Source organism: Halomonas sp. H10-59 (assembly GCF_040070555.1).
Taxonomy (GTDB): Bacteria; Pseudomonadota; Gammaproteobacteria; order Pseudomonadales; family Halomonadaceae; genus Halomonas; species Halomonas litopenaei.
Map to the genome: position 1 here is coordinate 677,165 of NZ_CP098828.1, position 56,696 is coordinate 733,860.

The following is a 56,696-nucleotide window of genomic DNA, read 5'->3' on the forward strand; positions in this document are numbered from 1 at the left end:
GGTCGGGGGCCACCCGTGACATGTCCTGGTCGAGTGCCTGGATCATGGCCTGCATCAGACCGTTGAGGGTCTGCGCTGGTCTCATCACCGCCAGATTGCTGTCCGGCGTGAGGTCGAACAGCGACAGGGCCTGGAACAGCATCTCGTCGTGCTGGCCGCTGGCACACAGATGCAGTGACAGTGCCGGGAATGCCTGTATGGCCTGGGCGACCGGGGCCATCTTGATCGCCTCGGGACGGGTTCCAACAACGAGCATGACGACAGGCATGAGACGTCCCATGGGAGCGGAGTAAAGTATTCTTTGATTATCTCAGCATACTTCGGTGCGAACTGGGCGCCATCGCAGTGATCTAGGTCAACAAAAGGATATTTTTTGCCGAAAGCGGCGAGAGGGCGACACCTCGTAAGGGAGAGGGGGAGCGACTCTTGGGAGAGAGGGTGGCGGCGAGCGTGGAGAGAGGGTGGCGGCGAGCGTGGAGAGAGGGTGGCGGCGAGCGTGGAGAGAGAGCAGCGGCGGGAATCGAATCCCGGGACGACCCAGCCAGCCAGTCAGCCGGTTTTGCAATGGACAAGGAAGTCGAGCACCTTGTGCTCGCTCATCTCGCAAGGCTTCAGCTGCCACCCACGAGCGGTCAGGTAGCCATTGAGACTGACCATATCGTTGCCGCCCAACTCCCGCGCGAACACCTTGAGCGAGCGCCCTCGGTTGAAGGTGCGTCGGGTCATGGCGTAGCGGCGTCCCCGGTAGTGCACCTCGCTGTACCCCTCGGGCACACCTTCGAGTAAGAGCGCCAGGTCGTCGGGCGTCAGCTTGTCGGCTGTCAGATCGTCAGCGGCGGGATCTGAAGCCGGCTGCGGCCTGGCATCGGGCAAGTCTGGATGGGCCTTTGATGCTGCCGGCTTTCCAGTGGATGCTTGCGACATGGCATAGACCTCCAGGGCAATTGCTGCGGCGGCGAAGGGGCCGAGCGGTTATGCTGAGTCTACCCAAGTTTTCCCAGGCCAAGGAGGGATGCCCTGTGGCTGGAAGTAGTCTGTTAACCCTGATCGACGACATCGCCACCCTGCTCGATGATGTCTCGGTGATGACCAAGGTGGCGGCCAAGAAGACCGCCGGTGTTCTCGGCGACGATCTGGCGCTCAACGCCCAGCAGGTCACCGGCGTGGCGGCGGATCGCGAGCTGCCGGTGGTGTGGGCGGTGGCCAAGGGGGCGCTGTTCAACAAGTGTTTCCTGATTCCCGGCGCGCTGTTGATCAGCGCCTTTGTGCCCTGGCTGGTGACGGTACTGCTGATGCTTGGCGGGGCCTTTCTGTGCTTCGAGGGCGCCGAAAAGCTGGCCCACAAGTTCCTGCACAAGGAAGACGCCGAGCAGGAGCGCCAGGCGCGACTGGCGGCGCTGGCCGACGGCGAAACCGACATGAAGGCCTTTGAACGCGACAAGATCAAGGGCGCCATCCGCACCGACTTCATTCTCTCGGCGGAGATCATCGTCATCGCGCTGGGCACCGTCAGCGCCGCCCCCCTGAGCCAGCAGATCGCGGTGCTGGTGGCCATCGGCCTGCTGATCACCGTGGGCGTCTACGGCCTGGTGGCGGGGCTGGTCAAGCTCGACGACCTCGGACTCTACCTGACTCAGAAGGACGGCGGCCTAGCGCAGGCGCTGGGACGGGGGCTGCTCAAGGGCGCACCGCTATTGATGAAGGGGTTGTCGATCTTTGGCACCCTGGCGATGTTCCTGGTCGGCGGCGGCATTCTTGCCCACGGCATCCCGGTGGTCGGGCACTGGATCGAGGGGCTGGCCGAGACCGAGGTAGCCCTTCCCGGCCTCGACGCCATCATGCACGGGCTGGTGCCAATGTTGGGGAACGGCCTGTTCGGCCTGGCCGTGGGTGCTGCCCTGGTGGCCGTCTGGACCGGCGTCCAGCGGCTTCGGGGCAAGGGCCACTGAATGCCAATGCTGGTCGATCATGCTTCGTTCGTCCTGGCCGTGGGTGCGGCTCTGGTCGCTGTGTGGACCGGCGTCCAGCGGCTTCGGGGCAAGGGCCACTGATCGCGGATAGGTAGACAGGGGCGGAGCGTGCTCCTGGCATCAAGCAAGAAGGGCGACCCGAGGGTCGCCCTTCTTGCTTGATAGCCGATGGCCCTTTCCTGTCTTTACTGATGTGGGGCCTAGCCGGTAGCGCGTCGGCGTGCCGCGACCAGGGTACGCAGGGCGTCCACCGTCAGGAATATCACCAGGCTTACCCCCATTACCGGCATCGCCAGTCCCAGCAGCAGCGCCACCAGCGAAATGAGCGCCAGCACCGACAGCGGCAATTCCAGCAGGGCCTGCCACAGCGTCTGGCTGTCGCGGGTCAGGGCACGGCGGCGCCACCACATGGCGTAGCCCCAGCCGACCATGGTCATGATGCCGATGCCGAGGGAAGCCAGCAGCAGTTGGTTGGGCAGGCCGAAGAGGATACCCATATGGCCGTCGATGCCCCAGCGGGTGAGCTTGGCCGCAGGCGGGTAGTCGTTGAAGCTCACCTGATCCAGCACCTGGAAGCTTTGCGGATGGATCGCCACCTCGTCCACCTGGGACGGCCAGCTACGGTCGATCTCGCGCACCTTCCAGGCCTGATTGTCGCCGGGCACCAGCAGCTCGATCTTGCCGGCGTCGAGGCCTGCCTCACGGGCCTGGCGTTCGACCGCGTCGAAGGCCTCAAGCGACCCCGATACGGTCGGGTGAGCGCCGGGCATGGCGTGGTCGGCGTGTGCGTCGTAGGCGACGTTGTGGGCCTGAAGCGACTGGGACACCCGAGGCGTCCCCCAGCCCGCGGCCTTGAGCATGGTGAAGAAGTTGTCGCCGGCGTACTTCGACCAGGTCATGCCGGTGGCCGACAGGGCCAGCAGGCCGACCAGCAGGAACAGCCCCAGCAGACTGTGGCGTCGGCGGGTGCGCAAGCGACGGGCGGTGCGGGTCTGCTTGCCGGGCTGCACTCGGGGCGAGGGGGTGACCGCCCAGATGGCCAGTCCGCCGAGGGCGGCGAGCCACATCCAGGAAGCGGCCAACTCGCTGTAGAGGCGGCCGGGATCGCTCTGCATCAGGCTGCGGTGGATCTGGTCGATGATCCGGCGTAGCGGCAGTACCCCACTGGTACCGTAGACAGTCATGTCGCCACGGATTTCGAGGCTTTGCGGGTCGACAAAGATGGCCCGGTGTTCGCCGGCATCAAGGCTTGGGTCTGCGAACATCACCCGGGTGGTGGCGCCGGGTTCGGGGGCCGGGCGCACGGCGCTGGGCAGGGCGGAATCATCGAGATAGTCCTGGGCCGCTGCAATCTGGCGTGACAATGGCCGGGCCAAGGTCGCGGAAGCGCTGTCCGAGCCGGTGGTCAGCGCGTCCCGGTACAGTGCCTGCTCCAGTGCCGGGGTCAGCGCATAGAGCGTGCCGGTGAGGGCGGCGAAGAAGATGAAGGGGCCGACCAGCAGGCCGATATAGAAGTGCAGTCGTATCACCAGCGTCTTCAGCGCCGGCGCAACGGGTTTCGCGTGCGTCGTCATGGTCATTCTCTTGAAGGCGGAGTTGCCGACGGCGATGCCGTTCGGTGGCTCTGGAGGCGGTGGCCTCGATGGATCACGACAATGACGCGGGAGGGGCGCGGGGAGTCGGACGCTGGAAGCGCCCGCTGACAACGGGGGGAATGCCTGCAGCACAACGTGCCGGCGGGGCCCGCGGCGCCAGGCTAACCAATACCAGCAACAGCAGGGCCAGCCACGGCACCTGGGCAAACAGTACGCAGTAGCCACAGGCGGCCAGGTGATGATGCCCGGCGTCACCGACCGCCCCCTCGGCGGCAGGCTCGGACGTGCCGTGCCCCTCGACCTTGCCGACCGCCCCCTCGGCGGCAGGCTCAAACGTGCCGTGCCCCTCGACCTTGCCGACCGCCCCCTCGGCGGCAGGCTCAAACGTGCCGTGCCCCTCGACCTTGCCGACCGCCCCCTCGGCGGAAGGCTCAAACGTGCCGTGCCCCTCTACTTCCGCGGCGCTCGGCGTGGGATCATGCTGGGCATGGCCTTGTCCGGTGCCTTGAGCCAGGCCTTGGTGGTGACCATGTCCATGGTGGTGTTGTCGACCGGCCTCGTCCTCCATCGCCAGGCGCTGGACCTGGCTGATCAGTGGGCCCACGAAGAGCATCAGCATGGCCAGCACCGCCAGCAGGCAGACCCGGCGCTGACGGCGGGGTCGGGAGCTCAAGAGACGAGCGGCTGAGGGCATGAAAGAGGCAACCTTGGCGATCGGGAATATGCAGACGGGCCACTATAGTGCAGCGCCTGGCGTTTGCCCACGGTGGAGGCATGCTCTTCCGAGGGACCTGTGCCGGCGGCAATGGGGGCACACGGGTCGATACCACCAGCCAGGGATCTATCGATGAGTGACGGCTACAAAGAGGGCGAAGGGACCGGTGACAGGATCGGCGGCGGGATCGATGAAGCAAGCGGTGAAGGCCTGCAACCGCATCCTGGGCCGGACCGAGAGGCGCCATCGCTTGGCAGCCAACGGCTGGATCGGCCGCTCCATGGGCCGTTGAACCAGTCTCGATGTCAGCCGTTGTCGCTGGGCTATCAGGCGCTGCTGGAGGAGGGACATCTGGTTGCCGATGCCGCCCAGGCTCGGGCGGTCGAGGCGCTGGACGCCTTGCAGCAGGAGCTCGCTGGCGGCGTGACGAGCCGGGGCCTGTACCTCTGGGGGCCGGTGGGTCGTGGCAAGACCTGGCTGATGGATCTGTTCGTCGATTGCAGTCCGGTGACGGTGCGTCGTTGGCACTTTCATCACTTCATGCGCTGGGTGCACCAGCGTCAGTTTTACTGGCGGGGACAGCCCGACCCGCTGGCAAGGCTCGCCGAGGAGCTTTCCGCCGAGGTCGGGGTGCTGTGTCTGGATGAAGTCTTCGTCGAGGACATCGCCGACGCCATGCTGCTGGGCGGGCTGATGCAGCAGCTGTTCGCCAGACGCCTGACGCTGGTGGCCACCTCGAACCAGCCGCCGGCCGAGCTCTATCGCGATGGCTTCAATCGCGAGCGTTTCCTGCCGGCCATCGCCGCGATGCAGGCCCATCTTCAGGTGCTCGAACTGGATGGCGGTCAGGATCATCGCCGCCATCCCGGCGACGTTCACCAGCGCTATTTTGTGCGTAGGGCCGGCGACCCCGGCATCCTGTCCGAGCAGTTTGTTCGGCTGAGCGGCAGGGCGGCGACGCCCCGAACATTGGCGCTTGGCGGCCGCAAGCTGGAGGCCAGAGGCCTCGAAGGCCAGGTACTGTGGTGCGACTTCGCTGCCCTTTGCGAGGCGCCGCTGGCGGCGCTCGACTTTATCGCGCTATGTGATCGCTTCGATACGCTGTTGCTGGGGGAGGTGCCGTGCCTGGCTTCCAGGCCTGATGAGGATGACAGCGACGGCAGAGCCGCGCCGGATCGGCAACCGGGCGCCCCGCGTCCCATCGCTCGTGGCACAGAAGACGCCAGTGAGCGGGTGGCCGCCGGTGATCGCGTACTGCCGCCGCTGGGGGCCAGGGACGACAGCGTGCGTCGCTTTATTGCCCTGGTCGACGAATGCTACGACCGTCGGGTACCGCTGGTGATCGAGGCGTCGGTGGCGATGGAGGAGCTTTATCCCGATGGCTATCTGGCGTTTGCCTTCCGGCGCACCCTGAGCCGGCTTGGCGAAATGCAGCTGGCGCGCTTCGGGCAGCGCCGGTTGCCTTGATCCTTGCGGCGTCAGCCTGGGCGAGGCCGCGATCGGCAGGCGCCGTCGAAAAGTGTCGGCAGGGACAATAACGCTCACAAGTGAACGGCAATAGACGGAAGTGGACAGCAATGGACGAAAATCGACAGATGAACGGGATCACCATCGAGCGCTTGAGCGCCGCTTCGCAACAGCTTGACCAGGTCGCCGACTGGACCTTTGGCGCCTGGGGGCACCTGCATCCGGAGGCCGACATCGCCGGCTGGCGCCAGGCGGTGGCTCAGATGTGCGGTCCGGCCGGGGTGCCCTCGGTGTTCGTGGCGATGAAGGAGGGGCAGGCCCTGGGCACGGCGAGCCTGTCGCCGGATGACATGAGTATTCGCCGGGAACTGTCACCGTGGCTCGCCTCGGTCTACGTGCCACCCGAACAACGCGGTCAGGGACTCGCCTCCGCGCTGGTAAGGCGGGTAGAGCAGGAGGCTCGCGACCACGGCATCGAATGGCTTCACCTCTACACGCCGGATCAGCAGTCACTGTATCGCCGGCTGGGGTGGGAGGAGCTCGAAGAGCTCGACTATCTGGGTGAGCGGGTCACCATCATGCGGCGGCTGATTGATGGGTGAAGTGAAAAGGTTGGTCGGAGGATGGACTGTGCTCAAACAGTCTTTTGCGGAAGTTATCTGATTGAATTTTTTATAAAAAACGAAGGTGTGTGGTGGGGTGGGCTAGCCGCTGGGTTTGCCGCAGGCTAGCCTTCGTCAGGAGTATGCCATCTACCTTTATGAGATCGACTGACCCGGAGATCATGCCATGGACAAGCACACCATCGAAGGCAAGTGGAAGGAACTGAGCGGTGCCGCCAAGGAAAAGTGGGGAGAACTCACCGACGACGAGATTCAGCAGGCCGAAGGCAACAAGGAAAAGCTGATCGGCATCATCCAGCAGAAGTTTGGCCTGGCCAGAGAAGAAGTGGAGAAGGAGTTCGACAAGCTCAAGGGTCGGCTCGATCAGTAGCGGCGAGTGCCGCGGGCTCTGTCGCCCGTGCGGGCAGGCAGCGTCTTGTACCAGCGGGGAGTCATCGTGACTCCCCGTTGTTCGTTGTGGGTCAGGTCTGGTGTCCTCAGGTGCTCTCACCTTCCAGCAGGGCGAAGCCGACGTCGATCTGGCGTTCGGGGTCACGGCCCTCCAGACGGTCGATGATCTGCGAGGCGGCGAGCCGGCCGATGGCCTCGCGGGGGGAGGAGATGGTGGTCAGACGCGGCATCAGCGAGCGGCCGAAGGGCAGCCCGGTAAACCCGGCGATGGCGATGTCGTCGGGCACTCGCAGGCCCTGGCGCTGTGCGCCCAGCAGGGCGCCGCTGGCCATCACATCGTCGACGAAGTGGATCGCCTCGACGCCCGGGTGGTGGCGACGGACCTCGTCCAGCGCCGTGGCGCCGAGGTCGAAGTGGCTGTCCTGGTGCCACTCCATCAGCGGGGCCGCAAGTCCGGCCTTCTCGAGCCTGGTGCGGTGGCCGGCGTAGCGCTGGGCGGCGCGATAGTTGGACTCGAGCCGGGTGCCGGCGAAGACGATATGACGGTAGCCCCGAGCGATCAGATGATCGGCCATGGCGGCGCCTGCCTTTTCGTGGTCCATGCCGACGTTCATGTCCAGCGCCGGGCCCAGTTCCATGATTTCCACCAGCGGTCGAGGAAAACGTTCCAGCAGCGCGCTTAGCCCCGGCTGGTGGCGCAGGCCGGTGGTCACCAGGGCGGTGGGGGACCAGCCGAGAAAGGTGCGGATCAGCTCTTCTTCGCGCTGCATGCTGTAGTCGGTGTTGCCCAGCAGCATCTGGTAGCCGTGCTGGTCGAACTGTGCCTGCAGCCCCTGGATGACCTCGACGAACACCACATTGGACAGCGACGGCACGATCACCGGGATGAAGCGCGAGCTGGCCGAGGCCAGGCTACCGGCCACCATATTGGGCACATAGCCAACCTTGGCGATCGCCGCTTCCACCTTGTTGCGGGTGGTCTCGCGTACGCTGTCCGGGCGGTGAATCGCCCGAGACACGGTGATCGAGGAAACTCCAGCCTCACGGGCGACGTCGTCAAGCGTCGGGTTGTCCAGGCCCTTGCGGCGGCGGCGATCACCGCCCTGGGTCTCGTTCATCGGACTCTCCTTGATCGATGGCATCAGAGGGACGCCTGCCTTCCATGGTATGCCGAATGGGGCGCGCTGGCTCGCTCGTTCCCAGGCTGTCCCTGCGTCGCAGGTCAGTGGGGACATGGCCCAGCGCCTCGGCCTCGAGCGGCTGATGCCGAGCGCTTCATGCAGGGCAGCTTGGATCAAGCGCTGCACGCCTCGGGGCACCCATGGTCCCGACACCGGGATCACGGCGGTAGTTAGACATTGGTCGATGCCTATCGCTTTCGTGCTTGTGCAACAAGGGACTCTGGACTAAAAATGTTAGCGCTAACATTTTACAGGGCAGCAGCGGTGATCTTCACCCATCATCGCCGACCGGATTCCCTATCGTCCTGTTATCGGTATTGGTCGCTGGCCTTCGGTGTGCCGGGGACAGATACCGCCTCCCTGCTCCTTCCGCAGATGAAGTCGAAGCAGGCCATACTCTTGTTTGTCGGCCCTGACGGCCTCGTTACCGGAGAGCAGCATGAGCGAATCATCCACGACATCCGCCGGATCCCCTGTCTGTGGCGTGGTGGGACTTGGCGCCATGGGCATGGGTATCGCCCGAAGCCTTCTGCGTGGCGGCCTTGAGGTGATCGGTTGCGACGTTTCCAGCGCCTCCCGTCAGGCCTTCGAGGAAGCCGGTGGCGAGGCGGTGGCGTCGGCCCGTGAGCTGGCGCCGCGCTGTGACGTGGTGCTGCTGGTGGTCGTCAACGCCGATCAGGTCGAGGCGGTGCTGTTTGGAGAAGATGGCCTGGCAGCGACGCTTGCGTCGGGCAGCCTGGTGATCCAGTGCGCCACCGTGGCGCCGAGTTTCGCCGAATCCCTGGGACGCCGACTGGCAGAGGCTGGGCTGATGATGCTCGATGCCCCGATCAGCGGCGGGGCGGCCAAGGCGGCCAGCGGAGAGCTGTCGGTGATGGCCTCCGGGAGTGCCGAGGCCTTCGCCCTGGCCGAGGCACCGCTTGGTGCCATGGCGGCCACGGTCCACCGGCTGGGCGACGCGCCGGGGCCTGGCTCCAGCGTCAAGCTGGTCAATCAGCACCTGGCCGGGGTGCATATCGCCGCCGCCGCCGAGGCCATGGCGCTGGGACTGAAGATGGGCATCGACGGTCGCGCGCTGTACCGGGTGATTACCCAGTCGGCGGGCAATTCGTGGATGTTCGAGAACCGGGTGCCGCACATTCTGGACGGCGACTATCATCCGCTGTCGGCCGTGGACATCTTCGTCAAGGACCTCAACATCGTCCACGACACCGGCCGCGAACTGCGCCTGTCGATGCCAGTGGCGGCCAGCGCCCTGCAGCAGTTTACCGCCGCCAGCGGCATGGGGCTGGGACGCGAGGACGACGCCGCGGTGGTCAAGGTCTACGCCGCCACCGCAGGGATCGCACTGCCCGCGGCCAATGACGACGACGCCGGATAAGGCCGCGTCGCGGCTGTGTTCCTCCCCTTTATTCACCGTATTTGACGAGGACTGAACATGACTCTGGTACTCGGCGCCATCGCCGATGATTTCACCGGCGCCACCGACCTGGCCAACAATCTGGTGCGCTCCGGCATGCGCACCGTGCAGATGCTCGGTGTGCCCACCGGCAAGCCGCTTCCGGAAGGTGTCGACGCCGTGGTCGTCGCGCTCAAGTCGCGTACCTGCCCGGTGGAGGAGGCGCTGGCCGACAGCCTGGCGGCGCTGGACTGGCTGACCGAACAGGGCGCACGCCAGGTCTTCTTCAAGTACTGCTCGACGTTTGATTCCACCGCAGACGGCAATATCGGGCCAGTAGCCGATGCTCTGCTCGAGCGCCTTGGCGGCGATCAGACGGTGATGGTGCCGGCCTTTCCGACCACCGGACGCACGGTCTATCAGGGTCACCTGTTCGTCGGCGATCGTCTGCTCAACGACAGCGGCATGCAGGATCACCCGCTCAATCCGATGACCGACGCCGATCTGGTGCGGGTGCTGGGCGCGCAGACCTCGCATGCGGTGGGGCTTCTGTCTCACTCGGTGATCCGCCAGGGCGCAGAGGCCTGTGCCAGCCACCTCGAACGCCTGGGAGGTGACAAGGTCCGCCACGTCATCTGTGACACCCTGGATGACGCCGACCTTGAGGTGCTGGCTGCGGCCTGCGTCGAGCTACCCCTGGTCACCGGCGGCTCGGGCCTTGGCCAGGCGCTGCCCGCCGAGTATCGGCGCAAGGGCTGGCTTGAGGCGGTCGACGACGCGGCTCGGCTGGCCTCGGTCCAGGGGCAGGCCCTGGTGCTTTCCGGTAGCTGCTCGCGGGCTACCCTGGCCCAGGTCGAGCACTTCCTCGAGCGCCATCCGGGGATCGCCCTGGACCCGCTGGCGCTGGCCGAGGGTGACGCGCCCATCGCTGAAGCGCTGGACTTCGTGCGTCGCCACTATCAGGACTCGCCAGACGAGCCGGTGCTGGTCTACGCCTCGGCTGCACCCGAGCGGGTCAAGGCCGCCCAGCAGCGCCTGGGCGTGGCCAAGGCGGGCGAGCTGGTCGAGCGGGCCCTGGCGACCCTGGCCGCCACTCTGGTGGACGAAGGTGTCGGCAGGTTGCTGGTGGCCGGCGGCGAGACCTCCGGTGCGGTGGTCTCGGCGCTGTCGCTGGACCAGTTGCATATCGGCGGGCAGATCGATGCCGGGGTGCCCTGGACCCAGGCCCGCGTCGGCGGGTCGACCCTGTCGCTGGCGCTCAAGTCCGGCAACTTCGGCGGCGTCGATATCTTCAGCCGCGGCTTTCAGGTGCTCAAGGAGATGAGCCAATGAGTGCACGTGACGTCAATCGTCTGCGCGAGCAGATCGCGACCTACGGCAAGTCATTGTTCGACCGCGGCCTGACCATGGGCTCCAGCGGTAATATCAGTGTGCGTCTGGACGACGGCGGCTGGTTGATGACCCCGACCAACGCCTGCCTGGGACGACTCGATCCGGCCAGCATCTCGACGTTGTCGGCGACTGGGGAATGGCTCGATGGCGACAAGCCGACCAAGGAAAGTTTCCTGCATATGGCGATGTACGCCGAGCGGCCCCAGTCCGAGGCCATCGTCCATCTGCACTCGACCCACTCGGTGGCGGTATCCTGCCTGCCGGATGTGGACCACCACGACTGCATTCCGCCGCTGACCGCCTACTACGTGATGCGCGTCGGCCGCCTGCCGCTGGTGCCCTACCACGTGCCGGGGGACCCCAGCCTCGGCGACGCGGTACGTGGGCTCGCCGGCAAGCACAGCGCGGTGCTGCTGGCCAACCACGGCCCGGTGGTGGCGGGCAAGTCGCTGGAGGCAGCGGTCTACGCCACCGAAGAGCTCGAGGAGACCGCCAAGCTGTTCCTGCTGCTGCGCGGCCAGAATCCTCGAGGGTTGACGCCAGAACAGGTAGAGGAACTCGAAGCACGCTTCCCCCGCGACTGACCCGGGGCTATTGGCGTCGGCAATGCCTCGATACTGGGCCCCCGACGCGAGGCCCGCACGACAATGACAATCAGGAGAGCGAGATGCCCCGCCTGGCCGCCAACCTCAGCATGATGTTCACCGAGCACGACTTTCTCGACCGCTTTGGCGCCGCCGCCAAGGCGGGCTTTACCGGCGTCGAGTACCTCTTCCCCTACGACTTCGAGGCGCACGAACTGCGTGAGCGGCTCGACCAACATGGGCTGACGCAGGTGCTGTTCAACCTGCCCCCCGGCGACTGGGAGGCCGGCGAGCGAGGCCTTGCCAGCCTGCCGGGGCGCGAGGGGGAGTTCCGCGAGGGGCTCGAGCGTGCGCTCGACTACGCCGCGGCGCTCGACTGTCCGCGCCTGCATGCCATGGCGGGGCTGCTGCCGCAAGGCGCCAGCGAGGCCACCCGAGAGGCCCATCTGGCCACTTACGTCGACAACCTTTCCCATGCCGCCGAGGCCTGTGGCCGGGCCGGGCGTACCCTGTTGATCGAGCCGATCAACGGCCGCGACATGCCGGACTTCCTGTTGCAGCGCCAGGAGCTTGCCAGGGAGGTGATCCAGCGCGTCGGCTCGCCCCACCTCAGGCTGCAGTTCGACCTGTACCACTGCCAGATCGTCCAGGGCGACCTGATCCGTACCCTGGAAGCCCAGTTCGACGTGGTGGGACACGTGCAGCTCGCCGGGGTCCCGGAGCGCCATGAACCGGACCAGGGGGAAGTGAACTTTGGCCCGGTGCTCGAGCGTCTCGACGCCCTTGGCTATGACGGCTGGGTCGGCTGTGAATACCGCCCCGCAGGTGACACCGTCGATGGCCTGGGCTGGGCGCGCGCCCATGGCGTTGTTGCCAGCTAACTCGTCACTGGATAAAGCGGGCCACCGTCACAAAATAAGGAGAGCTTCCATGCATATCTTGATGACTGGTGCCTCTGGTGTATCGCTGGGGCAGCGCCCGGCGTGGGCCATCGTCCCTAAAGGAGGAGAACACCCATGCATATCTTGATTACTGGTGCAGCCGGCTTCCTTGGCAAGCGTCTGGTTCAGGCGCTGCTGGCCAAGGGCGAGGTCAACGGCCAGCCGCTTTCGCGCCTGACCCTGGTCGACCAGAGCACGCCGCCTCACCCACAGGATGCGGGCCAGGTGGCGGTGACGTCCACCGCTCGGGATCTTACCGAAGAGGGAGCCTGGGACGCCCTGCTGGATGGCGCCCCGGACGTGATCTACCACCTGGCGGCGGTGGTCAGCTCCGCCGCCGAGGCCGATCTGGAGCTTGGGCTAGCGGTCAACTTCGACGCCACCCGGGCGCTGCTCGACGGCTGTCGCCAGCGCGGCCTGGCCGCGACCCGGGTGATCATGGCCAGCTCGGTGGCGGTGTACGGCGGCGAGCTGCCTGAGGTGCTCGACGACATGACCGCGCTGCGGCCCCAGAGCTCCTACGGCAGCCAGAAGGCCATGTGTGAGCTGTTGATCAACGACTACAGTCGACGGGGCCTGATCGACGGTCTGGTGCTGCGCCTGCCGACCATCGTCATTCGTCCAGGCCGGCCCAACGCTGCGGCCTCGAGTTTTGCCTCGAGTATCCTGCGTGAGCCCCTGAACGGCGAGGCAGCGGTGTGCCCGGTGCCCACCGAGCTCGAACTGTTCGTGATGTCGCCTGGCAAGGTGGTTCAGGCGCTGGTCCACGGCGCCGAAGTTGCCGCCGATGCCCTGGGTGACTTCCGCGCCTTCATGCTGCCGGGTATCAGCGTGCGCGTGGCGGCCATGCTCGACGCGCTGGAGCGTCAGGGTGGCGCTCAGGCGCGGGAACTGGTGAGTTTCGAGCAGGATGAGCGTATCCGCGCCATCGTCGAGAGCTGGCCTGGGCGTTTTCGTACCGCCAAGGCCGAGGCCCTTGGCTTTGTCGGTGACAGCGACTTCGATGCCATCGTCGCGGCCTTTGTCGAGGATCAGGCGACGGGCTAGCGGTGGAGAATCGGGGTTTAAGGCGGTTGCCCAGGGTCTGGCGCGGGTGCCTAGCGAGAGTCCTTGGCGAGAGTTCTTGGCGTGGGTGCCTAGCGTGGGTCTTCGGGGGTATCCAGGTCGCGCACCACGCCGGGATCATCGACGTCGATCTCGAGCAGTGCCTGGCGGTGGCGGTGTAGTAACGCTCGGGCGCCGTCCTGGCCGTGAAGCTGAGTCATCTCGGGCCAGAAGTCGCAGCCAACGATCACCGGGTGGCCGGGTTGGCCGTGAAAGCGCGGCCGGACCAGTCGGTCGGCCCTGGCGCTGGCGGCAAGCCGGCGGCAAGTCGGCGCCGAGATCCAGGCCATGTCGCCGAGCCATACCGCCGCTGCGGTGAGCTCAGGACTTTGCTGCTGGCGTTGCTGAAGCAGCCAGCGAAAGGCCGCCGACAGGCTGTCGCCGAGGGCGTCGCTGGGACGTTCAAGCGACAGCAGCTCGAGGCTGGCAGACGGTGCACGGGCCCAGTCGGCGAGGCTCTCGCCCGGCCCCAGCACCACCAGCCGCCGAGGGGTCAGCTCGGCCGCCGCCGCAAGGCTTGCCGCCAGCAGCCGGCGACCATCTTCGAGGCGTGCATGGCGCTTGTCCGCGGCGCCGAAGCGCCGTGAACGACCCGCCGCCGCTACTACACAGATCAGCGGGGTGGCGTGGGACGGATGGCGGCCATCCTCACGAGAGGGGGTTGAAGCAGGAGTGCCCGACTGGCCGCTAGAGCGCATGGCGGTCCTTGCCCCGGCGTACCCGAACGATATCGGCCATCACCGCCAGGGCGATCTCCGCCGGGGTCTTGCTGCCCAGGTTCAAGCCGATCGGCATATGGATACGCGCGATCTCGTCATCGCTCAGACCACCGCTGCGGAATAGCCGCTCGGCCCGCGCCCGGGACGTCTGCAGCGATCCCATCACCCCGATGTAGAACGCCTCGGAGCGTACCGCCTCGATCATCGCCAGATCATCGATGCGCGGGTCGTGGGTCAGCGCCACTACCGCCGTGGCAGCATGGCAGCCACCTTCGGCGATAAAGCGTGACGGTAGGGTCGCCACCTTCTCGATGTTGCCGGAGGCGCCCCCGAGTTCATCGATAAAGGACTCCAGCATGCCTTCCCGAGGGTCGCAGACGATCACCTCGAAGCCGAGCCCCACGGCGAACTGGGCGCAGGCGACGGCCACCGGCGAGACCCCGGCAAGCAGCAGTCGGGCGGCCGGGCCGACGCGCAGTTGCGCACTGGCCTCACCATTCCCATCGACCAGAACGACGCGATCACCCAGGCCATCGTCCTGAGTGAGCGAGAGCGTGCCGGTGTCCAGGTCTACCCGGCGAATCAGCGGCTTGCGTCCTTCCAGTGCCGCCTCCAGGGCCGAGAAGTGCGCCAGTGCCGCCTGGTCGGGGGCGAAGCGTTCGACCAGGACGTCGAGCACGCCGCCACAGGGAAGGCTGGGCGCCGGGTAGTCGACGTCGTCGCCGGCGCCGTAGCGCACCCGCCTGACCGGCGTATCGAAATCACCCTGCCCAAGGCGCTCAAGAAAATCCTCCTCGACGCAGCCGCCGGACAGCGAGCCAACGTGATCACCGTCACGGGTGGCAGCCAGCCAGGCGCCGGGTTCGCGTGGTGAGGAGCCATAGGTGGACAGCACCGTGGCCAGCCACAGGGTACGCCCGTCGCGTAGCCAGGCGAGGGCACGTCGCACCACCCTAAGATCCAGATGTTGCATGGTCAGCGTGTCCTGTGTGTGACGAGCGCCACGCGATCAGCGTGGCGCTCGGGTGGCGGGTCAGGCCCCCAGTGCGGCCTTGAGCGCCTCCGGCCGCATCGGCAGGTCGCGCAGGCGCACGCCGGTGGCGTGAGCGATGGCGTTGGCGATGGCCGGCGCTACAACGCAGGTGCCAGGTTCGCCTAAGCCGACCGGGGTGTGGTCGTTGTCGACGAACTCAAGGTCCAGCTCCGGCACCTGATGCATGCGCAGCGGCGTATAGCTGTTCAGGTTGAGGTCCGCAGGCTGGCCTTCGGCGTACTCGGTGCCTTCGTGCAGGGCCATCGACAGGCCCCACAGCAGCGAGCCCTCCAACTGGGCCATGGCACCGTCGGGATGGGCCAGGGTGCCGGCATCCACCACCGAGGTCAGCTTCTCGACGGTCACCTCGCCGCTGGCACGATCCACATTGACGCGGGCGACACAGGCCACCCAGGTCGGCATATGGCGTTCCTGGCCGAAGCTCAGCGCCACACCGAGACCGGTGTCCTCGGGCAGGGCGTCGCGCTCGCTCCAGCCGGCCTTGTCGAGCGTGCGTTCGAGCACTGTCTTGAGGCGCTCGGCGCCGCCGACGCTGTTGGGCGCCTCGCCGGCGTTGCGTCCTTCGGCCTTGAGCAGGTTCCGGCGGTACTCGGCAGGGTCCTGGCCGGCGGCCAGCGCCAGTTCGTCGATATGGCTCTCCACCGCCCAGGTGGTCCAGCCTGGCCCCACCGCGCGCAGATAGCCAGGAACGAAGGCCTCGTGGGCCTTGTGGTTCTGCTGGGCCCACACCCGCTGGGCGCCCAGTGCGTACCAGTGGTCGGCACCACTGATGGCAAAGGAATCGATCTTGCCGCCACCTTCGACGAATTCGCCGAGAAAGCCGGGTGCGATATCGGCGGTGGGCCAGCCGGCGGCGGCGGCGTGTTCGCTGGCCTGGATGGCGCCGTCGGCTGCCAGGGCCGAGCGCAGCCGCTGCACCGAGGGTGAGCGCACGCAATCCATGCGACTGTCATCGGGGCGGGTAAAGACCATCTTGACCGGGGCACCCACGGCCTTGGCGGCCAGCGCAGCAGGCACGGCATAGTCGCCATAGAGACGGCGTCCGAAGCCGCCGCCCAGATAGTACTGGTGGAAGGTCACCTGGCTCTCGTCGACTTCCAGCGCCTTGGCCACCAGGGGCACCGCCACGGACTGCTGCTGGTTGCCGCAGTGGACGTGCCAGTGGCCGTCGCGCTCGACCACGGTGGCGTTGACCGGCTCGAGCTGGAAGTGCAGCACGCTGGACGTGGTGTAGGTGGCATCGATCAGCGACACGTCCTCGGCGGACGCGGCCTGCTCGAGGGTCGACGTCACCTCGCCGATATCGACGAACAGGGCGCCGTTGTCACGGCTCGGCGACTGGGTCAGGCGGCGGCCTTCATCGAGAATGTCGGCCTCGGTGATCGAGATGCCTGAGCCGTTTTCCCATTCAATCTTCAGCGCATCGGTGGCGCGCATGGCGGCGGAAAAGTTGTCGGCGATCACCGCCAGCCAGCCCTGGCACAGGCCCGAGGGGTCCTCCAGACGGATGGTCTGGCGATAGCCGGCGATGGACTGGGCAGCGCTGTCATCGATGGAGGTGGCACGGGAGCCGAAACGGGTAGGCGGCAGCACCGGGCGGGCATAGAGCATCCCATCGACCTTGGCGTCGATGCCGAAGACGGCCTCGCCGGTGGTCTTGGCGGGGATGTCCTGGGCTCGGCCGGAGGTGCCCAGCACGCGGCGCTCGGAGGCCGGCTTGAGCTCGATGGCTTCAAGCTCTTCGGCGCTGTAGCTGCGCGACAGGGTGCCGCTGGCAACGATCTCGCCGTAGCCGATGCGCTTGTCGCCGCTGATGACCTGACCGTCACGGGCCTGGCAGTCGGCGGCGTCGACCTCGAGCAGGCGCGCACCTGCTTCGATCAGCGCCTGGCGTCCGGCGGCGCCGGCACGGGACAGCGGCAGGAAGCTGTGGTTCACCGACCAGCTACCCCCGGTGATCATGTAACCCCACTTGGGGTCGCTGTCGACGTATTCGATGGCGATCGTCGCCGGGTCGACCTCGAGTTCCTCGGCGACCAGGCGGGCCAGGCTGGTGCCCACGTGCTGGCCCATCTCGGCCTTGGTGCAGTGCAGGGTGACGTGACCCTTGGCGTCGATGGCGTACCACAGGGTCGGCTCGAAGCGACCCTTGGCCAGGGCCTCGCTGGCCGCGTCGGAGGCGCCGAAGGCCATGCCGGGCAGGCCAAAGGCGAGGACCGCGCTGGCGCCCAGGGTGCCGATCAGAAAGCCGCGGCGGCTAAGGCCGGGGCCTGCGTTTCGGTCGGCTGGGGACGTATCGCTGCGGACTGCGGAAGCGCCACGATGGGCCGCCAGGGTGTCATCAAACCGGCTCATGGCGGGGCTCCTCGGCGCTGGTACGGGTTTCGCTGCGGGCAGCAGTAGCGGAGGCGGGGTCGAAGGTCTCGACGCCGCCCTGCTGAAGCGAGGAGGCGCGCTTCACCGCGCGATGGATGCGCACGTAGGCCATGCAGCGGCACAGGTTGCCGCTCATGCCCTGGGTGATCTCGTCATCGCTGGGGGAAGGCTTGCGCTTGAGCAGATCGGCCGCCTGCATGATCTGGCCGGATTGGCAGTAACCGCACTGGGGCACCTGCTCTTCTCGCCAGGCCTGTTGCAGCGGGTGGTTGCCGTCGGCGTCGAGGCCTTCGATGGTGGTGATCTCGGCACCTTCGGCGGCGGCCAGCGGCAGCACGCAGCTACGCGTGGCCGAGCCGTTGAAGTGGATGGTGCAGGCGCCGCACTGGGCGATGCCGCAGCCGAACTTGGTGCCGGTCAGGCCCAGGGTATCGCGCAGTACCCACAGCAGTGGGGTCTGGGGATCCACCTCGACGCTCACCGCTTCGCCGTTCAGGGTGAAGCTGGTCATGGGGGCTGGTTCCTCGCTGGTTTCATTGCGTAGCTTCAGGGTCCGTTGGTGCTTCTGATTTTTCTTGTCTGCGTCCCTTTTACCCGTTCTTGAGGCAACAGGGGACGCGAGGACGGTCGGGATGCCGTAACTGGCACACCATCTGCCTCTTAATAAGCGATGTCGCGATACTATAGACCAGTCGACTAGTGGGCAACGTTGAATGCGGGAACGGGCGAAATGCGTGGATGGCGGTTACCGCAAAGGCGCCCGGGGCGTCTGGCGCCTCTCGTGGTGAGGGCTGCTTCTCGACATGGAGTTCAGGGCGTCAGTGAATCTAGCTCTCGCTGAGACGTCGATGGAGTGCGTCGCCCTTGAGCATTTCGGGGTTCAGGCGAACGCCCAGCCCGGGTTCGCCGCTGACGCGGATCATGCCGTCCTCGACCGGCGGCAGGCCCTCGACGCAGTCGGCGTACCAGCCGTAGTAGAAGGCCCGGGTGAACTCCTGCTCGGCGACGTTGGCAAGCGCCATGGCCAGGTGGGTGGATACCGCCAGCGTCACCGGGCCGGAACAATCATGGAAGGCGATCGGGCGACCCTCGGCTTCGGCCAGGGCGGCGGCCTTGCGGGCGAAGCTGACGCCACCGCCCCAGGTCACGTCGATGATCGGGGTGTGGATGCGCCCACGATGCAGCAGGTCGCGAATCTGCCCCAGGCCGCCGAGGGTCTCGCCGCCGGCCAGGGGGACGCAGGTGTCGGCCAGCTCGCCGAGCTGGTCGAAGCGATCCATCCACAGTGGGTCCTCGATCCAGTCCGGGTCGATGGGGGCCAGCGCCTGGCAAATGGTGCGCGCCGCCGGCAGACTCCAGAGCCCGTGCAGTTCCGCCTTCAGGCGCATGCGATCGCCGTGGACACGACGGATCTCCTCGAACGGCCACAGCGCACGATTGAGATCGGCGGGCGAGATGGACATGCCGTGGCGGGCGCCTTCGGCGAAGTCGAAGGGCCAGATCTTCATGGCGGATATGCCCATCTCGAGGAGCTCTGCGGCGAGCTCTGCCGGACGCTCGAGAAAGGCGTCCAGGTCCTCGTAGCGGGGTCGGGAAGAGGCCCTGTCGTCCCCCGAGCCACCCTTGATGCCGAAGTTGTCCGGGCGTACCTCGGCGGACTTGGACACATAGTCGGGGCCGGCGCAGGTGTTGTAGAGCGGCACCCGCGCTCGGGTAGCGCCACCGAGCAGGTCATGCAGGGGCAGGCCGGCACGCTGACCGGCCAGGTCCCACAGGGCCACGTCGATGGCGGACAGCGCACGGGTCTCGGCACTGGTGCCGCCAAAGCCCACGTAGGGTTGCATCTTGCGGTGCAGCGCCTCGATGCGGGAGGCATCCTCGCCCAGCAGCAGCGGGGCGAGGCGGCCATGAACATCGGCGTCGATGGCGTCGGTGCCGAACCAGCTCTCGCCCAGGCCCACCAGGCCGTCCTCGGTGTGGACGCGCACCCAGATCAGCGACGGACGAGCCGCAGGCCGCAGGGTTTCGATACGCTGGATCTTCATGCTGGTCTCCGCAAGGTTCAGTGTTTCGCTACCGTTGATCGGCCCCGTTCGTCATCGCCGCGTACCGCCACCGTTCACCGCTGTTGTGCATCTTCAATGGCCACCCGTGCTGACGTCGCTTGATCCGCTCAGGCAGCTTGCGGGTGGCCGCCGTCAAATGACGTGTGACGGAAGCATCATGGCTGCTTTGACTGTGATTCGCCGAGCAGACTGACCAATTCCGGGACCAGTCTTTCACCGTGGCCGGCATCGACGATGTCCTGATAGAGCCGGGTGATCGCCTGGCTGAGCTGGCGCGAGGCGCCGAGGTCCTCGGACATGCTTTGATAGTAGCCCACGTCCTTGAGCGAGTTGGACAGGCTGAAGCGGAAGCCTGAAGGGTCGGCGTCGGTCAGGAAGGGACGCAGGCGTTCGAGCACCACGCCGCCGCCGCCACCGTTGCCCAGCACCTCGAGCAGAACGGCGTCGTCGATGCCGGCGCGTCGGGAGGCGGCGCTGGCCTCGGCCAGTACGGCGGTGAAGCCTAGCGAGACAAAATTGTGCAATAGCTTCAGAGTGTGGCCGGCGCCCACCGGGCCGCCGTGGGTGATGTGCTCGGCGAAGGCGCCAAACAGCGGCTTGAGCTCGTCAAACAGCGCCTGATCGGCACCGACGATCAGGTTGAGGCGGCCCTCGGCGGCCTCCTTCGGGGTACGGGTCATGGCGGCGTCGACGAAACGGCCACCGGCCTCGCGCACCCTGGCGTCGATGGCCTGGGTGGAGCTGGGGATGGCGGTGGAGCAGTCGACCACGATCTGGCCTGGCTTGAGCCCCTCCAGCACGCCGCCTTCGTCGAACAGCACGCTTTCCACCTGGGGAGTGCCGGTGACGCACAGGATCACCAGATCGGCGGTCTCGGCGACCTCGCGGGCGCTGGTCAGAGCGCTTGCCCCTTTGTCGATCAGGTCGTCGCTGGGCTGATTGCCGGGGTGATCGAGAAAGCTCAGGCGATGGTCCGCGCGCAGCAGGCTGGTGGCGATCCCGTGGCCCATCAGGCCGACGCCGATCAGGCCGACGTGAAGCGAGGTGGTCATGTCCCTTTCCTTGTGGTGGTGATGATGGTTGGTGGTCGGTGGTCGAGAGAAGCGGCCCGACACGCTCGGGAATTTCTTGTGTCAGGCCCAGGCTTTTCCAGCGACGTCTAGCCGTGATGAATCGCAATGGTCTTGATGCGGGTATAGCTCCTGAGCCCTTCAAAGCCTTTTTCGCGGCCGTGGCCGGAGCGGCCGACGCCGCCGAATGGGAGCTCGATACCACCGGCGGCGCCGTAGTTGTTGACGAACACCTGGCCCGAACGGATCGCCTTGGCCAGACGCAGTTGGCGGCCGCCGTCGGTGGTCCATACGCCCGCACACAGACCGAAGTCGGTGGCGTTGGCCAGGCGTGCGGCCTCGGCCTCGTCGGCGAAGGCCTGGACCACCAGTACCGGCCCGAACAGCTCCTCGCGGCTGACGCCGTGGCCTTGCGGCACCTGGGTCAACAGGTGGGGGACCACGAAGTGGCCGTCCCGGGGGGCATCGTCGGCCAGGCGTCCACGGGCGGCGATGTGGATGCCGTCATCCTGTGCCGCCTGGATCAGCGTCATCACCTTGTCGCGCTGGCGTTCATTGATCAGCGGTCCGCAGTCCGGGTCGTTCTCGCCGACGTCACAGGTCAACCGCGCGAAACGCTCGCTCAGTGCCGCCACCACCTCGTCGTGGATGCTCTGCTCCACCAACAGACGGCTGCCGGCGGAGCAGGTCTGGCCGGCGTTCTGGATGATCCCGCGTACCACAGCGTCCAGGGCGCGTTCGCGGTCGGCGTCGGCGAACAGCAGCTGGGGCGACTTGCCGCCGAGTTCCATGGTCACCGGTACGTGATGCACCGCCGCCGCCTGAGTCACCAGGGTGCCGGTCTCCGGCGAGCCGGTGAACGACAGATGGTCGATGCCGGGGTGGGCGGCTAGGGCGGCGCCGGCTTCACGGCCGAGGCCAGGCACCAGGTTGAGCGCGCCTTCCGGCAGCCCGCAGTCGACGGCCAGCTGGGCCAGGCGCAGCACGCTCAGGCAGGCGTCCTCTGCGGGCTTGAGCACGCAGGTGTTGCCGGCGGCCAGCGCCGCCGCCACGCAGCGCCCGAAGATCTGGGCCGGATAGTTCCAGGGGATGATCTGGGCGCACACGCCCCAGGGTTCACGCAGCGTCATCACCGCATAGTCGGAATCGAAGGGGATGGTCTCGCCGTGGAGCTTGTCGGCGGCGCCGGCGTAGAAACGGAAGTAGCGCGCGCAGGCGGCGATATCGCCCCGGGCCTGGCTGATCGGCTTGCCGGTGTCGGCACACTCGAGGGCGGCCAGGGTGTCCCTGTCGGCGTCGATGGCCTGGCTGAAGGCGTACAGCCATTCACTGCGCGCCCGCGCCGAGAACGTCGACCACTGGCCAAGCTCGCCTGTGAAGGCTGCCCGGGCGGCGGCCACCGCAGCATCGACGTCGGCTGCGCTGGACGCGGCGATACGGGCGATGACCTCGCCACTGGCCGGGCGCAGCACCTCGAGGGTGTCGGCGGTATCGACCCAGTGACCGCCGATCAGGGCGCCGGTGGGTGGAGTGAGGGGGAGGGCGTGCATGCTGTCGACTCCTGAGAAGGGGCGGAAGATAGGATGGGCCCCGGCGCGGCCGGGGCAGTGATCGGTATCAGTACAAAAGATCGACCAGGCCCAGCGAGATCCAGGGCATGTAGGTGATGGCCATCAGGCAGACCAGCACCACCAGCACGAAGCGCGCAAGCCAAGGGATCAGCTCGTCGATGGACAGCTTGGCCACGGCGCAGGCGGCGAACAGATTGACCCCCAGCGGAGGGGTGAACATGCCGAGCGCCAGGTTGACCACCACGATCAGGCCGAAGTGCACCGGGTCGATGCCGTACTGCACGGCGATGGGGGTGAAGATCGGCGCCAGCACCAGGATCGCCGCCGAGGTCTCGACGAACATGCCGATCACCAGCAGCATCACGTTCACCGCCAGCAGGAAGCTGACCGGGCTCTCGAACACCTGGGTGACCCAGGCGGCAACCTCGCCGGGCAGCCCCGAGCGGCTGATCAGGAAGCTGAACAGCGCCGCCGCTGAGATGATCAGCATCACCGTGGCGGTGGAAATCACGCTCTGGCGCAGGATCGGCACCAGTTCCGACAGTGGCAGCTCGCGGTAGACCAGACCGCCGACGATCAGGGCGTAGAACACCGCCACCGCCGAGGCCTCGGTGGGGGTGAAGACCCCGCCATAGATGCCGCCGATGACCACCACCGGCATCAGCAGAGCGGCCCAGGCACGACGCATTGAGGTGGTGAAGGCGGCGCGATCCTCGCGGTCGCGCAGGCCGTAGCCGCGCAGCTTGCAGAAGATGTACAGAAACAGCAGCAGCGCCGAGCCGATCAACAACCCCGGACCGATACCGGCAATGAACAGGCGCCCGATCGAGGTGTCGGTGCTGACGCCGTAGAGGATCAAGGGGATGGAGGGCGGGATCAGTACGCCGAGCTCCGCCGAGGAGGCCTGGATCGAGGCCGCCAGCGGACGCGGGTAGTCGTGGGCCACCATCGCCGGAATCAGGATGGAGCCGATGGCGAAGGTGGTGGCCACGCTCGAGCCGGAAACCGCGGCGAACATCATGCAGGTCAGCACGCAGGTCATGGCGAGCCCGCCCTGGAGCCCGCCGACGATGGACTTGGCCAGGTCCACCAGGCGCTGGGAGATGCCGCCGGCGGCCATCAGGTTGCCGGCCAGGATAAAGAAGGGGATCGCCATCAGCGGGAAGTTGTCGATGCCGACGAACATCTGCTGGGGCACCATCAGCAGCGGAAAACGGGTGAAGAACTCGATACCGATCACCGACGCCAGCAGGATCGACACGGCGATCGGCACGCCCAGGGCGAACAGGATGATCAGGGATAGTCCGATAGCGGCGTTCATGGCTGCTTCCTCCCTTCGGTACCGGACGAGGTGCCTGTGTCAGGGCCAGGTCTGGATTCAGGTTCAGGCACGCGGGCGGGGGCCTCGGCATCGACCACGCCGATGGTCTCGCGTCCGGTCAGCTGGGCGATCAGTCGAGTGATCACCGACAGCAGCGAAAAGGCGGCGCCGATCGGAATGGCGGCGTAGATCCAGGCGATCGAGATGCCGACGCCGGAGAGCATCTGGTTCTGCACGCGCAGCGTCATCTGATAGCCGTAGATCACCAGGATCGCCAGCACGATCATGCAGCAGGTGGCGATCAGTATCTCCAGCGCCTTGAGGGCGGAGGTCGGCACCAGCTTGTAGATCACTTCGACGGCCATCATGTAGCCGCCGCGAAAGGTCGCTGCGGCGCCCAGAAAGACGCACCAGATCATGGTGGAGCGGGCCATCACCTCCGACCAGGTGGAGGGGGCGTCGAACACGAACCGGGTCAGCACCTGGTAGAAGCCAAGGCTTACCGAGGCGATCAACATCAGCACCGCTGCGTAGAGGGCGACCTGGGAGATGGCCCGCTCGAGACGGAAGAACAGATCCAGCATGGGGCTTTCCTCATCGCGGGTAAGGCCCGAGGACGGGTCAGGCTTGACCGCCCAAGCGCTCGCCAACGGCAGGTAGCGAGCGCTCGGGCGGGAAGGTCAGTCGAGGATCAGTGGACGATCAGCTGCCGCAGTCGCTGGAGCGAATGCGATCGAGCATCTCCGAGCCGTACTCGTCGGTGTAGACCGAGTAGGAGGGCTCGACGGCGGCCTGGAACTGGGACTTGTCGATGTCATCGACCACGGTCATGCCCTTGGCCTTGAGTTCCTCGACGCCTTCGGTCTCGAGTCTCGACACCATCGCTCGCGTGGCCTCGGCGCCGGCCTGGGCGGCCTCCATGAACCAGCCCTTCTGCTCATCGGACAGGCCGTCCCAGAGGATCGGCGAGGCCAGCATGATGGCCGGAGAATAGACGTGGCCGGTCAGCGACAGGCGATCCTGGACCTCCCACAGATTGCCGGTGAGGATCACCGAGATGGGGTTTTCCTGGCCGTCCACGGTGCCCTGCTGCAGCGCGGTAAACAGCTCCGGGAAGGCCATCGGTGTCGGATGCACGCCCATCTCGTTGAACGCCGCCATGTGCATCTCGTTTTCCATGGTGCGGATCTTGAGACCCTGGGCATCTTCGGGGGTCTCGATGTCACGCTGGCTGTTGGTCATGTGGCGGAAGCCGTTCTCGGTCCAGGCAAGACCCACCAGATCGTGCTCGCCGATCTTGTCGAGCAGGTCCTGGCCGACCTCGCCATCCAGCACGCAGCGGGCGTGGTCGTAGTCCTTGAACAGAAACGGCAGGTCGAGCACGTAGGTCTCGGGGACGAAGTTGCCCAGCGGCCCGGTGGAGGTGACAACGGCGTCGATGGTGCCGATCTGCAGGCCTTCGATCATGGCGCGCTCGCCGCCCAGCGCACCGGAGGGCTGCTCGTTGACCGTGAATTCGCCGTCGGACAGCTCCTCCAGGGTCGCCTTGAAGGCATCGATACCCTCGGAGTAGTGAGAGCTGTCCGAGGTGGTGTGGCCGACGGTGATGGTCTGGGCGGCAGCCGCTGGCAGGGCAAACCCGGCCAGTGCCACGGCCAGCAGGCAGGGCTTGAGGTGAAAGGCGGGGCGGCGTGTTGCGTGGCGTACAGTCGTCGTCATTGTTGTTTCCTCTTTGCGGGATGACGCTTGGGTGTGGCCGTGCCCGGTGGCACGGCCGGATCAGTGCTCGTGGTCGGCCAGGGCTCGTCCTCGCCTTAGCCGCTCGAAGTAGTCGTCGCCACCGATCTGACCGCCCTTGAAGGCGATCTCTAGATCCTGGTAGCGCGGGTCGTCGCTGTGGGCCTGGCACAGCGGCGAACCCGGGGTGTCCGGCAGCGGCATCTTGACCGTCAGGGCATGGATGTTCAGGGCGGTGATGGCATGGCTCGAGGTGTCGCCGCCGGCCACGCACACCCGGGTCAGCCCCTGATCGTCCACCAGCGCCTTGAGCATCTCGCCGAGGGCCTTGCCCAGACTGTGGCGGCTGGATTCGGTGGCCAGGCTGTCGTCGTGGCTGTCGGGTCCCATGGCGGTGTGCAGGATGACGCTGCGGCCACTGCTCAGGGCATCCAGTGCCTTGAGGATGGCGGTAGCCATGGCCTCGTTGCGATGGGCGGGGATGGCCAGGCTGCGGGCGTCGAGCTCGATGCGCTGAAAACCGGCATGCTCGACCGCCCAGTGAATCTGGCGTGCGGTGGTGCTGGAGACGCTGCCGGAGACCACCGCGATGCGCTCGACCGAACGGGGCGGAGTGAAGTCCTCGCCCCCTTCCACCAGCCCCAGGCGTTGCCACTCGGCGAGCAAGGCGTACTCGACGCCGGACGAGCCGACCACGAAGCCGCCCTTGCCGCCTTGTTGCTGCGGGCGAGTGCGCCAGAGTTGATGACCCACCGCCTGTTGATGGGGGGGCTCGAGCACGTCGAACAGCACCGCCGGATGCTCGGCGAGGGCGTGATCCACGCGTTCGTCGATATCCGGCTGGGCCAGACTGGGCACATCGATCAGGCCGACCGGCAGAGTGGTCTGGGCGGCCAGGTGGCGGCGCAGGTCCGCCTCGTGCATGGGGGTGACCGGGTGGCGCGACATCACTGGGTGTCGATCGATGCGGTAGATCTGATCCTGATAGGCGGCGTAGAGCTCGCCGAAGACGGTGTAGCGGCGCATCTGCGGCACCCCCACCACCAGTGGGATCGGTGTCTCGCCGAAGACGCCGCGCGCCACCTCCATGGCACAACCGATGCTGCCGACCTCGGGGCTGCTGTCGAAGGTGGAGCAGGTCTTGTAGTGGGTCAGCGCCGCGCCCTGTTCGGCCAGCCACTGAAAGGATCGCTTGAGCTCGCGGCGCATCCAGTCATTGGACTCGCTGCGGCTGGTGCCGGCCAGGCCCAGGGCACGGCAATGATCGAAGCGCGCGCGCTGCTCGGCGCTGGGGCGAGCGGTGAACAGTACGCTGGGGACGCCCTGGCAGGCCAGGGCTTCAAGCGCGTCGGTGGAGCCGGTCAGATCATCGCCGTAGTAGCTCAGCAGCAGGTCGTTCATGGGCAGAAGGTCTCCAGAGCCTGGGCCAATTCGCCATGGTCACGGGCGTGGTCGGACAGCGAGATGCCGCGTGCAGCGGCGTCGTAGGCCTGGCGCAGGCTTCTGACGCCGGCGGCGATACCTCCAGGGTGGGCCATGATGCCGCCGCCTGCGGTGACGATCATGTCGCTGCCGCCCCCCATGGCGCGACAGGTGTCGATTGCCTGGCAGGCGGTCTGGTTGGAGGAGAATACCGGCATCACGGTGTGGGCCGGTCCCGGGGGCTCGAACAGCGGTGTCAGGCAGGCACGGGCGCTGGCGGCGACGCTTTCGTCGGATTCCGAAAACTTGTTGGCCAGACCATTGACGTGAAGGTGATCGACGCCGGCCAGGCGCCAGAAGGTCTGCCAGGCGGCGAAGTCCATGCCCAGCAGCGGCTCCCGGCTGAACATGCCCCAGCCGGCGCGGTGGCCGTGGATGGGCAGCTCACAGTGGCGCCGCAGGTGACTGACGCCGGCCAGACCCACCGCGTTCAGGGCGACCATCACACAGCTGCCGCCGGCGGCCAGCACGTGGTCGTGGTGCCGGCGCATCTCGTCGATCTCGCCGGTGATGTTGAAGGCCACCATGACCTTGCGTCCGGTGCGCTGCTCATGTTCGAGCACCAGCGGCATGATCGCGTCGACCCGCTCGGTGAACGGGCAGTGCGGGCCGTTGGCCTGGAGTTCATCGTCCTTGATGAAGTCGATGCCGCCATCCAGCAGTTCCTTCACCACCTCGGCGGTGGCATCGGGTGAGAGCCCGACGCTGGGCTTGATGATGGTGCCGATCAGGGGACCCTGGTCGACGCCGCTGAGGCGGCGGGTACCGTCGATGCCGAACTGGGGCCCGGGGCAGGCCTCGGCAAAGGCGTGGGGCAGGCTGACGTCGAGCAGCCTGAGCCCGGAGAATTCCTTGAGTTCATACAGATTGCCGGCGAGGGTGGCCATCAGCGTGGTCAACGACGGACCGAGGTTCTCAAGGGGCCAGGACAATCGCACCCGGGCGCGCTGGTAGCGGGTGCCGGGCGGCTGGGGCCGGGTTGGCATGGGCAGTGAGGGCGCGTCGCCGCTGTCGAGCAATTCGATGGACTCGACCCTGGCCGCATGACGCTTTCGAAAGTCATCGGTCTCCGCAGCCAGGCGGGTGAAGGTGCCGCAGGATTGCTCCCCGGCCATCACCTGGCAGGCCTGCTCCACCTCGAAGGGGGTCTCGATCAGGTAGCTGGCTTCGATTCGGTTCATGCCTGGCCTCTTGATACTCGCGATGGCGCTGTCGTCAGACTCTGTGGAGAGCGTGGCCCCTCAGGTGATGCGCTGAATGCTGTCGGCGATGGCGTCCGGCTCGAACACCCGCTTCCAGTCATCGCGCATCAGCATCGGCTTGCCGTTCTCGATCGCCTTGTTGCATGCATCCGAGAAAGCGCCGGGCTGCTCATCGAAGATCACCGCACCGAGGATGTTGAGATGGCCAAGCAGAAAGTCCCTGGCGCACTCATGGCTGACGCCTCGATCCACGACTTCGTCCATCGCTTCACGCATCACTGATAACAGTGTGGCACATACCGTTTCCGACAGACCGGGTTCCAGCAGCGCCATCTGTTCAACGCTGACGCGATGGCTGCGCCCGACGGGGGCATAGATGGTCCTGGCCACGGCCTCGCCCAGGGCAAAGTGGCGCTCGTCCCCCTGCATCAGGGCGCTGACGATATGCTGGGTGGCATGGCTGCCGCCGAAATAGTCGCGCTTGGCCTCGAGGGTGGTCTCGTCGTTGAAGATCGGGGGGTGGCAAGGGTGAGTGACGAAGTAGACCAGGTCGTCACGCTCGGGCAGATGGCCGGCGAAGGGGGCGGCGGCGTCCAGGCAGATCACCATGGTGCCGGCTTCGATCGACGGTGACAGCTCGGCGGCAATCTTCTGGATCAGGGTGTCGGGAACGGCCAGGATGACTACATCCGCGCCGGCCACCGCTTGCTCGGGGCTGTCGACGCACTCGATGTCGAGTTCGTCGCGCAGCCGTTGGCGGCCCTGTTCGCTGACCTCGACGTGACGCACGTCGAAGTCCGAAGTCTTGAGATTGCGGGAGAGGCGGGCGCCCATCTTGCCGCCGGCACCGATCAAGGCAATGGTCGTCATGGCCAGGTAACCTGTGTGAAAAAGTGGAAGAGGCAAGCTTTGCTGCAACTGGTATGATGACAATATAAGTGGCCGAGGCTGTCAAACACGACCTTGGTCGAGTGTCATGTTCCAGGCCCGCTGGCATGGGTATGCTGCGGGGCCTGGCGCCGCGAGGTAGAGGCCATGAGCGACTCGTTGAAAATTTCTCGCCGCAAACTGTCCGACGAGGTGTTCGATCGGCTGTATCAGCAACTGCTGAACGGCGACTATGCGCCGGGGGACAGCCTGCCCTCTGAGCGGGAATTGATGGATACCTTCGGGGTCGGCCGGCCGGCCATCCGCGAAGCGATGCAGGCGCTGGAGCGACTGGGGCTGGTGTCGATCCACCACGGGCAGCGGCCCAAGGTGTTGACGCCCAGTGCCGACGGCATGCTGGCCCAGATCGAACTGACCGCGATGCACCTGCTGTCGACCGAACCCGCCTCGCTCGAACACCTCAAGGAGGCACGGCTATTCTTCGAGGTGGGCATGGTGGCGCGGGCGTCGCGGCAGGTGGGCGCCAAGGATCTGGCGCGCCTCGAGGCGCTGGTGGAGCGCCAGCGGGTGGCGCTGAACAAGGACATCGATGCCTTTATCGCGGCGGACATGGGGTTTCATGTTGCCATCGCGGAGACCACCGGCAACCCTATCTTCATCGCGGTCAGTCGGGCGATGTTCGAGTGGCTGGCCAGGTTCCATACCTCGCTGATCCACTGGAAGGGCAGCGAGCATGTGACGCTGGAGGAGCACGAGCGCATCCTGGCGGCGTTGAAGAACGGCGACGAGGGCGCCGCCATTCGCGAGATGACGCGTCATCTGGAAAGGGCGCGTTCGGTGTACGCTCCCAGTTGAGGGCGCATTGATTCCCGCTTTTGACGCTCGCCCCGGACGGGCGACACTTATCGAGAAGGAACGGGACCTTGGATAGTGATCTGGTCTACGCCCTGGACATGGCGGGGACGGTGGTCTTCGCCCTGTCGGGCATCTTGCTGGCGTGCCGCTCACGCATGGATCCCATCGGCATGCTGGTGCTGGCGGCGGTGACCGCCGTCGGAGGAGGGACCCTGCGTGATCTGGTGCTGGGTGTCGCCCCGGTGTTCTGGATCCGCGATCCGACCTATCTTTGGGTGATCCTGGCCACGGTGCTGTGCGCGCTGGTCGGATTTCACTATATCCATCGCCTCAATCGGGTGGTGCTGCCGGTGGCCGACGCCTTTGGTCTGGCGCTGTTCGTGATCATTGGTGCCAACAAGGCGATGCTGCTGGGGACCTCGGGGGTCGTGGCGGTGTTGATGGGGCTGTTTACCGGGGTGGCCGGCGGCATGATCCGTGACGTGCTGGCAAGGCGGGTGCCGATGGTGCTGTGTCGTGAGGTCTACGCCACCGCCGCCATCGCCGGCGGTGTGGTCTTCGTGGCATTGGCAAGCCTCGGCGCCCCCAGGCTTGGCATTCTGCTGTCGCTTGTCACCACCCTGGGGCTGCGGCTCGCGGCAATCCGCTGGCAGCTGGCGCTGCCGGTGCTGGCCTGGGTGGTGATCGAGCCATCTCCTGGCCAGTCGGCGTCGAGTCGGACGGCGGATGCCGACGCCGCAGCGGTGCCGGCTGACCCGGCGGCGATGCCGGCCGATGGCATTGACACACCGCTGACGTCGGCCCGTGAGACGGCATCGTCCGCCGACGTCGCGCGTCCCAAGATGCGGGTGAGGATGGTCTCCCGAAGCAAGGCTGCCCGCCTGTGGCCCGAGGATGAGGACATCGACTGAGCGAGATCTGACGCGTTCACTTGTTCGCGCTGTTCAACCGAGGTGGCAGGTGCCATGCTCTTGTTCAGTGAGCCGATGTATTTGTCCCCTGCATGGTGACAAGGGGGACGCCGCTCCCCCATGAGCGAGTGATGCCGACACTCTTGAGAAAAGGCCCGTGCCGGTTTTTCTTCTACAGCGACGAAGGCGATCCACGAGAGCCGCCCCATGTTCACGTGGCGGCGGGCGATCAAGTCGCGAAATTCTGGCTGGATCCGGTCGAGCTGCAATCGAGCAAACGTCTGCGTGCCCATGAAATCACCCCGCTCTGTCGGCTGGTTGAACGGCACCAGGCAGAGTTTCTGGAGGCATGGCATGCGTACTTTACGTCTTGAATCCGAACCCCTGGCTGTTGATGTGGCATTCTCCTCCGATGCATTTTGCGTCACCCTGAATGATGGGCGAGAGCTTTCGATCCCGCTGGCCTGGTTTCCCAGGCTATTACACGGCTCACGTGAGCAACGTGAGCAGTGGGAGCTGATCGGCGGCGGAGAAGGGCTGCACTGGGAGGCCCTGGACGAAGATATCTCCGTGGCAGGTCTGTTGGCCGGTCGCGGTGATCAGACGCGCCGCCGCGAAAGCGTCGCTTGACCGGCCGTCTGGCTTGAAAACCACCATGAAGGGCGCTTCGGTGCTTCGAGCGTGCTTGTTCACGCTATTCGGTGCGATGACGCTGCTGCTGAGCGTCGCATCGCCGGCGCTGTTGTCATTGCCGAGCGACACTGCCGTCTTTGCCTCGACTCAGGTTTCTGAGCCGGCCTCTCGATCTTCTCCTGTCGGCCAATCTCCAGGTGCGGTTGGCGCAAGTGTTGCTGTTGGCGAAAGCGGTGCTGCTGGCGAGAGTCGTACTATCGCCGAGAGGCGCGCCGCCGCCGAGATCCGTGCCGTCTATGAAACCTCCTTCGACCTTCTTCCCGCCGACAAGCAGCGCCACTACGCCCAGCGGTTGTGGCGGGTGACCGGTGACCCTGCCTACCTATGCGCCAATCATGCCTACGGCCGACGTCTGCTCGATCAGCTCGCGCGTGACGCCTTCACCGTCGCGGACAGTGACCGGCTTCGCCAGCGCAATCGCGAGTTGCTGGCGGCCTACCCCGAGACCAGCCCCAAGCAGCGTCGGCGCAAGGCCATGCTGTCGGAACATGTCGACATGATGCTGCCTCGGGGCATCCTGTTTCGGCTGGCCCAGGCCCGCTACCACGGCTTGCTTGGACAACTTTCCGAGGCTGACCGGCGCTCGCTTGAACAGGCCGTGGGCGCAGTGGATTGGCGGGCCTTTCTGACCGACCCCGAGGTGGTGTCGGTGTATGCCGCCCAGGTGGCCAACCAGGCCGCCTTCCTGGCCCAGCTGGGGATCGTGGATCTGCGTGGCGAACTCGCCCGGGCCTTTCGTGACCGTTATCCACCCGGACGGATCGAGGAGCTGTCACCGGCGGAATATCGCAACTGGGTCTACGGCCTGACCCACTTCATCATCGCCGCGAGCCACTACTACCAGCGGATGCTGTCCGACGGCGAGCTCGATTGGGCGGTGGCGGCGTTGCTCGGCCAGGGAGAGGCGTTGTTGCAGGTCAAGGCCGATATCATCGCCGAGGTGGCGCTGTCGCTGCAGTTGGCAGGGCAGGCCGATCATCCACTGGTGGCGGTGCTGCATGAAGCGCTGCTGGCACGACGGGATCCGCAGTCGGGCATCCTGCCCGCTACCGACGGCGGGTTCGATCTGGGCGAAGGTGAGCATCGCAATGTGCTGGCGATCATGACGCTGGGGTGGGACGGGCGGTTGTATTCAGGGCCCCGGCTGGTCCTCAAGGACATCTCCGAGGAGCGTAACTGCCGACTGCCTGGCCGGTCCCTGGCAACGTCGCCAGAGGACTGAGTTGGAGGTCAGGTCGGAAGTCCGCTCAAGGGTCGGGTCGAGAGGCCAGGCACTCGACCGATGCCTCGCTATACCCGGCAGCTCGACGTCGAGCGCCACAGGCTCCCCAGTCCGTCGAGGTGGTCCCGGGTGGCGGGCAACTGGGCCCCCAGTGACTCGTGCAGACGAAGGTAAAGCGGCGTCAGCAGCGGATTGCGTTCGCGCTCGGCGCATTCGTTGTCGATGTAGTAGGCACGCCGGGTACCGCAGTAGTGGATGGTGTCGCTCACCGGCTGGAAACGAAAGCCGGACAGGGTCAACAGCCGCGCCAGGGGAGGCTCCATCAGGGCGTAGAGGTGTCGCCGTGCGGTCAGGCCGGCAAGGGCGTGGGCGCTCAAGAACAGGCCGGTGACGATCAACGGAAATGCCTGGCGTTCCTCCGGAGGAAACTGTACCGGCAGCGTTTCTTCGCCCTTGCTTGGGGCCCGGAAAAGCCGCGAGATCGCCAGGCGAGAAATTTCGGCGATCTGGCGCCCGTCGTGCTGTCGCGGATGTAGCGAAGGCGCCGTGAAGACGCTGCGGGTGGCGTTCATCACCGGCAGGTCATCCGGACGATCGACGGGGGGAAATACCAGTCGCACGCAGCCCGCCGCGAGACCGCTTGAGCGATGTTCGACCAGGCAGTGGATGGCCTGTTCATCGAAGTCATCATGCTCCTGTTGCTTGTCACTGTCGCCTGGCAGGGCGTATTGAAGCTCACGTAGAAAGACGTCATGGCGCAGCGAATAGACCCGCTCCCTGTCCGCGACCGTCTTTACCAGGATCACCCGGAACTGGTCGGCGAACTGCTCCAGCAGGCGCTGTTGCCGGGATGGCCTCTCGGTGTCTGCTGCTGGCATGGGGGATCACCTCCGTGTTGTTATAGCCGGGCCCTAAAGGCCCGGCGGGCGTCCGGCTCCCTGCTCCGGTACACCCTGTCTATGATAATACCCATTCAATATGCACTAGTTTACCGAATCGATGTCGATCACTGGATCGAAGGCGAAGACCTCTTTGAAGGGCACAGGACGGCCAAGGTGATACCCCTGGCCATAGGTGATGTTGTAGGACGACAGCAGCGGAATCAGCGCCTCCTGGTCGACGAACTCCGCAACGGCCTGTTTGCCGAAGCCGGTGGCGATGTCCGACACCGCCTTGACGATGACACGGCTGTCGGGATTGGTCGCCAGGCTGCGGATGAAGGAGCCATCGATCTTGATATAGTCCACCGGCAACTGGCCCAGATAGTGGAAACTCGAGAAACCGACGCCGAAGTCGTCCAGCGCGGTCCGACAGCCTAGATCACGCACGCTCTGCAGCACCCCGCGGGCGGTGGAGAAGTCGGTGACGGCGGCGGTCTCGGTAACTTCCAGCACCAGATGATGGGGATCGGCCTGACTGACCGTCAGCAGGTTGGCCAGGTACTGCTTCAGCCCTTCGTCGTGGAGCGACTGTCCCGACAGGTTGACCGCCAGGCTGATGCCCTCGAGCCTCGCCAGGGCATGCACGCAGTGATGCAGCACCCAGCGATCGATCGCCACGATCTGGCCTGAATGTTCGGCCACTGGGATGAAGCGTGCCGGTGATATCAGGCTGCCATCGTCGTCGCGCATGCGCAGCAGCACCTCGTAGTGGCGGATCGAGCGATCCTCCAGCCGCACGATGGGCTGCACCATCAGCACGAAGTCACCCTCCACCAGGGCTCGGCGAATACGGTCGACCCAGTAGACACGCTCGTTGAGCTCATCCCGGGCATTTTCCAGAGTGGCCAGCAGGTGCCAGCGTTGCAGGTTGCTGGCCTTGGCCTTGTACATGGCTACGTCTGCGCTGGCCATCAGGTCGGCGGGGGTGGCGCCTTCGGTGGGGAAGGGGACGATGCCGATGCTCGCGGTGACCCGGTGGCGACGTCCTTCGGCGACGAACCCGAGGCTCTCGAACAACTGGTTGAGGTGCTGGGCGACGCGGATCGCGTGGTCGTCGTCGACCCCAGGCAGCAGCAGGGCGAATTCGTCGCCGCCGAGGCGCGAGATGACCCCTCGGTGGGCGTACTCCTGCTGCAGCAGGCGGGCCACGGTATGCAGCATGCGATCCCCGGCATGATGGCCGCTGAGCTCGTTGACCTCCTTGAACTGGTCAAGGTCCAGCAGCATGACCACACCCTGCTCGTCACGGGCCAGGGCCTTGCGCAGCGACTCCAGGAAGAAGCGACGATTGTAGAGCTCGGTCAGCGGATCGCGCTCGGCGAGCCAGGTCAGTCTGGCCTCGGCGGCTTTGCGCTCGGTGATATCAAGTCCCACCGATATGCGTGCCAGGGAGGCTTTGGCACCGCTCTTCAGCGGGCTGTGGTACCAGATGATGGTGCGTGGCTCCCCATCGGGAAGGGTCAGGGTGCGTTCTTCCTGATGCAAGGGCTGGCTGGGCTCGCTGTCCCCCGGGCCTGCGCCGAAGATGTCGTCGAAACGACGCCCCAGCAGTTCCTGGGAGGGGCAGCCGAGCTGGTCCTTGAGGTAGTCGTTGACCATGTCGATGCGCCCCTCTTCGTCCAGCGTGAGGATATGCACCTGGGCGGTATCGATCAGATTGCTGACAAAGTCCCGCTCCCTGGCCAATTCATCGATACGACGTGCCAGCTCATCCCCCCGCTGAGCCACCTGGCGCTGCAGGCGCTCGAGCTTGTCGGCCAGGGTCAGGGTGCTGGATTCCAGCACGTCGATCTCGTCCGGCAGGCGACGTGGCGCCAGCGGCAAGGCTTCGCGCGCCTGGGAAAAGCCACCACTGGCCAGCGGCGGCAGCACCGAGGCCACCCGGCGCAGTCGAGCCATGGGACGCAGCAGGATCGCCAGCAGCAGGAGTTCGGCAGACAGCCAGCCAAACAGACTGGCCATCATCTGGGTCCGGGTATCCAGCTGGATGGCATGGATCTGGGTGGTGATGTCCGAGATCAGCACGAAATAGGCGGGTGCACGAGCCCCGGAGGACGAGGTCAGCGGGACGGCGGAAAGCTCCAGATGACGTCCCTGCTGTTCGAGGCGCAGGGGTTCCTGCGCCAATGCCTCGAGGGAACCTTTTCGACTGGCCTGGTGCAGCAGCGGCAGGCTCTGTGAGGCGTTGGTCACCGCCTGTACCCGTCCCTTCCAGCCGTCCAGTCGACGTGGTTCAAAGGCGGCTTCGGTGGCGCTGGTATCGACGCTGATCAGGGCGACCTCGCTGGTGGATATCTCGCGAGTCTGGCGGGCGACGTCCGCCAACGAGCGAGACAGCAGCAGGGTGCCTGCGCTGCCGCCGCTGGCCAGTATCGGGACCACGGCATACTGGCGGCACTCGGGAGAGCACTCGAGCGGCGACAGGGGGAGCTCCCGGGACATGACGCTTTCCACCCAGCGCCGATAATGAGGCGGCGGCGACTGGCCTGGTTCGAGCCCCAGCGACATGACCGCACGGGTGCGATCATCGTAGACCAGCATCTGTTCGATACCCGCCTCCAGCTGGAGCGAGGGCCACAGTGAGGCCAACGCAGGGGACAGCGCCTCGGGCGGTGACGGCGGGGCCCCCTGCTCCAGCGCAGGGCCCAGGTCGGGAGAGGCCGCGATCAGTCCCGCCAGCTGCTGCAACCCTTTTTCCGAACGGCGGATGGCGAACTCGAGCTCACGCTGCTGGCGCTCGATCTGCTCCTGACGCGTGGCGGTGAACTGACGTGTCAGGTTGGTGTGAGACAGGTAGGTGAACAGCACTGCCAACGCCACCAGCAAAAGGCTGGTGAGGGTGACCACTCGCCATGTGAGGCCCAGGCGAAGGCGCTCGGGGCGTGACGGGCTGGTAACCGGCATCAGAACCTCAACGAGAGCTGGAAGAGCCACATGTTCCAACGTCGCTCGGTGTCTTCAGGATCTGGATTATCCTGAACCGGCAGCCAGGCGGTCCCGTCCACATAGTGATACTCGCCCGCCAGCATGACCCGTGAATGGGGCTGCCATTGCAGACCGAAGGTCCAGTCATTGGCGTACTGGGAGTGGGCCGGACCACGGCCTTCGCGTTCGTAGTCGGTGCCGTTGCGGTCGTCGCGGTCGTTGACCAGGCTGTCGTAGCGGACCAGCCAGCGCCAGTCGTCGAGGAAGCGCCGGCGATATTGCACGTACCAGCTTTCACCCTGGTTCTCGTTGTCCTCGAAGGCGTCGAAGCCGGTGAGGCTGACGTCGCGCAGCGCGTACTCCGCGGTCAGGCTCCACAGCTCGGCGTTGTATTGAGCAGAGAAGATCCACGGCTGGAAATCGAGCTTGCCGTCTCCGGGAAAGGCACCGGGGGAATCGTAGTCGGCCTTGACCGAAGCCGCGCTGACGGCAAATACCATGCGACCGCCGTCGTGTTCGTAGCGCACCTGGCCTACCGCCGAGGTGTCGGCGTCGAAGGAGCCGGGCAACACATCGAGCCCCAGCACCTCTTCCACATCGTCATCCACCTGCGCCTGGCCGACACCCAGCTGGGCATGGATCACGCCGTTGTCGATGCGCTCTTCGTGGTAGAGGCTGACGCCGTCGGCAGACAGCCCCAGGGAACGGGTGCGGTCGAAATAGATCGACTGTGGCAGCAGAATGCTGGGGCGGGTAAAGGCCACATCCCGGGTCTGGTTGTAGAAGCCGAAGGGATTCTTGAAGCGCCCGACCTGAATGCCGAAGGTGCGATCGCGGTCGGACAGCATCTGCCAGTCGACGATACCGTAGTCGAGTTCCACCGAACCGTTGTCGACCTCGCCGGCGCGCCGGCTCAGGGCCTGGGCGGCCAGCAGCAGGTTCTCGGTGGGTCGGATGGAGGCGTTGATGCCGAGCTCCGTGTAGTCCCAGCTGCCGCCACTATCGCTGCTGTCGCCGAACATGTTGTTGTCGTCGGTGATCACCAGCGCCTGGCTCAGAAAACCGTGCACCTGGAAGGTGTCCAGGGGGGACGCCTGTGCGGTGGACACCAGCAGCAGCGGCACCAGCAGCGAAGGCGCCAGCAGCCCCAGGCGGCATCCCACCGACCTAATCCCTGGCAATGGCTTGGACGCGCTCATCCAGATACTCCCTTTCGATGTAGCCGATGGCTCCGGGGGTGGTGGCCACCGTGTCGATCATGTCTTGCTGACTGCGCACACGATGTGGCGCCTGCCCGGTACCCGAAAAGACGATGCGGTCCCAGGCCAGCTGCAACTGGTGAGGATAGACAGACAGCCATTCCTTGACGAAGGTGGCGTGGACGGGGTCATCACTGGCCAGGACGTACACCTCCGCGCCTTGCCCGCTGGGCCAGGTGCGCAGGCGCATGGCAAAGATCGCCCGCAAGGTATCGCGGTCGAGCTCGCTCAGGGCAAGGCCAGGATGAGAAATGACCACCACCTCGTCTGCGGTCTTTCCCCACGCAGCCGTGCTGGCCAGCCCTCCGGAGATCAGGACCGTCCAGATGCAGAACAGGAGGCGAAGAGATAACCGACGCATCAACGCAGCCTCTCTGCAGCCTCGATGGAGGACAATCGCCACCTGGAGAGTGGCATCCACTGTGTCATAGTGCTCCGGATTCCCTGCATGGCTTCCTTGCGACGTCGCATTTCTTGGGCTTGGCCGCAGAAAAACGCTCTTTATAGGTAGATAGCCAGATGTCGTTACGCATCAAATGCGCCCAGCTTGTGCATTAACAAGCTTATCCTAAGGTGAGTCACTGTGGGGGAAAAGAGAGGTAGTAAAGAGTTTATGCCACCAACGCAAGGCGATGTGGTGCTTGCGAAGGTGGCATGGCAGAGAGAGGGACGGCCGGGATTCAGCCCTGAATGGCGAAGCTGGCCTGGTTCAACCACAGGTGCGCCGCGACGCTGGCGGCGTAGCCCAGCGCGATCACCGGGGCCCAGCGCAGGTGGCCCATGAAGGTGTAATAGCCGCGTGCCTGGCCCATCAGCGCGACGCCAGCAGCGGAACCGATCGACAGCAGGCTACCACCGACGCCAGCGGTCAGGGTGATCAACAGCCAGTGGCCGTGGGACATCTCTGGCTCCATGGTCAGTACCGCGAACATCACCGGAATGTTGTCGACCACCGCCGAAATGACACCGAGCGCGATATTGGCCCAGGTCGCGTCCCACTGGTTGTACATCACGTCAGACAGCAGTCCGAGATAGCCCATGAAGCCAAGACCGCCAACGCACATGACGACACCATAGAAGAACAGCAGGGTGTCCCACTCAGCCCGGGCGACCCGGTTGAACACATCGAAGGGGACCACGCTGCCGAGTTGCTCGAGCTTCTTCCAGTCGCCCTTCTGGGTATAGACGGTGCGCTTGCGGTCCAGCGACTTGGGCAGGCTCTTGCGCAGATAGAAGCCAAAGAACTGCAGATAGCCCAGTCCGGTCATCATGCCAAGCACCGGCGGCAGGTGCAGCAGGGTGTGGCAGGCAACGGCGGTGGCCACCGTGAGCAGGAACAGGACGATGATGCGGCGTGCCCCACGCTTGAGCTCCACCGTCTCCTCGAGGCTGTCCGGGGTGCGATTGTGGATGAAGAAGCTCATCACCACCGCCGGGACCACAAAGTTGATCAGCGAGGGAATCAGCAGTTCGAAGAACTCCTGAAATTCGATCAGGCCGGCCTGCCAGACCATCAGGGTGGTGATGTCGCCGAAGGGGCTGAAGGCGCCACCTGCGTTGGCTGCGACCACGATGTTGATACAGCAGAGATTGATGAAGCGCTTGTCACCTTCGGCCACCTTGGTCACCACCGCACACATCAGCAACGCCGTGGTCAGGTTGTCGGCGATCGGCGAGATGACGAAGGCAAGGCCGCCGGTGAGCCAGAACAGGGTGCGGTAGCTGAAGCCTTTCTGGACCATCCAGGAACGCAGGCCATCGAAGATCCGGCGCTCGTCCATGGCGTTGATGTAGGTCATCGCTACCAGCAGGAACAGCATCAGCTCGGAGAATTCCAGCAGCGTCATATGGAAGGCATGCTCGGCCTCATCCGGCATACCGGATTGCACGTAGGTCCAGCCGATCAGCGCCCAGATAAGGCCTGCCGCCACCAGCACGGGCTTGGACTTGCGCATGTGCAGCTTTTCTTCCGCCATCACCAGGGCGTAGGCCAGCACGAAGATGGCCACCGCCAGAAAGCCGGCGAAGGAGCCGGTGAGGTCGAGTTCTCCGGTCACCGCCTGGCTGGCTCCCGCCAGGGTGAGCCCCATCAACAGCAGAGCGGCGAGGACGAGCCAGCGACCCGGTCGTCGTATCCTCTTGTTGTCATAATTATGCATGACGATGTCATCCTGAAAGTGAATGAGAAAGGGAGAAATCGACGTCGAGACTACCACAGCGTTTTGCACTGCAATATGCTGCCAAAGGCGCGCTGGAATGCACCTTTGGTAGGAGTAGTGAGGCCCTGTCCGGTTGTCGGGGCAAGAATCTGTGCTAGTTGATGCCGGCGGTGCTCATCTCGGCAGGTTCTGTGGCATCATGCTCGCCTGGAGAGCCTCCGGGAGCTCCATCTTCAGTTTCAGCCAGGCGCCTGCTCCATGTTTCTTGATGACTACCACTCCTGCGTCGATGATCGCATCGTGATTTCCGCTGACCAGGCGAGCCGCTTCGCCAAGTGCATAGCCGGCGACTTCAACCCCATTCACACACCGGGCGCACGGCGGTTCTGCGTACCGGGCGACCTGTTGTTCGCTCTGGTGCTGAAGCGTTTCGGACTGTCGCCGCACATGAACTTTCGCTTTCTCGCCATGGTGGGGGCGGATCGGGCGCTCAGTTTTCGCGAGGAAGGCGACCGGGTGATACGGGTGCTGGACGATGACGGCAAGTGCTATCTGGAGGTCGAACGGCGCGGAGAGGTGACCTTCGACGAGAGCGTCGTCGAAGCCTTCACGCGCTGCTACGTGGCGTTTTCGGGAAAGAACTTTCCTCACTACATGAAGCCGCTGATGGAAGACTGCGGTGTCATGTTCAATCCCAAGCGGCCGCTGGTGATCTACGACAGCATGGGCTTTTCGCTGACGCGACTGGATGCGCTGGAGCCGGCGTTGCGGCTGCTGGATTCCCGCCTGGAGGTCATCGGCAAGCGCGGTGACGTGCACCTCGAGTTCGCCATCGACGCCGCTGGAGAAAGTATCGGTCATGGTGGCAAGAAGCTGGTGGTCAGTGGCCTGTGTCCCTATGACGCCGAGGCCATGGACGACATCGTCGACCAGTTCTACCAGTTGAAGCGGGATCACGCCGGCACTCCCTGCTGAGTCCGGGCCGGACCTGACGGCCGGCTGCTGGTATCGCCGGCGTCGGGAGCGACACCTTCTTCATGGGCAGGCAGGCACCTTTCGTACCCGCCAAGCCCTAGGCGCTGCCCGAAAAGTCGACGAGCGAAGGTTAGACAAGGCAAAAATCGGTGAGAAAGCGCAGTTTACGGGGTGTAAATGAGCATTTTGACCGGGCTGGCGCACCAGCCGATTTTTAACGCCGTATTACCGAGTGCAGGCACTTTTCAGACAAGCCCTAGCCCAGCAGCCCCCTGACCAGCCCCAACGCCAGAAACGCCAGCACCAGTGCCCACACCGGCAGCCGCTTCAGCAGCACGAATCCTGCCACTACGATCGCCACGTCGAGGGTCGAGACGATGGCGCTTTGCCACACCGGATCGATGAAGGCGGCCCCCAGCAGCCCGACCACGGCGGCGTTGGCACCGCTCATGGCTGCCCTCAGGCGAGGGCGACGGCCGAGCCGTTGCCAGGCCGGCAACAGCCCGATCACCAGCAGGGCCCCGGGAAGGAAGATGGCGACCAGCGCCAGGGCGCCCGCCCACACGCCGCCGGCAACGCTGCCCAGATAGGCGGCGAAGGTGAACAGCGGCCCCGGAACAGCCTGAGCGGCGCCGTAGCCAGCCGTAAACTCCTGAGTCGAGACCAGCCCGCGGCCGACCACCTCGGCGTCCAGCAGCGGCAACACCACATGGCCCCCGCCAAACACCAGTGCGCCGGCGCGATAGAAACCGTCGGCCAGCGTCGTCCAGGCGTTGGGCGAGAGCCAGTGCAGCAGGGGCAGCCCTCCCAGCAGCAGCGCGAACAGCACCAGGGCAACGGGACTCGCCCAGGACGCCAGCGATGGTGCCGGCACGCCAGCGTCGTCGGTCGACGTTGACGTCGCGCCTTCCAGCAGCAGGAGACCTGCCAGGGCTCCCAGCACGATGACCGCCACCTGGGCGCCGATGCCGCCGACGACCAGCATGATGGCAAGCGCCACCAGCGCCATCCCGGCACGGGGAAGATCCGGGCAGAGGCTGCGGGCCATGCCGGTCAGGGCCTGGGCGACGACCACCACGGCGACCAGCTTGAGCGAGTGGATCAGCGCTTCGCCAAGGGCGCCGTCCATGGCACCGGCACCATAGGCGAAGGCCATCATCGCCAGTGCCGAGGGCAGGGTGAAGGCGAGCCAGGCCAGCAGGGCGCCGACCAGGCCGCCGCGGATCAGTCCGATGGCAAGCCCCACCTGGCTGCTGGCCGGGCCGGGAAGAAATTGGCACAGCGCCACCAGTTCGGCGTAGGCGGATTCGCTCAGCCAGGCTCGGCGCTTGACGAAGACCTGATGGAAGTACCCCAGATGAGCGACCGGACCGCCGAAGGACGTCAGCCCGAGGCCAAGGAAGGTCAGAAAGATATCCAGGTGGCGTCGCGGCTGTTGTCGGAGGGGTTGTTGCGATTGTTGAGGGCTGTGTTCCATGACGTCACCGCGAGAAGTGGCAGTCCAGTCTGTCACCTCGAGGTGACAGTGAAATGAAAAGAGATAACGGAAGGCAGGTGGCATGGACAGGGGGCGTCATGCCCCCTCTCTGTCTGCGCTCTGTCTCCACCCTATCTCAATTCAATCTCCACTCTATCTCCGCTCTATCTCCAGTCTGGCCGACTAGCCCTTCGGCCAGGGCCTTATCCCGTCAGTGAGCCAGCGCCGGCACTTTTCAGGCAAGCCTTAGGCGCTGTCCAAAAAGTCGACGAGCGAAGGTTAGACAAGGCAAAAATCGGTGAGAAAGCGCAGTTTACGGGGTGTAAATGAGCATTTTGACCGGGCTGGCGAACCAGCCGATTTTTAACGCCGTATTACCGAGCGCAGGCACTTTTCAGACAAGCCCTAGCGCAGGTAGAGGCGGCCCTGTTCATACAGACTGCGGCAGTCGCTGGCGTCGTGGAAGCGATCGGCTTCGATATTGCCGCTGGCAACCCCGGGGCCGGCGAAGCGAGGATCATCGCACTCACCGTCATGGCTCCACTGGCTGCCGTCGTCGCCCCACTCGATCTCGCCACCGACGTAGCTGCTCGATGCGCCGGCCGACGCTGCGCTGCTGGTGGACAGCGACTCGGATACCACCAGAGTCGCGGGTGCCAGCTGGCCGCTGCCATCGTAGCTGCCGACCCAGACGTTGTAGTTGCCGCTGGGGGGCGAGGTCAGTACCACCGCAGGATCGGTGCCGTCGGCGTCATCGCTGCAGTGCCAGATGCCGCTGGCGTCGTAGACCACCAGGGTGGTATCGCTGGCCGAGGTGGCGGCGATCTTGAGCGGGTAGCTGCCGGCGGTGTAGTTGATGTCCACATCCGGAGCCTCGGCGTTGACGAAGCCGGCACAGTCGGCGCTGACCACACTGGCCCGGGTATTGCCGCCGGCCATCACGTCGAGGGTCTGGGGATCCGGCTGGAAGCCGGCGCTCAGGGTCAGGGTGGAATAGACCGGAGCGGCGGTCCAGTCGAGCTGCTGGGCCACGGCAGGCTTGCTGGTGGACATGCCGGCGCAGGCGGTGGTCAGCAGAGGAAGCGCCAGAATGAGGGAGGTACGTGCGAAGGGGGGCATCGGATGTCCTTGGATGAGCGTTTGATGGTGACGGGGCGAATGAGACACCAGGTCAGTCGAACGAGGGGGCAGTCGAATGGACGGACGACATGACAAGAGCGACGCCCGAATTTCAGCGCACGCCCGGTCCTTAGCATAAAAAACCTGGATATCGGATACCACTTAATAAGCACTCACTAGCTCTGGGCGATAGTGCTGTGCTGAATCGGCGCATCAGGCTGAATCAGCAAAAAGTACGCTGAAAGTGTGTTCTACAGGCGTGGTACTGTGATTCATGGAAATTTGAGAGCAGGCGATGGCGTCGGGGGTTCTTCGTAGTGGGCCCGCGCAGGGCATCCGGGAATCCGGTTCGGTCTTCGCCAGCACTCGACGAGACCGTCATCTTCCCGACACGCAGAGGATGCTGCCGATGGATACCCCCCGTACGGAGCGAATCTCGATCTACCCCTTGACCACCCGCGTAAGAGTGGACGTCGAAGGCCAGGTCCTGGCCGACACCCTGCACGCGCTGGAACTCACCGAACCGGGCTACCCGCCACGCCTCTACCTGCCTCGCAGCGACGTCGACATGAGTCGTTTGGTGGAAAGCGACACCCGGACCCACTGCCCGTTCAAGGGTGACGCTCGCTACTTCCATGTGGAGGTCAACGGCCGCCGTTACGAAGATTCGGTGTGGAGCTACGAACAACCCCTCGATGGCGTCCAGGCGATCCGCGCCCACCTGGTATTCGATCCCAGGGTGGCGACCGCCAGCGTCGAATCCTGAAGAGGGGCCGCTTGGCGATAGAGAGCCCTGTCAGGCGGTCAGGTTGCCAGGAGTTGGTCAGCACAGCTCCAGCGGCACTTCCTGGGCCTCGAAGGCCAGCAGCCATTGCTTGCGCCCCATGCCACCTGACGATAGAGAGCCCTGTCAGGCTGCCAGGCGGTCAGGCGGTCAGGCTGCCAGAAACTGGTCAGCACAGCTCCAGCGGCACTTCCTGGGCCTCGAAGGCCAGCAGCCATTGCTTGCGCCCCATGCCACCTGCATAACCCGTAAGGCTGCCATCACTGCCGATGACCCGGTGGCAGGGCACCACGATGGCGATGGGATTGCGTCCGTTGGCCGCGCCCACCGCCCGGTGGGCTCCCTTGCGGCCGAGTCCTTCGGCGATCTGGGCGTAGCTTCGGGTCTCGCCGAAGGGGATCTCCGACAGCGCCTTCCACACCTGACGCTGGAAATCGGTGCCATGGGGATCCAGCGGCAGCGAGAAGCTCTGGCGTCGCCCCTGAAAGTAGTCATCAAGCTGTTCGCGGCAGGCGCGAGTGTGCTCCGAGGGGCGAGTCGTGATGGTCTCGGCCCGGCCGACGTCGATAAAGTCGAGTCGGGCGACGCCGCCAGCGGTAGCGGCGATGACGATGGCTCCCAGGGCGTCGACCTCGGGCGGATGGTAGACCTCGAGTCCAGCGAAGGCGTCGAGACAGGCGATGGGATCAAGGGTCGTTGTCATGGTCATGACTCCAGAGTTGCAGCAGCAGATAGCTGCGCCAGGGGCGGGCCTTGTCAATGTCGATGCCGATATCGCTGTCGCCCCCAGCCAATGAAGGGGGGGACAGGACGCGTCGAATCACGGCGTCACCGGCGAGCCAGACATCGGGGTCGCTTTCGCCCCTTAGACGAGCGTAGCCGGCGGTCCAGGGGCCGATGCCGAGAATGTCCTCCCAGTGCGGAGGATTGCGCTCGTCACCTGCCACCGCTTCGGCCAGGCGTCGAAGCGTCTGGCGTCGGCTGTCGGGCATGCCGAGAAAGGCAAGCGGCGAGCCTGCCAGCGACGCCGCGCTCGGAAAGTGGCAGCCACCGTCCGGGGTCCTCTCGCCGAGGGCATCGACCAGCGTCTGGGTCAGGGCGCGCGCCTGGACGAGGCTGACCTGCTGGCCGAGTACGGCGCGAACGGCAGCCTCGAAGGGTGACCATAGCCCAGGCAGGCGCAGGCCTTCCACCAGTGGCAGACCGGGAGCCGCGTCGCGCAGGGTCGCGTCGATCAATGAGGGGGTAGCGTCCAGGTCGAGCATGCGCCGAATATTGGCGATGACGCCGGTCACCTGATTCAGATCGTCGATGACCAGTTCGACACGAAAGCCATGGCGTTCGGGCTGATGGAAGGCGGTGAAGTGCCCACGGGCGCTACGCCAGCGGAAACGTCGACCGTAGTGATCGTCGCCGACCCACTCGAGACCGCGGATCGCTCGGCGAGCGAAGAAGTCGCGCAGCGTGGCGAAGGCGTAAGGGGGACGATAGCCGAGGGTCAGGCTCAGGCACTGGCCGAGCCCCTGCCCCGTGTCCTTGCGCGTGCTGGTGCTCGACACGCGCCGGCGAATATCACGGGGGCTGAGTCCGATGCGCTCGCGGAACACCTCGTTGAAGCGTCGTACGCTGCCGAAGCCGCTGGCCAGCGCGACCTCGCCGATGGTCAGGCTCGATTCATGCAGCAACTGTTTGGCGAACAGACAGCGACGATGCTGCGCATAGCCTGATGGCGAAATGCCCAGGTGGCGCTGAAACAGCCCTCGCAGATGGCGAGCTCCGATACCGAGCCGTGCGGCCAGGGCCTCGACCGAGTCACCATCCAGCGCGCCCTGGTCGATCAGCGCAAGCGCTCGCTTGAGGGTGGTGTCACTACCTTGCCAGGCAGGCGAGCCCGGGGCGCTGTCGGGACGACAGCGCAGACACGGTCGGTAACCCGCCTGGAGCGCGCCCAGCGCACTTTCGTAGTAGCGCACGTTGTCTTCCCGCGGCAGTCGCGCCGGACAGATGGGCCGACAGAAGATACCGGTGGTCAGCACCGCCACGAAGAAGCGACCGTCGAAGCGTGGGTCCCGACTGAGCCGGGCTCGTCGCAGCGTCGCGAGATCAAGCGTCATGGGGTGGGATGCGCGGGCGCCTGATGCGTGGCCCGGTGCGCCTGACGCGTGGCCCGGGGCGCCTGGCTGGCGGGTGGCGTTCAGGTTGGTGGACGGCGCAGGCATGTCCCTCTCCCAGACGGTATGCTTGAGGACAAGTCTATCGCGTCCTTGTCCCCACAATGGCGGAAATCGGCACTCACTGGAAGATCGTTGTCCCCCCCGCACAGGAGAACCGCATGTCGCTACCCTTGACTCGCCACAATCGTCCGCGTCAGGTGCTTGACGCCATCGAGGCAGCCAATACCGGTCTCAGGGAAGACGACCGGCAGGCCAAGTTCGACAAGATCGCGGCCTCGCCCTACGCCTTCTTTCGAGGCACCAATCATCTGTACTGGGCCGATGTCTGGCATGACTGGCGCTTTTCGCTCTACGGCGGTCAGGTCGACACCCAGACCTGGTTGCAGGGTGACGCCCACGCCTTCAACTTCGGCGCCTATGGCCACCACGATGACCACGTGCGCTACGGCATGGACGATTTCGACGACTCGCTGATCGGTGACTATCAGTATGATCTCTGGCGCCTGGCCATCAGTCTGGTGCTGGACGCCCACGACAATCAGGGGCTTTCGCCCAAGGCGCTGCGCCGTGGTCTCAAGCACCTGGTGCTGGCCTACCATCGGGAGCTTGCCGACCATCGCCGAGGCGAGACCCCAGGGTACGTCAATGTGGAGAGCGCCAAGGGGCCGCTCAAGCCGTTCATGCAAAAGGTCGAGCGCAAGAAGAGTCGGGCCAAGATGCTCGACAAGTGGACCCGGCTCGACGATGACGGCCGCCGGCTCGAGCGTGAGGGCAAGCTGTCCAACCTGCCTGCCCACCTGGACAGCCAGTTGCGCAAGGCCATCAACGAGGAGTATCGCGATACCCTGAAAGGCGAGCGCAGCGAGTCCGAGGACGAGCACTTTCGCATCAAGGACACCGCGCGGCGTCTGGATGCGGGCACCGGTTCACTGGGACTGGACCGTTTCTACGTGCTGATCGAGGGTGGCAAGGACCACGAGCACGACGATGTCATTCTCGACGTCAAGGAGCAGCCTGGGCCGGCCGGGCTGGTGCTGATGAGCGAGGCCGGCAAGCGCGCCTGGAAGGCGACCTTTCCCCATGAGGGCATTCGCCATGCCGCCGCTTTCCACGCCATCGCCGAACACCCGGATATCTACCTGGGCTGGCTGCACCTGGGCGACAAGGTGTTCTCGGTGCGCGAGCGCTCGCCCTACAAGGAAGACTTTCCTACCCACAAGCTGAAGGGCGGCAAGGACTATCGCCAGCTGGTAAAGCAGTGGGGTGGCATCCTCGCCCGCGAGCACCTGCGCGGCGCCGCTGCGCTGACGCCGGACGATCCGGGCCGTTTTGCCCGGGCGGTCGGCCGGCGGGTCGACGGTCACCTCGATCAGGTGGTCGAGATGGTGACCACCCTGGCGCACAGCTACGCGCGTTGTGTGGCCCAGGACCATCAGACTTTTGTGCAGTCACGCAAGGATCGGCAGTGATGCCTGGCCTGGCTCAGGTCTGCCCGCCCGGCTCCAGCGGCTCGCGGGCAGGGCCTCGATAGACCCGCGCCAGGGTCCGCGTCATCAGCTTGCGTGACAGACCCGGCACCAGGCGCATGCCAAGGGTGGCCAGGCGTGCCTGGCGGGTCGGCACGATCAGGTAGTCACCCTTGTGCAGTCCCGTGAGGGTATCGTCGGCGATGGCGTCCAGGCTGGCCTTGGGGATGGACAGGGTCTGGGCGCGATTTTCCGGCGTCCGGCCCTGTTCCAGGGTGTCGACCATGGGCGAGTCGAACTCGCCTGGGCACACCAGCTGTACACGGATGCCCTGGGGCGCGAGCTCGTAGTAGAGCGACTCGGTCAGCCCCACCAGGGCGTGCTTGCTGGCGCAGTAGGGGGTGTAGCCGAAGACCCCGGTCAATCCCGCCACCGAGGCAATATTGATCAGCCAGGCCGCGGGGGCATTGCCCTTGTGTCCGTGCTGGCGCCCGCCCTGGGCCGCCAGGAACGGCAGCGCCGCCCGAGTGGCGTTGAGCGGGCCGAAGTAGTTGACCTCCATGACCTCGCGAAAGTCCCGCTGGGTCAGTGTCTCGAAGTAACCCTCGCGCATTACCCCGGCGCAGTTGATCAGACCGTCGATGGCGCCGCTTTCGGCGGCGATGGCGGCCATGGCCTCCTGCGTCGCGGTTTCATCGGTGACGTCCGCCACCCGACAGTCGACCACCGCCGCCGGCGACTCGCCTCGCAGCGTCTCGATCGCGGCAAGCAGGCGCTGTTCGTTGCGGGCCACCAGGGTGACCCGCGCGCCCTCGCGTACCAGCCGCTGTGCCAGTGCCAGGCCCAGACCCGAGGAACCTCCGGTGATGACGAAGTGACGATGTTCGAACATGGTGGCTCTCCAGCCGCCAGCCTGTCATGGCAGTCTGACAAGCGTGGCCTCTTGTGGATGGTGGTGGTCGACGGTGTGCCAAACGCTCTCGGTGATCAGGATGCCTGTCGCCAGCGGCAGGGGATCGGGAAGGCCTCGAGGCGGGCCTTGAGAGAGGAGAGATCGACATCGCCCGGCACCCTGATCTCCGCCACCAGGCCGAGGGTCGCATCCTGGCATGCCGTGATGCGTGCCACCCCGGACCCCAGTTCGGCGTCGGCGATCTCGCCATACACCCGGGTGACCGCGTCCTGGCGCAGGGCCGGCTTGAACACCTTGCCCACCGCCGTCAGCGGAATGCTGTCGAGGATCCAGATGTTCTTGGGGATGGCGGCCTTCTCGGCCAGGTGGGCCTGACAGTGGCTGAGCAGGTCGTCCTCGTTGACCTTGCGACCCGGTTGCAGGCTGACGTAGGCCACCGGCAGTTCGCCGACCCGGTCGCAGGGCTTGCCCACGGCAGCGGCCATCTGCACCGCGGGGTGGCGGTAGAGCGCGTCTTCGATCATCTGCGGATCGATGTTGTGCCCCCCGCGGATGATCAGGTCCTTGGCGCGCCCGGTGATCCACAAATAGCCGTCGGCATCCTGGCGGGCCAGGTCGCCGGTGTTGAACCAGCCATCCTCGACCCAGATGTCGCGGTTCTGTTCGGGCCTGGAGTAACCGTCGAAGACGTTGGGGCCGCGGATCAACAGCGTCCCGATCTCGTTGACTGCACAGTCGTGCAGGTAGCGGCCCTGGTCGTCGAGGGCGACCACCCGGGCACCGGTATAGGGCAGCGCCAGGCCCACCGATCCGGTGCGACGCTCGCCTGCGAGCGGGTTGGCCATGCTGCCGCAGGTGCCTTCGGTCATGCCGAAGCCCTCGATCAGCGAGATGCCGGTCAGCTCCTCGAAGTGGCCGTGGACTGCCCGGGGCAGGGGCGCGCCGCCACTCAATGCACTTTCGAGGCTCGATACCTCGGCGTCACCGAAGGGCACCTCGAGCAGGCGAGAGAAGATCGCCGGCACCGCACTGAAGAAGCTGACCCGGTGGCGCTCCACCAGCGACCAGAAGTTGTCGACCAGGCCGGGGCTGCGGAAGCCGCCCGGGGTGGCCAGCAGGATCTCGGCGCCGATCATCAGCGGCACCAGGCCGGTGATCAGCACGGCGTTGACGTGAAACAGCGGCAGGCCACAGAGGATCACCGCGTCCTCTCGGTGGCGAAACAGCATCTGCATCATCGCCGCGTTGGCCACCTCGTTGGCGTGGCTATGGGGTGCGAGCTTGGGCAACCCCGTGGTACCGCCGGTGTGGAACAGCGAGGCGCGCTCCTCGGGGCGAATCCTACGTTCATTGATGAGCCGATCGGCGGGGGCCCGATCGAGGCAACGGTCGAAGTCCTCGCACCAGTCGGCGGCGTCGGGCAGCGGCAGACGTTCGCGCAGAGCGCGGGCTTCGTCGTCGCCGAGAAAGCGCGCGGCATCGACGTACAGCACCTTTTCAAGGCTCGGTACCCGGTCCTTGATGGCTTCCACCTTGTCCCAGATGTCGCTGCCCGGAAAGGGCGCCAGCGCCACCAGTACTCGGGTGCCGGCGGCGTTCATGATGCCGGCGATATGCTCGGGCTCCAGCATCGGGTTGATCGGGTTGACCACGCCGGCCGCCTCGCCGCCCCACAGGGTGAAGTGGGTCTGGGGCAGGCTCGGCAGCAGAAAGGACACCACGTCGTCAGCGTCCACGCCGAGGCGGTGAAAGGCGTTGGCAGCCTGCACCACACGGGCAAGAAACTCGGCGTAGGTGTAGCGCTGCCCCTGCTGCTGGGTCGTGGCGTCCATCACGAAGCGCAGCGCGGTGGCGTCGGGTCGGCGCCTGGCGCTGATCTGAATCAGCTCGAGGGTGCTGTCGGGCAGCTCCAGCGAGGCCCAGGGGGTCGCCTCGATGACCTCGATGTCGTTTCGATCGCGAATCGCCGGAAAACGACTAATTCGCTCGAGATAGGAGGGCAGGGACGAGGCTGCGGCGGAAGCGGTGTCGATGGTCATCTTGGTTTCTCGAGGCGTCGCGGCGTCAGGACCAGGCGCGACAGCAGCAATCGTAAGTGTTGTTGTTGAACGTGCTAGCGGACCAGCCACTGCATCAGCTTGAGCACCTTGTGGGTGGTGCTGGTGTAGGGCGGTATCAACAGTTTCATGCTGTCGAAGGGGCCCTGACGGTAGACCGGGCGCATCTTGGAGAAGGTGATGAAGCCGTCGCGGCCGTGGTAGTGACCCATGCCGCTATCACCCACACCACCGAACGGCAGGTCATGCTGGCCCACGTGCAGAAGGGCATGGTTGACCGAGACGCCGCCCGACTGGATACGCTCGATGTAAAGGTCCACCAGCGCCCTGTCCTGGGAGAACGGATACAGCGCCAGCGGACGAGGACGTGCGTTGATGTAGTCGATGACTTCTTCCGGCTGGCGGTAGGTCTTGACCGGCAGCAGCGGACCGAAGATTTCGCGCTGCATGATCTCCATGTCATCGGTCACGTCCAGCACCAGGTGCGGGGCGAACTTGCGTGTCTCAGGGTCGCTTTGCTGTTGCGACAGGGGAATCACCCGCGCGCCCTTGGCCCTGGCGTCCTCCAGGGTCGCCTCGAGCCGGGCGAAGGAGGCGTCGTCGATGATCGAGGTGTAGTCGGGACTAGAGAGGTCGGGGTAGCGGTGTCCGACGATGCCCTTGGCGGCGTCGACCAGGGCATCCACGCTACCTTCCGGGAGAAACAGGTAGTCCACCGTGGTACAGATCTGGCCGGCGTTGAGCAGCTTGACGAACAGGATTCGCCGAGCGGCCTCGGCCAGGGAGAAGTCCGGGGCGATGATTGCCGGCGCCTTGCCGCCCAGTTCCAGGGTGACCGGGGTCAGGTTGTCGGCGGCGTTGGCCATGACCTTGCGCCCGGTGGCGGTGGACCCGGTGAACACCAGATGGTCGAAGGGCAGGCGGGTGAAGTGAGGCCCCAGCTCGCCGTCGTCGGCGAAGAACTTGAGCTTTTCCTCGGGGAAGTAGTCGGGGCTTAGGTCGATCAGCAGCTGGGCCAGTCGGGGAGAACGATCCGACATCTTGACCAGCGCCCGGTTGCCGGCGGCGAAGATGCCGATCAAGGGGGCGAGGCTCAGGTTCAGCGGAAAGTTCCAGGGCACCAGCACGCCGACGACGCCCAGCGGTTGCGGGATGACGCTGTTGCGTGCACCGAAGTAGAGGCTGTGGTCGACCCGGCGGCGCTGGGGCTTCATCCACGACTTCAGGTGCTTGATGGCGTCCTTGATATCGCCGAGCACCACCACGAACTCGCAGAACAGGGTCTCCTCGCGGGAGCGATTGCCGAAGTCGTCGCTGATCGCCTGGACGAACGCCTCCTGGTGGTCCTTGAGCATGTTGGCCAGGGCCTTGAGGTGGCCGATGCGCTCCCGGTAGCTTGGCACCGGCGCCGCCAGATAGGCGCTTCGCTGCTGGTGGAAGGACTGCTCAAGCTGATCGAGGGTGCGGGGATCGGGTGACATCAGGGGGGCATTCATGCGTCGACTCCAGAGGTCTCGGTGGTCGTTGTGGCGGCGTCGCTGGCAATCAGGCCATGCAGGTCGCCGTGGCCGTCCAGCGCCGAGCAGGAGCCCGGCAGGGGCTTGGAAAAGTGGACGCGCGACACCTCGGCGGCCCGTCCTTCATCGAACACAGGCTCCTCGGCCCAGGCGTACTCCGCCAGGGCGAGGATGGTCAGCGAAGGGTTCACCCCCAGGTTGCCGGGAATCAGCGAGCCATCGATGACCCTCAGATTGTGGTAGCCGAAGGCGCGACCGCGATCATCGACGACGCCATCCTCGGCGCTGGTGCCGATGGCGACGCCGCCCATCAGGTGGGCGGTGCTGGGGGCGCCGGAGAGCACTTCGGTGGCCACGTTGCCGGCCTCGCCGCCACCGGCGGCCTCGACGAAGTGACGCGCCGCCTCGTGGGCGATGGGGAAGTAGTTCGACAGCGCCCGGTCATCCTTGTCCTGGTATACCGACCAGCCGGGCTTGAACATGGTGTACCAGGGGCGCTGGCTCTTCAGGTGGACGTAGGTGTCCCTGGTCTGCATCACCAGAAAGATGATCGAGTGTTTCGACTTGCCCACCGGGTTGAGCATTCGCAACGTGGTCAGCGGCTGGCGCAGGATATTGATCAGCATGCTGACCGAGCGCGGCACCTGACCATGGGTATCGGTCAGCGGCACGGCGCTCTGCAGCGCGAAGGTGGCGTCGCCGTAGCGGGGGAAGCGGTTGATCTCGATACGGGTCTCGTCGTCGGGATCGAACATCGAGGTGATGGTCGGGCCGTGGCAGATTTCCTGGGGCTGGCCGCTGGCGTCGGCGAACCTGGCGGTGTTGACGATCAGCGTCTCGGAGTTGGTGCGGACCTCTCGTCCCAGGCGCGATGACAGCCGGGGCAGGGTCTGGTCCTGGTCCCTGGCCTTGAGCAGCAGCGGGATGGTGCCGAATACGCCGGCGGACAGCACCAGGCCCCGGCAGCGCAGCCGGTAGGGCTTCTTGGCGAACCAGGCGGTGGAGGACTGCACCGTGATCTCGTAGCCGGCGCTGCCGTCGCGCTGTCCCTTGGCATCGGGCAGCGCCTCGATGCGCGTGACCTCACTCTCGGCGCGTATTTCCACGCCGTTGCGTTCGGCAAACCACAGGTAGTTCTTGACCAGAGTATTCTTGGCGTTGTGGCGACAGCCCATGGTGCAGCCGCCACAGTATTGACAGCTGTTGCGCTCGGGGCCGTCACCGTCGAAGTAGGGGTCGCCTCGCTTGGCGCCGCTGGCGTCGTCGGGGTCCTCGGGAAACAGCACCCCGGTATTGACCGTCTGGTAGGTGTGTTCGCGGCCCATGCGCCTTGCGGTTTCCTGCAGCGCTTCGTCGGCGGCGTTCTCGTAGTGGCTCTTGGTGACACCGAGCATGCGCTGGGCCAGGCCGTAGAAGGGCGCCAGGCGTTGCTTCCAGTCGCCATGGACCCGGGTCCAGGACTCGGCGGCAAAGACCTCGTCCTTGGGGATCAGGTGCACATTGGCGTAGACCAGCGAGCCGCCACCGACGCCGACGCCGTGCAGGGCGGTGATCTTGCGGGTCAGGCTGATCTGCAGATTGCCGGTCAGACCGAGCCTGGGGGCCCACAGGAATTTTTTCAGGTTCCAGGAGTTGTCCGAAAATTCCTCGTCCTTCCAGCGCCGGCCCTTCTCCAGCATCAGCACGCGATGGCCCTTTTCCGAGAGCCTCAGCGCGCTCACCGAGCCACCGAAGCCGGTGCCGATGATGATCTGGTCATAGTCGAAACGGTCGTCTTGGCTGGACGTCATGGACTGGCCCCTCACGCTGACGTTGTTGTCTACACCGAGCATAGTGAAGGCAGGGCCGGGCGGATTGACCGAAGGCGCGCGCTATTTGACAGATCGCGCAATATCGAGCGTTTCGGTCTTATGCTTTCGTCGCCATTGGGCGGGACTCTCGCCCATGATTCGCTTGAAGCTGCGGGTCAGGGCGCTCAATTGGCTGTAGCCAAGCAGGTCGGCGATCTCGGTCAGGCTCAGTTGGGTGTCGAGCATGTAGACCCGCGCGCTGCGCATGCGCACGCGATCGAGCAACTGCTGGAAGCTCAGGCCGCGCTTGAGCAGGCGGTCCTGGAGGGTACGCGGTGGTACGTCCAGGGCCTGGGCCACGGCCTCCAGGCTGACCTGATCGAGCGGCAGCAGGTTGGTGATGATCCACTCCACCTTGCTTTCGATGTCGTCCCAGCGATGACGGTGCATCAAGGAGTTGATCAGGTGCCGCAGGGCCGGACTGCCTCCGGCGATGGCGTGGTCGAGACAGCTGCGGTCGAACACCAGGGTGTTCTCGGGATGATTGAAGCGCAGCGCCGAGTGCAGTTGCTGGGTGTAGGGTTCGAGGTCTCGTGGCTCCTCGCCGCACAGGTAGACGGCGCGTAGCTTGATCGGCTCGCCGTAGAGAAAGGTGAGGATGTTGTAGGCGCCCATCAAGGTATTGTCGTTGTGCTGGCGTGATGGGGCACTGCGCCCGGGCACACGATAGGTGAAGTGGTAGTAGGCCTGGTCATCGCGCTCCTCGAGACGCACATCGAGTCCTTGCACGTGGCGGCCGATTTCCTCGGCCACGGTGACCATCGCCTCGCGCAGGGTGGCGCACTGCTGGATCAGCAGGCCCACCATGCCCAGCATCGAGATATTCTGGTAGCGCCCGAGCAGCAGGCCGAAGTGGCGACAGCCGCTCATCTGGGCACCCAGTTCGAGCAGGTCGATCTTGGTGGCCACCGGAATCAGGCGGTCCGGCCGGTCGAGGTAGTCCGGCGGCAACGACAGTCGTGCCAGCGCCTGGTCGGCATCGACACCCTGCTCGTCGAGCAGGGTACGGTAGCCGGTCAGGGCCGCGGCACGCACCATGGGCTGCATGGGGGTATCTCCGGGACAGGGTGTGATCAGTATATCGCTCTGTGCGCGGGGCCGCGCTTGGTCAAAAGATATAGATGCCAGGCGTCTAATATGCCGAAGCGGGAGGTGCTGGTATACGCCGGCGGCGCCCCGCAGGGCGCCGCCGATGATGGAGCGAGTGTCGAGCTGCGCCGAAAAGGCGTCCCGGACTCAGCGATAGGTGTCCTTGAAGCGATCGCGCAGCTGATTCTTCTGCACCTTGCCCATGGTATTGCGCGGCAGGCTGTCGACGAAGAATACCCGCTTGGGCTGCTTGTAGCGGGCCAGCTTGTCGCTCAGCGCGGCGATGACGTCGGCCTCCTCGGGCGAGGCGCCTTCGGCGGGCACCACCACCGCGGTCACCCCTTCGCCCAGGTCAGGGTGGGGCAGGCCGATGACCGCGGATTCGGCGACGCCGTCCATCTCGTCGATATGCCCCTCGACCTCCTTGGGGTAGACGTTGTAGCCGCCGGAGATCACCAGATCCTTGTCGCGTCCGACGATCTGCACATAGCCTCGCTCATCGATCTGGGCCAGGTCGCCGGTGATGAAGAAGCCATCTTCCAGCAACTCCTCGGCAGTCTTCTCGGGCATCCGCCAGTAGCCCTGGAACACATTGGGGCCACGCACCTCGAGCATGCCGATCTCGCCCTGGGGCAGCGGCGTATGGTCACCACCCTCACGGTCGGTGATGCGTACCTCGACGCCGGGCAGCGGCATGCCCACGGTGCCGGCGATGCGATCACCGTCGTAGGGGTTGGAGGTGTTCATGTTGGTTTCGGTCATGCCGTAGCGCTCGAGGATGGCGTGGCCGGTGGCGGCCTCGAAGGCCTCGTGGGTCTCCGCCGTCAGCGGCGCCGACCCCGAGGTGAACAGGCGCATGCGGGCGGTGGCCTCGCGGGTCAGGCGGGGATCCTTGAGCAGCCGGGTGTAGAAGGTCGGCACCCCCATCATGGTGGTGCCTTCGGCTATTTCCTCGAAGATGACGTCCGGGTCGAACTTCGCCAGGAAGCGCATGCTGGCGCCGGCCATCAGGATCACGTTGCAGGCCACGAACAGCCCATGGGTATGGAAGATCGGCAGGGCATGGATCAGCCGGTCGTGCTCGTCGAAGCGCCAGGCCTCGACCAGCGACTCGGCGTTGGAACCAAGATTGCGATGGCTCAGCATGGCGCCCTTGGAGCGGCCGGTGGTGCCGGAGGTGTAGAGGATCGCGGCCAGGTCATCCGGCCCGCGCTCGAGCATCTCGGTGACCGGTGTGGCCGCCTCGGCGGCCTCCATCAGGCTACCGTCGGCGGCGGTGCCCAGGGATTCGACTCGGGCGCCACCGCAGGAGGCAGCGACCTCGCGGGCGGCCGTGAGTGAATCCGGGCGGCAGACGAACAGGGCGGGTTCGGCGTCACCGAGGAAGTAGCGAATCTCCTCGCTGGTGTAGCCGGTATTGAGCGGCAGGTAGACTCCGCCGACCTTGAGGCTCGCCAGGTACA

At 65.6% G+C, this 56,696-nt stretch carries 49 protein-coding genes and 1 pseudogene (2 of these 50 running past the window's edge); 17 read left to right on the plus strand and 33 right to left on the minus strand.

Features of this window, described 5'->3' with window-relative positions:
• Both wecB and NFG57_RS03110 read right to left on the minus strand, forming a co-directional pair.
• A protein-coding gene (gene wecB / locus NFG57_RS03105) for a UDP-N-acetylglucosamine 2-epimerase (non-hydrolyzing) (protein ID WP_348815333.1) crosses the window boundary here: on the minus strand, positions 1–268 show its start. The gene continues 890 nt to the left of window position 1, outside the view; only the first 268 of its 1,158 coding nucleotides appear in the window; the start codon lies at positions 266–268; its stop codon lies off the left edge, out of view.
• Positions 269–549: 281 nt separating this feature from the next.
• A complete protein-coding gene (locus NFG57_RS03110) occupies positions 550–924 on the minus strand; it encodes a hypothetical protein (RefSeq protein WP_260425278.1) in 375 nt (124 codons plus the stop codon).
• Positions 925–1,019: 95 nt separating this feature from the next.
• Between NFG57_RS03110 and NFG57_RS03115 the strand changes: the two genes are divergently transcribed.
• Complete coding sequence (locus NFG57_RS03115) at positions 1,020–1,949, plus strand: DUF808 domain-containing protein (RefSeq protein ID WP_348815334.1); 930 nt, start codon at positions 1,020–1,022, stop codon at positions 1,947–1,949.
• Between the two features lie 221 nt (positions 1,950–2,170).
• Here the strand turns inward: NFG57_RS03115 and NFG57_RS03120 are convergent, their stop codons facing one another.
• A complete protein-coding gene (locus tag NFG57_RS03120) occupies positions 2,171–3,544 on the minus strand; it encodes a PepSY domain-containing protein (protein ID WP_348815335.1) in 1,374 nt (457 codons plus the stop codon).
• Positions 3,545–3,617: 73 nt separating this feature from the next.
• Positions 3,618–4,259: a DUF2946 family protein gene (locus NFG57_RS03125; protein ID WP_348815336.1), complete on the minus strand. Its 642-nt coding sequence runs from the start codon at positions 4,257–4,259 to the stop codon at positions 3,618–3,620.
• Positions 4,260–4,412: 153 nt separating this feature from the next.
• Between NFG57_RS03125 and zapE the strand changes: the two genes are divergently transcribed.
• The 3 genes from zapE to NFG57_RS03140 all read left to right on the plus strand — a co-directional run bounded on the left by zapE (position 4,413) and on the right by NFG57_RS03140 (position 6,740).
• Positions 4,413–5,747 carry a cell division protein ZapE gene (zapE, locus tag NFG57_RS03130; protein WP_213228163.1) on the plus strand — a complete coding sequence of 445 codons (1,335 nt, stop codon included), beginning with the start codon at positions 4,413–4,415 and terminating at the stop codon, positions 5,745–5,747.
• Between the two features lie 110 nt (positions 5,748–5,857).
• Positions 5,858–6,349, plus strand: coding sequence for a GNAT family N-acetyltransferase (locus tag NFG57_RS03135; RefSeq protein WP_249742799.1), 492 nt, complete (start codon positions 5,858–5,860; stop codon positions 6,347–6,349).
• Positions 6,350–6,536: 187 nt separating this feature from the next.
• A complete protein-coding gene (locus NFG57_RS03140) occupies positions 6,537–6,740 on the plus strand; it encodes a CsbD family protein (protein ID WP_045990910.1) in 204 nt (67 codons plus the stop codon).
• A 106-nt stretch (positions 6,741–6,846) separates the two neighbouring features.
• Here the strand turns inward: NFG57_RS03140 and NFG57_RS03145 are convergent, their stop codons facing one another.
• Positions 6,847–7,878 carry a LacI family DNA-binding transcriptional regulator gene (locus NFG57_RS03145; RefSeq protein WP_108131284.1) on the minus strand — a complete coding sequence of 344 codons (1,032 nt, stop codon included), beginning with the start codon at positions 7,876–7,878 and terminating at the stop codon, positions 6,847–6,849.
• Positions 7,879–8,380: 502 nt separating this feature from the next.
• Between NFG57_RS03145 and ltnD the strand changes: the two genes are divergently transcribed.
• The 5 genes from ltnD to denD all read left to right on the plus strand — a co-directional run bounded on the left by ltnD (position 8,381) and on the right by denD (position 13,304).
• Positions 8,381–9,322, plus strand: coding sequence for an L-threonate dehydrogenase (ltnD, locus tag NFG57_RS03150; RefSeq protein ID WP_045990913.1), 942 nt, complete (start codon positions 8,381–8,383; stop codon positions 9,320–9,322).
• Positions 9,323–9,379: 57 nt separating this feature from the next.
• A complete protein-coding gene (gene otnK / locus NFG57_RS03155; RefSeq protein WP_348815339.1) occupies positions 9,380–10,672 on the plus strand; it encodes a 3-oxo-tetronate kinase in 1,293 nt (430 codons plus the stop codon).
• Positions 10,669–11,316 (plus strand): 3-oxo-tetronate 4-phosphate decarboxylase, encoded by a 648-nt coding sequence (gene otnC / locus NFG57_RS03160; RefSeq protein WP_045990915.1) that lies wholly within the window; start codon positions 10,669–10,671, stop codon positions 11,314–11,316. The genes otnK and otnC overlap by 4 nt, the downstream gene beginning before the upstream one ends.
• A gap of 83 nt (positions 11,317–11,399) precedes the next feature.
• Positions 11,400–12,197 carry a 2-oxo-tetronate isomerase gene (gene otnI, locus NFG57_RS03165; protein ID WP_213228157.1) on the plus strand — a complete coding sequence of 266 codons (798 nt, stop codon included), beginning with the start codon at positions 11,400–11,402 and terminating at the stop codon, positions 12,195–12,197.
• Positions 12,198–12,332: 135 nt separating this feature from the next.
• The gene (denD, locus tag NFG57_RS03170; protein ID WP_348815340.1) at positions 12,333–13,304 is read left to right on the plus strand and encodes a D-erythronate dehydrogenase; all 972 of its coding nucleotides are present in this window, start codon (positions 12,333–12,335) and stop codon (positions 13,302–13,304) included.
• A gap of 89 nt (positions 13,305–13,393) precedes the next feature.
• Here the strand turns inward: denD and NFG57_RS03175 are convergent, their stop codons facing one another.
• From NFG57_RS03175 to NFG57_RS03235, 13 genes and pseudogenes are all read right to left on the minus strand, one after another.
• Positions 13,394–14,059 carry a nucleotidyltransferase family protein gene (locus NFG57_RS03175; protein ID WP_253555322.1) on the minus strand — a complete coding sequence of 222 codons (666 nt, stop codon included), beginning with the start codon at positions 14,057–14,059 and terminating at the stop codon, positions 13,394–13,396.
• The gene (locus tag NFG57_RS03180; RefSeq protein ID WP_348815341.1) at positions 14,049–15,053 is read right to left on the minus strand and encodes an XdhC family protein; all 1,005 of its coding nucleotides are present in this window, start codon (positions 15,051–15,053) and stop codon (positions 14,049–14,051) included. Before NFG57_RS03180 ends, NFG57_RS03175 begins: the two co-directional genes overlap by 11 nt.
• Before the next feature lie 60 nt (positions 15,054–15,113).
• Positions 15,114–17,489 (minus strand): molybdopterin cofactor-binding domain-containing protein, encoded by a 2,376-nt coding sequence (locus NFG57_RS03185; protein ID WP_348815342.1) that lies wholly within the window; start codon positions 17,487–17,489, stop codon positions 15,114–15,116.
• A gap of 85 nt (positions 17,490–17,574) precedes the next feature.
• Positions 17,575–18,021 (minus strand): annotated as a pseudogene (locus NFG57_RS03190) ((2Fe-2S)-binding protein); the annotation flags it as partial.
• A 316-nt stretch (positions 18,022–18,337) separates the two neighbouring features.
• The gene (locus tag NFG57_RS03195) at positions 18,338–19,555 is read right to left on the minus strand and encodes a mandelate racemase/muconate lactonizing enzyme family protein (RefSeq protein ID WP_348815343.1); all 1,218 of its coding nucleotides are present in this window, start codon (positions 19,553–19,555) and stop codon (positions 18,338–18,340) included.
• Between the two features lie 176 nt (positions 19,556–19,731).
• The gene (locus NFG57_RS03200) at positions 19,732–20,628 is read right to left on the minus strand and encodes an NAD(P)-dependent oxidoreductase (RefSeq protein WP_108448021.1); all 897 of its coding nucleotides are present in this window, start codon (positions 20,626–20,628) and stop codon (positions 19,732–19,734) included.
• A gap of 107 nt (positions 20,629–20,735) precedes the next feature.
• A complete protein-coding gene (locus NFG57_RS03205) occupies positions 20,736–22,196 on the minus strand; it encodes an aldehyde dehydrogenase family protein (protein WP_348815344.1) in 1,461 nt (486 codons plus the stop codon).
• Positions 22,197–22,263: 67 nt separating this feature from the next.
• Positions 22,264–23,538, minus strand: coding sequence for a TRAP transporter large permease (locus NFG57_RS03210; RefSeq protein ID WP_124802823.1), 1,275 nt, complete (start codon positions 23,536–23,538; stop codon positions 22,264–22,266).
• On the minus strand, positions 23,535–24,122 hold the full coding sequence (locus NFG57_RS03215) for a TRAP transporter small permease (RefSeq protein ID WP_348815346.1): 588 nt from the start codon (positions 24,120–24,122) through the stop codon (positions 23,535–23,537). The genes NFG57_RS03210 and NFG57_RS03215 overlap by 4 nt, the downstream gene beginning before the upstream one ends.
• 118 nt (positions 24,123–24,240) lie before the next feature.
• Positions 24,241–25,257: a TRAP transporter substrate-binding protein gene (locus NFG57_RS03220; RefSeq protein ID WP_045991765.1), complete on the minus strand. Its 1,017-nt coding sequence runs from the start codon at positions 25,255–25,257 to the stop codon at positions 24,241–24,243.
• A gap of 60 nt (positions 25,258–25,317) precedes the next feature.
• Positions 25,318–26,676, minus strand: a complete 1,359-nt coding sequence (locus NFG57_RS03225) for a four-carbon acid sugar kinase family protein (RefSeq protein ID WP_348815347.1) — start codon at positions 26,674–26,676, stop codon at positions 25,318–25,320.
• Entirely contained in the window at positions 26,673–27,938 is a 1,266-nt protein-coding gene (locus tag NFG57_RS03230; RefSeq protein ID WP_348815349.1) for a ribulose-bisphosphate carboxylase large subunit family protein, read from the minus strand. Before NFG57_RS03230 ends, NFG57_RS03225 begins: the two co-directional genes overlap by 4 nt.
• 60 nt (positions 27,939–27,998) lie before the next feature.
• On the minus strand, positions 27,999–28,829 hold the full coding sequence (locus NFG57_RS03235) for a phosphogluconate dehydrogenase C-terminal domain-containing protein (protein ID WP_348815350.1): 831 nt from the start codon (positions 28,827–28,829) through the stop codon (positions 27,999–28,001).
• A 165-nt stretch (positions 28,830–28,994) separates the two neighbouring features.
• On the opposite strand from NFG57_RS03235, the gene nanR reads away from it, so the two are divergent.
• The 5 genes from nanR to NFG57_RS03260 all read left to right on the plus strand — a co-directional run bounded on the left by nanR (position 28,995) and on the right by NFG57_RS03260 (position 32,528).
• Positions 28,995–29,702 (plus strand): transcriptional regulator NanR, encoded by a 708-nt coding sequence (gene nanR / locus NFG57_RS03240; RefSeq protein WP_348815351.1) that lies wholly within the window; start codon positions 28,995–28,997, stop codon positions 29,700–29,702.
• Positions 29,703–29,800: 98 nt separating this feature from the next.
• Positions 29,801–30,613 (plus strand): trimeric intracellular cation channel family protein, encoded by an 813-nt coding sequence (locus NFG57_RS03245; RefSeq protein WP_348816157.1) that lies wholly within the window; start codon positions 29,801–29,803, stop codon positions 30,611–30,613.
• 131 nt (positions 30,614–30,744) lie between these two features.
• A complete protein-coding gene (locus tag NFG57_RS03250; protein WP_348815353.1) occupies positions 30,745–30,987 on the plus strand; it encodes a DUF4160 domain-containing protein in 243 nt (80 codons plus the stop codon).
• On the plus strand, positions 30,968–31,243 hold the full coding sequence (locus NFG57_RS03255; protein ID WP_348815354.1) for a DUF2442 domain-containing protein: 276 nt from the start codon (positions 30,968–30,970) through the stop codon (positions 31,241–31,243). Before NFG57_RS03250 ends, NFG57_RS03255 begins: the two co-directional genes overlap by 20 nt.
• 55 nt (positions 31,244–31,298) lie before the next feature.
• Positions 31,299–32,528 carry a DUF3541 domain-containing protein gene (locus NFG57_RS03260; protein ID WP_348815356.1) on the plus strand — a complete coding sequence of 410 codons (1,230 nt, stop codon included), beginning with the start codon at positions 31,299–31,301 and terminating at the stop codon, positions 32,526–32,528.
• A gap of 68 nt (positions 32,529–32,596) precedes the next feature.
• On the opposite strand, the gene NFG57_RS03265 is transcribed toward NFG57_RS03260, so the two are convergent.
• From NFG57_RS03265 to nhaD, 5 genes are all read right to left on the minus strand, one after another.
• The gene (locus NFG57_RS03265; RefSeq protein ID WP_052704270.1) at positions 32,597–33,406 is read right to left on the minus strand and encodes a PEP-CTERM/exosortase system-associated acyltransferase; all 810 of its coding nucleotides are present in this window, start codon (positions 33,404–33,406) and stop codon (positions 32,597–32,599) included.
• Between the two features lie 105 nt (positions 33,407–33,511).
• The gene (locus NFG57_RS03270; protein ID WP_124802807.1) at positions 33,512–36,373 is read right to left on the minus strand and encodes an EAL domain-containing protein; all 2,862 of its coding nucleotides are present in this window, start codon (positions 36,371–36,373) and stop codon (positions 33,512–33,514) included.
• Positions 36,373–37,593: a hypothetical protein gene (locus NFG57_RS03275; RefSeq protein ID WP_231498440.1), complete on the minus strand. Its 1,221-nt coding sequence runs from the start codon at positions 37,591–37,593 to the stop codon at positions 36,373–36,375. The genes NFG57_RS03270 and NFG57_RS03275 overlap by 1 nt, the downstream gene beginning before the upstream one ends.
• Entirely contained in the window at positions 37,562–38,074 is a 513-nt protein-coding gene (locus NFG57_RS03280) for a substrate-binding domain-containing protein (protein WP_240184161.1), read from the minus strand. The genes NFG57_RS03275 and NFG57_RS03280 overlap by 32 nt, the downstream gene beginning before the upstream one ends.
• A 259-nt stretch (positions 38,075–38,333) precedes the next feature.
• Complete coding sequence (gene nhaD, locus NFG57_RS03285) at positions 38,334–39,812, minus strand: sodium:proton antiporter NhaD (protein ID WP_045991758.1); 1,479 nt, start codon at positions 39,810–39,812, stop codon at positions 38,334–38,336.
• A 258-nt stretch (positions 39,813–40,070) separates the two neighbouring features.
• Between nhaD and NFG57_RS03290 the strand changes: the two genes are divergently transcribed.
• A complete protein-coding gene (locus tag NFG57_RS03290; RefSeq protein WP_108448031.1) occupies positions 40,071–40,787 on the plus strand; it encodes a DUF3581 family protein in 717 nt (238 codons plus the stop codon).
• Between the two features lie 256 nt (positions 40,788–41,043).
• Here NFG57_RS03290 and chrA read toward each other — a convergent pair whose 3' ends face one another.
• Positions 41,044–42,264, minus strand: a complete 1,221-nt coding sequence (gene chrA, locus NFG57_RS03295; protein ID WP_124802805.1) for a chromate efflux transporter — start codon at positions 42,262–42,264, stop codon at positions 41,044–41,046.
• Between the two features lie 405 nt (positions 42,265–42,669).
• Entirely contained in the window at positions 42,670–43,383 is a 714-nt protein-coding gene (locus tag NFG57_RS03300; protein WP_348815359.1) for a hypothetical protein, read from the minus strand.
• Positions 43,384–43,792: 409 nt separating this feature from the next.
• Here NFG57_RS03300 and NFG57_RS03305 point away from each other — a divergent pair, with 409 nt between their 5' ends.
• Complete coding sequence (locus NFG57_RS03305) at positions 43,793–44,149, plus strand: DUF427 domain-containing protein (RefSeq protein ID WP_045992174.1); 357 nt, start codon at positions 43,793–43,795, stop codon at positions 44,147–44,149.
• A 187-nt stretch (positions 44,150–44,336) separates the two neighbouring features.
• Here NFG57_RS03305 and NFG57_RS03310 read toward each other — a convergent pair whose 3' ends face one another.
• Together NFG57_RS03310 and NFG57_RS03315 are read right to left on the minus strand one after the other, a co-directional pair.
• The gene (locus tag NFG57_RS03310) at positions 44,337–44,870 is read right to left on the minus strand and encodes a methylated-DNA--[protein]-cysteine S-methyltransferase (protein WP_222515641.1); all 534 of its coding nucleotides are present in this window, start codon (positions 44,868–44,870) and stop codon (positions 44,337–44,339) included.
• Positions 44,854–46,386 carry an AlkA N-terminal domain-containing protein gene (locus tag NFG57_RS03315; protein WP_287163174.1) on the minus strand — a complete coding sequence of 511 codons (1,533 nt, stop codon included), beginning with the start codon at positions 46,384–46,386 and terminating at the stop codon, positions 44,854–44,856. Before NFG57_RS03315 ends, NFG57_RS03310 begins: the two co-directional genes overlap by 17 nt.
• A gap of 113 nt (positions 46,387–46,499) precedes the next feature.
• Between NFG57_RS03315 and NFG57_RS03320 the strand changes: the two genes are divergently transcribed.
• The gene (locus NFG57_RS03320) at positions 46,500–47,810 is read left to right on the plus strand and encodes a DUF2252 family protein (RefSeq protein ID WP_045992173.1); all 1,311 of its coding nucleotides are present in this window, start codon (positions 46,500–46,502) and stop codon (positions 47,808–47,810) included.
• 13 nt (positions 47,811–47,823) lie between these two features.
• Here the strand turns inward: NFG57_RS03320 and NFG57_RS03325 are convergent, their stop codons facing one another.
• The 6 genes from NFG57_RS03325 to NFG57_RS03350 all read right to left on the minus strand — a co-directional run.
• Entirely contained in the window at positions 47,824–48,699 is an 876-nt protein-coding gene (locus tag NFG57_RS03325; protein ID WP_348815362.1) for an SDR family oxidoreductase, read from the minus strand.
• Between the two features lie 95 nt (positions 48,700–48,794).
• Positions 48,795–50,759, minus strand: coding sequence for an acyl-CoA synthetase (locus tag NFG57_RS03330; RefSeq protein ID WP_348815363.1), 1,965 nt, complete (start codon positions 50,757–50,759; stop codon positions 48,795–48,797).
• 74 nt (positions 50,760–50,833) lie between these two features.
• On the minus strand, positions 50,834–52,273 hold the full coding sequence (locus NFG57_RS03335) for a coniferyl aldehyde dehydrogenase (protein ID WP_348815364.1): 1,440 nt from the start codon (positions 52,271–52,273) through the stop codon (positions 50,834–50,836).
• The gene (locus NFG57_RS03340) at positions 52,270–54,084 is read right to left on the minus strand and encodes a GMC family oxidoreductase (protein ID WP_348815366.1); all 1,815 of its coding nucleotides are present in this window, start codon (positions 54,082–54,084) and stop codon (positions 52,270–52,272) included. Before NFG57_RS03340 ends, NFG57_RS03335 begins: the two co-directional genes overlap by 4 nt.
• A gap of 81 nt (positions 54,085–54,165) precedes the next feature.
• On the minus strand, positions 54,166–55,191 hold the full coding sequence (locus tag NFG57_RS03345) for an AraC family transcriptional regulator (RefSeq protein WP_045992169.1): 1,026 nt from the start codon (positions 55,189–55,191) through the stop codon (positions 54,166–54,168).
• Positions 55,192–55,380: 189 nt separating this feature from the next.
• On the minus strand, positions 55,381–56,696 hold the 3' portion of the coding sequence (locus NFG57_RS03350; RefSeq protein ID WP_348815367.1) for a malonyl-CoA synthase. It continues 208 nt past the right edge of the window; only the last 1,316 of its 1,524 coding nucleotides appear in the window; the start codon falls outside the window, past its right edge; the stop codon is at positions 55,381–55,383.

Excerpts from the sequence above, each read along its gene's own strand:
- NFG57_RS03255 (WP_348815354.1), top strand. The coding sequence starts at position 30,968 with ATGCGTACTTTACGTCTTGAATCCGAACCCCTGGCTGTTGATGTGGCA.
- otnK (WP_348815339.1), top strand. The coding sequence starts at position 9,380 with ATGACTCTGGTACTCGGCGCCATCGCCGATGATTTCACCGGCGCCACC.
- NFG57_RS03265 (WP_052704270.1), bottom strand. The coding sequence starts at position 33,406 with ATGCCAGCAGCAGACACCGAGAGGCCATCCCGGCAACAGCGCCTGCTG.
- nanR (WP_348815351.1), top strand. The coding sequence starts at position 28,995 with ATGAGCGACTCGTTGAAAATTTCTCGCCGCAAACTGTCCGACGAGGTG.
- zapE (WP_213228163.1), top strand. The coding sequence starts at position 4,413 with ATGAGTGACGGCTACAAAGAGGGCGAAGGGACCGGTGACAGGATCGGC.
- NFG57_RS03210 (WP_124802823.1), bottom strand. The coding sequence starts at position 23,538 with ATGAACGCCGCTATCGGACTATCCCTGATCATCCTGTTCGCCCTGGGC.
- NFG57_RS03185 (WP_348815342.1), bottom strand. The coding sequence starts at position 17,489 with ATGAGCCGGTTTGATGACACCCTGGCGGCCCATCGTGGCGCTTCCGCA.
- NFG57_RS03225 (WP_348815347.1), bottom strand. The coding sequence starts at position 26,676 with ATGAACGACCTGCTGCTGAGCTACTACGGCGATGATCTGACCGGCTCC.
- NFG57_RS03145 (WP_108131284.1), bottom strand. The coding sequence starts at position 7,878 with ATGAACGAGACCCAGGGCGGTGATCGCCGCCGCCGCAAGGGCCTGGAC.
- denD (WP_348815340.1), top strand. The coding sequence starts at position 12,333 with ATGCATATCTTGATTACTGGTGCAGCCGGCTTCCTTGGCAAGCGTCTG.
- NFG57_RS03110 (WP_260425278.1), bottom strand. The coding sequence starts at position 924 with ATGTCGCAAGCATCCACTGGAAAGCCGGCAGCATCAAAGGCCCATCCA.
- NFG57_RS03120 (WP_348815335.1), bottom strand. The coding sequence starts at position 3,544 with ATGACGACGCACGCGAAACCCGTTGCGCCGGCGCTGAAGACGCTGGTG.
- NFG57_RS03215 (WP_348815346.1), bottom strand. The coding sequence starts at position 24,122 with ATGCTGGATCTGTTCTTCCGTCTCGAGCGGGCCATCTCCCAGGTCGCC.
- NFG57_RS03250 (WP_348815353.1), top strand. The coding sequence starts at position 30,745 with ATGCCGACACTCTTGAGAAAAGGCCCGTGCCGGTTTTTCTTCTACAGC.
- NFG57_RS03245 (WP_348816157.1), top strand. The coding sequence starts at position 29,801 with ATGGCGGGGACGGTGGTCTTCGCCCTGTCGGGCATCTTGCTGGCGTGC.
- NFG57_RS03335 (WP_348815364.1), bottom strand. The coding sequence starts at position 52,273 with ATGAATGCCCCCCTGATGTCACCCGATCCCCGCACCCTCGATCAGCTT.
- NFG57_RS03345 (WP_045992169.1), bottom strand. The coding sequence starts at position 55,191 with ATGCAGCCCATGGTGCGTGCCGCGGCCCTGACCGGCTACCGTACCCTG.
- NFG57_RS03125 (WP_348815336.1), bottom strand. The coding sequence starts at position 4,259 with ATGCCCTCAGCCGCTCGTCTCTTGAGCTCCCGACCCCGCCGTCAGCGC.
- chrA (WP_124802805.1), bottom strand. The coding sequence starts at position 42,264 with ATGGAACACAGCCCTCAACAATCGCAACAACCCCTCCGACAACAGCCG.
- otnC (WP_045990915.1), top strand. The coding sequence starts at position 10,669 with ATGAGTGCACGTGACGTCAATCGTCTGCGCGAGCAGATCGCGACCTAC.
- NFG57_RS03310 (WP_222515641.1), bottom strand. The coding sequence starts at position 44,870 with ATGACAACGACCCTTGATCCCATCGCCTGTCTCGACGCCTTCGCTGGA.
- NFG57_RS03180 (WP_348815341.1), bottom strand. The coding sequence starts at position 15,053 with ATGCAACATCTGGATCTTAGGGTGGTGCGACGTGCCCTCGCCTGGCTA.
- NFG57_RS03175 (WP_253555322.1), bottom strand. The coding sequence starts at position 14,059 with ATGCGCTCTAGCGGCCAGTCGGGCACTCCTGCTTCAACCCCCTCTCGT.
- NFG57_RS03205 (WP_348815344.1), bottom strand. The coding sequence starts at position 22,196 with ATGCACGCCCTCCCCCTCACTCCACCCACCGGCGCCCTGATCGGCGGT.
- NFG57_RS03270 (WP_124802807.1), bottom strand. The coding sequence starts at position 36,373 with ATGCCGGTTACCAGCCCGTCACGCCCCGAGCGCCTTCGCCTGGGCCTC.
- nhaD (WP_045991758.1), bottom strand. The coding sequence starts at position 39,812 with ATGCATAATTATGACAACAAGAGGATACGACGACCGGGTCGCTGGCTC.
- NFG57_RS03135 (WP_249742799.1), top strand. The coding sequence starts at position 5,858 with ATGGACGAAAATCGACAGATGAACGGGATCACCATCGAGCGCTTGAGC.
- NFG57_RS03275 (WP_231498440.1), bottom strand. The coding sequence starts at position 37,593 with ATGAGCGCGTCCAAGCCATTGCCAGGGATTAGGTCGGTGGGATGCCGC.
- NFG57_RS03200 (WP_108448021.1), bottom strand. The coding sequence starts at position 20,628 with ATGACCACCTCGCTTCACGTCGGCCTGATCGGCGTCGGCCTGATGGGC.
- NFG57_RS03235 (WP_348815350.1), bottom strand. The coding sequence starts at position 28,829 with ATGACGACCATTGCCTTGATCGGTGCCGGCGGCAAGATGGGCGCCCGC.
- ltnD (WP_045990913.1), top strand. The coding sequence starts at position 8,381 with ATGAGCGAATCATCCACGACATCCGCCGGATCCCCTGTCTGTGGCGTG.
- otnI (WP_213228157.1), top strand. The coding sequence starts at position 11,400 with ATGCCCCGCCTGGCCGCCAACCTCAGCATGATGTTCACCGAGCACGAC.
- NFG57_RS03330 (WP_348815363.1), bottom strand. The coding sequence starts at position 50,759 with ATGACCATCGACACCGCTTCCGCCGCAGCCTCGTCCCTGCCCTCCTAT.
- NFG57_RS03320 (WP_045992173.1), top strand. The coding sequence starts at position 46,500 with ATGTCGCTACCCTTGACTCGCCACAATCGTCCGCGTCAGGTGCTTGAC.
- NFG57_RS03315 (WP_287163174.1), bottom strand. The coding sequence starts at position 46,386 with ATGCCTGCGCCGTCCACCAACCTGAACGCCACCCGCCAGCCAGGCGCC.
- NFG57_RS03290 (WP_108448031.1), top strand. The coding sequence starts at position 40,071 with ATGTTTCTTGATGACTACCACTCCTGCGTCGATGATCGCATCGTGATT.
- NFG57_RS03305 (WP_045992174.1), top strand. The coding sequence starts at position 43,793 with ATGGATACCCCCCGTACGGAGCGAATCTCGATCTACCCCTTGACCACC.
- NFG57_RS03140 (WP_045990910.1), top strand. The coding sequence starts at position 6,537 with ATGGACAAGCACACCATCGAAGGCAAGTGGAAGGAACTGAGCGGTGCC.
- NFG57_RS03325 (WP_348815362.1), bottom strand. The coding sequence starts at position 48,699 with ATGTTCGAACATCGTCACTTCGTCATCACCGGAGGTTCCTCGGGTCTG.
- NFG57_RS03220 (WP_045991765.1), bottom strand. The coding sequence starts at position 25,257 with ATGACGACGACTGTACGCCACGCAACACGCCGCCCCGCCTTTCACCTC.
- NFG57_RS03300 (WP_348815359.1), bottom strand. The coding sequence starts at position 43,383 with ATGCCCCCCTTCGCACGTACCTCCCTCATTCTGGCGCTTCCTCTGCTG.
- NFG57_RS03230 (WP_348815349.1), bottom strand. The coding sequence starts at position 27,938 with ATGAACCGAATCGAAGCCAGCTACCTGATCGAGACCCCCTTCGAGGTG.
- NFG57_RS03340 (WP_348815366.1), bottom strand. The coding sequence starts at position 54,084 with ATGACGTCCAGCCAAGACGACCGTTTCGACTATGACCAGATCATCATC.
- NFG57_RS03195 (WP_348815343.1), bottom strand. The coding sequence starts at position 19,555 with ATGAAGATCCAGCGTATCGAAACCCTGCGGCCTGCGGCTCGTCCGTCG.